Here is a 54158-nt window from a genome sequence, read left to right as displayed (position 1 = left end):
GTAAGCAGCTTAACTATGCCACCGCATGGGCGCAGGAGCGCCACCAGCGCGGCAAGAAGGCCACGCTGAGCGGTATCTTCACCCATACGCTGGGCGCGTTTCTGAAAACGCTCCTGCTGCGCGGTGGCGTACTGGACGGTAAACAGGGGTGGTTACTGGCGGTGGTGAATGCCCAGTATACTTTCAACAAATACACCGAGCTGTGGGCGCTCTGCCGCGGCTACTCAGAGAAAACGTGAGCCATGAGCACAAAAGCGATTTATCCGGGTACCTTCGATCCGATCACAAACGGTCATCTTGATATCATCACCCGTGCGGCGTGCATGTTCGACAAGGTGATCCTGGCGATTGCCGCCAGCCCCAGCAAAAAACCGATGTTCGATTTGCACGAGCGCGTACAGCTCGCCACCGATGCCATTTCGCACCTGCCGAACGTTGAGGTTGTCGGGTTTAGCGATCTGATGGCTAACTTCGCCCGCGCTCAGCAGGCAAACATTCTGATCCGCGGTTTACGCGCGGTGGCAGACTTCGAATATGAGATGCAGCTGGCGCACATGAACCGCCACCTGATGCCGGAGCTGGAGAGCGTATTCCTGATGCCCTCTAAAGAGTGGTCGTTTATCTCTTCCACGCTGGTAAAAGAGGTGGCGCGCCATCACGGGGACGTTACCCATTTCCTGCCGACTAACGTCCACCAGGCATTGATGGAAAAGCTAAAGTAGCGCTATTTCTGGCACTGCCGGCAGTAAAACGTCGCGCGCTGGGCGTGCTTCGTGGCAATAACTGGCGTGCCGCAGACTCTGCACGGTTCGCCTTTACGGCCGTACACCTGCAGCTCCTGGGCAAAATAGCCCGGCTTGCCGTCACTTTGCAGGAAGTCCTTCAGCGTTGTCCCGCCCTGCTCAATCGAGCGCAGCAGTACCGCTTTAATCACTCTGACCAGCAATTCGCACTCTTGCGCCGACAGCGAAGAGGCCAGCCGATCGGGATGGATCCCGGCCGCAAACAGCGATTCGCTGGCATAGATATTCCCCACGCCGACCACCAGCTTATTGTCCATCAGCCAGGGCTTAATCGGGCTCTTTTTCTTTGCGCACTTCGCTTTCAGGTATTCCGCGTTAAACGCGTCTGAGAGCGGCTCCGGGCCCAGATGCGCCAGTACGTTATGCCCTTCCAGCTCCTTCGTCCACAGCCACGCGCCAAAGCGCCGTGGGTCGGTGTAGCGGAGCACTTTGCCGTTGCTCATCACCAGATCGACGTGGTCGTGTTTTTCCGCAGGCAGTTCTTCGGTCAGAATGCGCAGGCTCCCGGACATTCCCAGATGGATAATAATCCAGCCGTCGGGCAGTTCCAGAAGCAGGTATTTAGCGCGGCGCTGCACGCTAAGGACGGGTTTATCGCTCAGGGCATGGATCTCATCGGACACCGGCCAGCGCAAACGCCCATTACGGACAACCGCGTGAAGAATAGTCGCACCGACCAGATGGGGCTCAATGCCGCGGCGGCTGGTCTCTACCTCAGGTAATTCAGGCATGGTTCCTCCGTTGAGATGCAGAATGCAAAAAACCCCGCAGTTGCGGGGTTTTTCTATACAAGGAGACTAAAATTATTTGATTTTAGCTTCTTTGTACAGTACGTGCTGGCGTACAACTGGATCGAATTTTTTCAGTTCCAGTTTTTCCGGCTTAGTACGTTTGTTCTTCGTGGTGGTGTAGAAGTGACCTGTACCAGCAGAAGAAACCAGCTTGATTTTCTCGCGAATACCTTTAGCCATGATTTATTTCCTCTTTAAGTACTTAGTACTTTTCGCCACGGGCACGCAGTTCAGACAGAACTGTATCGATGCCTTTCTTATCGATTACACGCATACCTTTAGCAGATACGCGCAGGGTGACAAAACGCTTCTCGCTCTCAACCCAGAAACGGTGAGAGTGCAGGTTCGGCAGGAAACGGCGTTTAGTCGCGTTCAGTGCGTGGGAACGGTTATTACCGGTCACCGGACGCTTGCCAGTAACTTGGCAGACTCGGGACATGTCTATTCTCCAAAAATCAAATTAGCTCGAGCTTCGTATGGGGTATCGGCGCCTCGTCAGGCTTTACAGCCCGGTCATCGCATAGTTCTAAGTGAACTCTCGATTGCCAGGCCCAAATGCCAAACCCGAGATTCTCAAAGGTGGCGTAGTATACGCTGACTCGGCGGTGTGCTCAAGTCCCGAACAGACAAAGATCCCGATGGATCGCGAGAAATAGCCTAAATCCAGCCATGTTCTGCAAAAGAAATGTACTCTCCGCGGCCAATTATCAAATGGTCCAGCACACGAATGTCCATGAATTGACAGCATTTGATAATGCGTTCGGTGATTTCTTTGTCAGCTCTGCTCGGTTCTGCACAGCCAGAGGGGTGATTATGCGCGAGGATCACGCCCGCTGCATTCACTTTTATCGCTTCCCGCACAATTTCACGTGGATGGACCTCGACGTGGCTTAACGTACCCGCAAAAAGGCAGCTGTGTTTCAGCACCCGGTTTCTGTTGTCGAGAAAGATCACCATGAAGATCTCACGCTCGGCATCGGTTAACTGGCTTTGCAGAAATTCGCGCGTCATCGCGGGCGTCAGGATCGGATCTTCCTCCTCCATGCGAACCCTGTAAAAACGGCGGGCCAGTTCAGCAATGCCTCTCAACTGGGCATATTTTGCTACGCCGATGCCCTCGACGTGCTTAAACTGCGCCAGTTCTGCGGTCAGCAACCCATGCAGTGAGCCGAAATGCGCTATCAGCTCTTTTGCCAGCGTAAACACCGTCTTCCCGGACGTTCCGGTACGTAAAAAGAGCGCCAGCAGCTCATCGTCTTTTAACAGGGTGACGCCATAGCGCAGCAGTTTTTCGCGCGGCAGCAGCTGCTCATCCTCTTCGTCCATGCTCTTTCTCCTTTTTTACCGCATGCTGCCACAGGCCAGTCAGCGGCTCGACGACCACGTTGCGTTCTTGCGTAGCGCCTCGCAAAGCGACCGAAGGACAAAATCACCTCGTTTTAGGGATTGTGATAAAATGCCCGCTCTCTGGTGAAACCCAACAGGAAAGAATCATGATGAGCCTGGCCGGTAAAAAAATCGTTCTTGGCGTGAGCGGCGGTATTGCTGCCTATAAAGCGCCGGAGCTGGTGCGTCGTCTGCGCGAGCGCGGGGCAGATGTGCGGGTCGCGATCACCGAAGGCGGTAAAGCCTTTATCACGCCCCTGAGCCTGCAGGCGGTTTCAGGGTACCCGGTATCTGACAGCCTGCTCGATCCGGCCGCCGAAGCCGCGATGGGCCATATTGAGCTTGGGAAATGGGCAGACCTGGTCATCCTTGCTCCCGCCACAGCGGATTTAATCGCCCGGGTGGCAGCCGGTATGGCAAACGACCTGGTCTCCACCATTTGTCTGGCCACGCCTGCGCCCGTTGCCGTCGTGCCTGCCATGAACCAGCAGATGTACCGCAACGCGGCCACCCAGCACAATCTGGAGACGCTGGCCTCACGCGGTCTGCTTATCTGGGGACCGGACAGCGGCAGCCAGGCCTGTGGCGACGTTGGCCCAGGGCGTATGCTTGACCCGCTGACTATCGTCGAGCTGGCCGCCGCCCATTTTTCGCCTGTCAACGATCTGCAACATCTCAACATCATGATTACCGCGGGCCCCACGCGCGAGCCGCTGGATCCGGTGCGCTATATCACCAACCACAGCTCCGGCAAGATGGGCTTTGCCATTGCCGCCGCAGCGGCAAAGCGCGGCGCAAACGTCACGCTGGTGAGCGGCCCGGTATCGCTGCCTACGCCCGCACGTGTAACGCGAATTGACGTCACCACCGCGCTTGAGATGGAAGCCGCAGTTCAGGCGCACGCGCAAAGCCAGCAAATATTTATCGGCTGTGCGGCCGTCGCAGACTATCGCGCCGAGACCATCGCCGAGGCTAAAATTAAAAAGCAAGGCGATGAATTAACACTAAAAATGGTGAAAAACCCGGACATTGTCGCCGGCGTCGCCGCACTAAAAAGCCATCGTCCTTACGTTGTTGGGTTTGCCGCAGAAACAAATAATGTGGAAGAATATGCCCGGCAAAAACGTACCCGCAAAAACCTCGATTTGATTTGCGCGAACGACGTATCGCTGGCCACGCAAGGATTTAACAGCGACAGCAACGCACTGCACCTTTTCTGGCAGGATGGAGATAAAGTCTTACCGCTTGAGCGCAAGGAACTCCTGGGCCAACAATTACTCGACGAGATCGTTACCCGTTATGATGAAAAAAATCGACGTTAAGATTCTGGACCCGCGTGTTGGCGAGCAATTCCCGCTGCCAACCTATGCCACCTCCGGCTCCGCCGGACTTGACCTGCGCGCCTGTCTCGATGACGCCGTAGAACTGGCGCCGGGTGTCACTACCCTGGTGCCGACTGGCCTGGCCATTCACATTGCTGACCCGTCTCTGGCGGCGGTGATCCTGCCGCGTTCTGGCCTGGGCCATAAGCATGGCGTTGTGCTGGGTAACCTGGTTGGCCTGATTGACTCTGACTACCAGGGTCAGCTGATGGTCTCCGTCTGGAACCGAGGTCAGGACAGCTTCACCATTGAGCCCGGCGAACGTATCGCGCAGATGGTCTTTGTACCGGTGGTACAGGCAGAATTTAACCTGGTGGCAGACTTTGACGCCACCGACCGTGGCGAAGGCGGCTTCGGCCATTCAGGGCGCAAATAACCGCCCGAGAGAGACGTATCCCACAGCGCCATAATGCAATAACAAACCGCAAACGTCAGTTTGCGGTCGCTGTGTGGATGCCAGCCTGGCAAGTGCTTATTTTCAGGGGTATTTTGTAACATGGCAGAAAAACAAACCGCGAAAAGGAATCGTCGCGAAGAAATACTTCAATCTCTGGCTCTGATGCTTGAATCCAGCGATGGCAGTCAACGCATCACCACCGCTAAACTGGCCGCCTCTGTTGGCGTGTCTGAGGCGGCGCTGTACCGTCATTTTCCGAGCAAGACCCGGATGTTCGACAGCCTGATCGAATTTATTGAAGATAGCCTGATCACGCGCATCAACCTGATTTTGAAAGACGAAAAAGACACCACCGCGCGTCTGCGTCTGATTGTGCTGTTAATCCTGGGCTTTGGTGAACGCAATCCGGGTTTAACCCGTATCCTGACCGGTCACGCGCTGATGTTCGAGCAGGACAGACTGCAGGGCCGCATTAACCAGCTTTTCGAACGTATTGAAGCCCAGCTGCGTCAGGTACTGCGCGAGAAGAAAATGCGTGAAGGCGAAGGATACAGCATTGATGAAACGCTGTTGGCGAGCCAGATACTGGCGTTTTGCGAAGGCATGCTCTCACGTTTTGTGCGCAGCGAATTTAAATACCGTCCAACGGACGATTTTGACGCCCGCTGGCCGTTAGTGGCTGCGCAGCTGCAGTAACAGCGTTGCCGGACGGCGGCTTCGCCTTATCCGGCCTACGAATTGGTAGGCCCGGTAAGCGTAGCGCCACCGGGCAATGCAATTAAACCCCGAACTCTTCCCGGTAGGCACGCACCGCGGCCAGATGGTCAGCCATCTCCGGCTTCTCTTCCAGATACGCAATCAGGTCTTTCAGGGTGATAATCGACGTCACTTTGCAGCTGTAATCGCGCTCCACTTCCTGAATGGCGGAAATCTCACCGCGACCGCGCTCCTGACGATCCAGAGAAATCAGCACGCCAGCCAGCGTCGCGCCGTTGGCCTGGATAATCTCCATTGATTCACGGATCGCCGTGCCCGCGGTGATCACATCGTCGACCAGCATGACGCGGCCCTGCAGCGGGCTGCCGACCAGATTCCCGCCCTCACCGTGGGTTTTGGCCTCTTTGCGGTTAAAGCAGTACGGCACGTCGCGGTCATGGTGTTCCGCCAGCGCAACCGCGGTGGTGGTCGCAATCGGAATGCCTTTGTAGGCCGGGCCAAACAGCAGGTCAAAATCAATCCCGGAATCCACCAGCGCTTCGGCATAGAAACGGCCTAACAGTGCCAGATCGCGCCCGGTATTAAACAGCCCGGCGTTGAAGAAATAGGGACTCTTACGCCCGGATTTCAGCGTAAACTCGCCAAACTTAAGTACCTGCTTGTTAAGCGCAAACTCAATAAACTGGCGCTGATACGATTTCATGGATTTGCTCCTTTGGTTTTTCTGTCTTACAGGCAAAAAAAAGGCGACTCATTGGTCGCCTTTAAAATCAATTTTCTAACGCCGCTTTCTGCGTCGTTACGATAGATTCGATTCCCCCTCGGGCCAGAGCCAGCAGGGCAAGAAGTTCCTCATGGGTGAACGGCTCGCCTTCTGCCGTGCCCTGCACTTCGATGATGCGACCATCTTCGGTCATCACCACGTTCATGTCCGTCTCGGCAGCGGAATCTTCAACGTATTCCAGATCGCAAAGCGCTTCACCGTTAACGATGCCCACGGAGACCGCCGCAACCATGCCTTTCATTGGGTTGGTTTTCAGCTTACCGGCCGCGACCAGTTTATTCAGGGCATCCGCCAGCGCCACGCATGCGCCGGTAATGGAGGCGGTACGCGTGCCGCCGTCTGCCTGAATCACGTCGCAGTCCAGCGTGATGGTAAATTCGCCGAGGATTTTCAGGTCAACGGCGGCGCGCAGCGCACGCGCGATCAGACGCTGAATTTCCATGGTACGACCGCCCTGCTTGCCTTTTGCCGCTTCGCGGGCATTACGGGTATGGGTCGCACGCGGCAGCATGCCGTACTCTGCGGTGATCCAGCCCTGGCCCTGACCTTTCAGAAAGCGCGGAACGCCTTCTTCGATGGACGCGGTGCACAGAACCTTCGTGTCACCAAACTCAACCAGCACGGAGCCTTCAGCGTGTTTTGTATAGTTACGGGTCAGGGTGACGGGACGCACCTGATTGGCGCTACGGCCTGATGGACGCATGATGGATTCTCCGGCTTGAAACGAATGTGGCTGCGCATTATACGGATAAAGGACGCTTATTCCTATCCTGAGAAGCCCCCGAAAGCTATAATCCCCCCATCTCTCCTTTAAAAACGGGAATGTCTATGATCCGCAGTATGACCGCCTACGCCCGGCGTGAAATCAAGGGTAGCTGGGGTAGCGCCACATGGGAAATGCGCTCGGTAAATCAGCGTTACCTGGAAACGTATTTCCGTATGCCGGAGCAGTTCCGCAGCCTTGAGCCTGTTGTACGCGAGCGTATCCGTAATCGTCTGACGCGCGGTAAAGTGGAATGTAACCTGCGTTTCGAGCCTGATGCCAGCGCGCAGGGCGAACTGATCCTCAACGAAAAACTGGCGAAACAGCTCGTCAATGCGGCGAACTGGGTCAAAATGCAGAGCGATGAAGGCGAAATCAACCCGGTTGATATTCTGCGCTGGCCTGGCGTTATGGCCGCCGGCGATCAGGATCTGGATGCCATTGCCGCCGAAATCCTTGCAGCCCTTGACGGTACCCTGGACGACTTTATCGTTGCTCGTGAAACCGAAGGCCAGGCACTGAAAGGGATGATTGAGCAGCGCCTTGAAGGCGTAAGCGCTGAAGTTGCCAAAGTACGCACCCATATGCCAGAAGTGCTGCAGTGGCAGCGCGAGCGCCTGGTCGCCAAACTGGAAGAAGCGGAAGTTCAGCTGGAAAACACCCGTCTGGAACAAGAGCTGGTGCTGATGGCGCAGCGCGTTGACGTCGCTGAAGAGCTGGACCGTCTGGAAGCGCACGTTAAAGAGACCTACAACATTCTGAAGAAGAAAGAAGCCGTGGGCCGCCGCCTCGACTTTATGATGCAGGAGTTCAACCGCGAGTCGAACACCCTGGCGTCTAAGTCGATCAATGCGGAAGTCACCAACTCAGCGATTGAGCTGAAAGTGCTGATTGAGCAGATGCGCGAGCAGATCCAGAATATCGAGTAACGTTTCACGCGTGACTTATCAGAATAAAAGACCATTGAAATGATGGTCTTTTTTTTGCGCTTCGTCAGCAACGCCCTGTTCTAAAAAATCCCCTTCTTGCGAATTTCCTTCATTTTCTCCGTTGGCGTATTAAGCGCGCTCACGTCCAGCGCTTCCGCCTGCCCTTTTTTAGTACTTTCGGGCTCGACGGCGCGGCCAGACGTGCGCAGCTGCTGCAGCAGCAGGTTTTGCTGTTCAAGCAGGACCTTAAGCTTCGCCACCTCGCTTTGCATCTCATTCAGCGCCTGGCGGGAGGCGTCGTCCGGCGTGGCCTGTCGCTGTAGCGCATCCGACATCAGCGCGCGCATCTGTCTTAACTGCTGCTTGCTAAAATCCCCGCCCGTCGCGGGCTGTTCTGGCACAGGCGGCGTTGACGGGGCCGTGGCTACCGGCAGCAGCCCGGCGCTCGCCAGCTCGCCGCACAGCTCATCAAGGGTCAACGCGTCGCGCCCCAGAGACTCGGCAATATGGCTGCACAGCGGCGGGCTCATCAGCTGGAGCTGTAATCCGGCAAGGTAAACGTTGCGATGGAAGCGACGCATTTCCATACTCACATCACCCGGATTGCTGCCCGCCTGGCTCAGCGCCTGATGCCACTTTTTAAGCTCCAGCATCGCGCGCAGATCCGCGCGCGTTTGCTCAGGCGACAAATGCAGCGATAAATCAACGCGGCGAATGCGCCTGTTACTCATCGTCACCCACCTCGGCCATGCGCGGCGCGGCTATCGTCTCCACCCCGGCATCGGCATGGTAGAGGCAAATTTCGCGGGACAGCGCGCTCTGCGGGTTATCAATCGCAATCACCCGGTCGCCAAGCGTGGCGTAGGCCTCGCGGACGGCGGATTCAACCAGGTGCGCACCGCCGCCTACCAGGTAGACGCGGTTGGGGTTCTTGGCGAACTTCTTCGCTTCGTAAGCCACCTGGTCGCCCAGCTCCTGAATCTTAATCTCCACCCGCTCGAGGATCTCTTCGATGCGCGATTCATCGTTAATGACGCTTTTGACAAAATCCCTGTCGTGGCGGCGTTTAATCAGCTCGTTCGCTACCAGATAGCTGGAGTCGCTGTCAGCGGCAGCCAGCAGCTTGCGGGTTGCATCCGTGACCATCGCGACGCCGATTTCGTTGTTACCGTAAATCGCGGAAACATCGTCAAATTCGCCGACAATCACCCCCATATCCAGCGTGGTCCCGCCGCAGTCGATGACCAGCGACCGGGTGAATTCGGTGACGCTGGAGTTCAGCAGATGGGAAAGCGCGGCAGGCAGGCTTTCCGGCATAACCTGCACATCCACAATGCGGAACAGCTCGCCCTTATTCAGGGTGATGTCGCGCATCAGGTTACGACGCTTGGCCTCGATGCGGCTTTCGTTGCGCTGGCAGTCGTCCGGGTTGTAGAACTGGGTGATCGGCAGCGTGACGATCACCTCTACGTCGCACGGCGCGATGCCGGTCAGCAGCAGGGCGTGGTGAACGGCCAGCAGGTTGAGATCGTCATACTGATAGTCAATGTGGGTCGTGGATAGCGCCTTATCGGACGTCGCATCATAGGTATATTTGGTCGTGCCGATGGTGTAGTTGTATACCGACTGCCCGCGCAGCAGCGCCGCGCTTTTCCAGTCTTTGCGGAAGGAGTTCGGCGATACCACCGTCTTCAGCGTGCCGTTCTCAATCCAGCTAATTTTTACGTTAGTTGAGCCATCATCAATGGCGAATTTCATTCGGGTTACGGTCATGATTTTTTCAGTCCAAAAGGGGGTTAACGGGCGTTACGCGGGCCTAAAGCACGCGCCGGGCACCCAGATAATGTGATTGCCAGAAATTGTCAGAAAGTTGGCTGATACGGATCGTCAGTCCGGTTCTCGGTGCCTCAATAAAGCGTCCATCGCCGAGATAAACGCCCACGTGGTCCGCGCCAGGGCGCTGGTTGATATTGAAAAAGACCAGATCGCCCCGCCGCAGTTTTTCCTGGTGAACGGGCTTCAGGGTGTTGTCCTGAAACATTCCGTTGGCCGTGCGCGGCAGCTTGCGGTCCAGCACATCATTAAAGGCGTAGAACACCAGCCCGCTACAGTCGAAGCCATCGCTGGGGCTGTTTCCTCCCCACAGATAGGGCTTGCCGAGCTGGCTCTCCAGGCGATGGATCACGGTTCGGAGCTTGCTGACGGACTTTTGTGTACGGCGCGTCGCGATAGCGGCGTCATCCTGCACGTCGCGCCACAATGCTTCAGAGCGGCCCAGGCTACCGGGCATCCAGCGGGCATGCATCGCCAGCCTTTCCCGGTTTCTGGCACGTTCGGCCAGCCGTAGCGCCATTTCCTGGCGCTTCTGCTCCGGCGCGGGTGGCGCCGCGGCCACACGCTTTTTCGCCTTCGCCAGCAGACGCTGGCGGTTCTGTTCGCGCTTTTTCGCATCGCTGACGGTTTTAGCCTCCGGTGTTTTTACCGGTACTGGCGCTGCGCTGGCGTAGCCTGTCGTTACCGTCAGCATCAGGAAGAGGAAAAAAAAGCGTACCTGCCGGGTGACAGTCCGGACAGGTACAAAGGTGATGATGAGGAACAGGTTCACAGCGCGACGGTCGAATTAAGGGTTTTGAGCGAGTTTATCGGTCAGCGGCTTAATCACCTTCTCACCGTGCTGGCCAAAAAACTGATACAGCGAATCGCTGGCCGAGTGCGTCAGCACCATGATTTCAATCCGGCGGTTGGCCGAACTGAGCGGGTTCTCCGGGTCAAGCAGCATCTGATCGGCCATACCGCTAACCTGCAGAACTTTGTTGGGATCCAGGCCGCTGCGGGTCAGCACCGAACGCGCCTGCATTGCGCGCTCGCCGGAGAGGTTCCAGTTGTTGTAAAGCTCCTGATCGCGAAAGCGGGTGGCATCGGTATGGCCCGTGATGATGATTTTGTTATTGATTTTGTTCAGCTCGGGGGCAAACTCGGTGAGCAGGCGCTTGAAGAACGGCGTCAGGATCGCGCTGCTGCGCTGGAACATCTCCCGTTTCCGATCGTCGGTGATCAGAATACGCAGCCCCTGCGGCACGATTTCCATCTTCAGGTTGGCCTGCGCGTCGTAGGCTGACGTGATCTTCATGATGATGCGCGCCAGGTCTTCAATCTCGTTTTGAGAACGCGCGCTGACCTCTTCCAGGCTCTCCGTCTTTTTATTCTGACCAGCAAGCGCGGCCTCTTTCTTCGCCTGCTCTTTAAGGTGCTCTTTTTTCCTGGCGTGACGCGTATCAAGCAGCGCGAGCTGGCCGCCGTTCCCCTCTTTGTGGGTAACAGGCGTCATCGAATTGCCTTCAAAAATAGACTCGCCGTTCAGCAGCGAGACAATCTCTTTACGTTCCTCTTCCGTTACCGCGCCCATAATCCACAGCACCATAAACAGCGCCATCATCGCCAGCGTAAAATCGGCGAAGGCGACTTTCCACGCGCCGCCATGAAAGGTGTCATGGCTTTTGCGCGAGGAGCGTTTGATGATAGTGGTATGTTCTTTGTTGCGGCTGCGCATCAGGCTTCACCCGTCATCTGTTCCACCCAGCCGTCCAGCGTCGCGAAGGTTGGTTTGGAATCCATCGGCAGCATTTTGCGACCCGCATCCACCGCCAGCAGCGTCGGCTTACCGGCCACGTGGTTAACCAGCACCGTACGCACGCACTCCAGAACGGCCAGCTGTTTTTTGGTGCGCTGTTCCATGGCGTTCGCCACCGGATCCATTAAGCAGTAGCAGAAGAAGACCCCGAGGAAGGTACCCACCAGCGCGGCGGCCACTTTCACCCCAATCACCGCAATGGAACCGTCGATAGACTGCATGGTGATGATGATCCCAAGCACCGCGGCGCAGATCCCGAAGCCCGGCATCGCCTCCGCCGTACGCTGCAGGGAGCGGGACGGTTGCAGCAGGTTTTCCTCCATCGCCACCAGCTCCTGCTCGAGGATCCCTTCCAGCTCGTGCTCGTTAATCTTGCCCATCGCCATCAGGCGGAAGTTATCGGAGATAAAGGTCACCAGCGCCTTATCGTGCAGCATCAGCGGATACCGCTGGAACAGCGGGCTGTTTTCCGGCGACTCGATGTGCTCGTCCAGCACCTTCAGGCCGCCGTCCTGCACCAGCTCCAGCAGTTCATAGAGCAGCATCAGAAGCTGGCGCTGGTACTCACTGGTGTATTCGTTTTTGCGCATGATGCCGCGAAACTGGCGGTACATTTCCGCCAGAACGGCGCGAGGGTTAGCCAGCACCATGGCGCCGAAGCCGGCGCCGAGGATGATGATAATTTCACCGGGCTGCCAGAATGAGGCGAGATGGCCGCCGGACATGAGAAAGCCGCCAACCACGCAGCCCATGATGATTACGATACCGAAGAATTTCTGCATACACCTTTCACTTCTGGAAAAAAGACTGAATTTTTTGAGCGATTTTTTTATTGAGCTGACACACCCTGGCTTCCGTTAAATCAAGTACCAGAGCGATCTCTTTCAGGCTCATCTCATGCTGGTAATAGAGCGTCACGATCAGTTGCTCACGCTCGTCCAGCGAGGCCAGCGCGCTGCGCAGCGTCCGGCTGGTGACGACTTCGTCTTCCAGCTGTCGGCTATTCAGCGCCCCGGTGTGGGCGTCATTGCCCAGTAGTTCATCCAGGCTCTCTATCGTTTTGGCGCAGTCCAGCAATAAATATTCCTGATACTCCTCCGCCGAGATGGACAGATGGCGGTTAAGATCCTCAAACGTGGGCGTCCGCCCGAGCTGGCGCGCCATGTCGCGGATACTGTCGTTCAGCTTGTGGGTCTTTTGCCGCAAGCGGCGAGGGCGCCAGTCCAGCAGACGCAGTTCATCCAGCACCGCCCCGCGGATACGCTGCACGGCGTAGGCGGCAAACTGCGCGTCCGGGTGCCCATAGCGGCGCAAAGAGGTCAGTAGCCCCATCAAGGCGATCTGCTCCATATCTTCGCGATCGATCACGCTGCTGGTCTGATAGGCGAGCTGCTTCACCACCTTGTTCACCAGCGGCAAATAGGCGCTGACGTAGCGCGCTTCATCTGAGGCCGTCAGGGTGTCACTCGCAATAAAATCCATCATGTCCATTACGGCTTAACCGTCACTGGAAGACCATTTTGCTGATGATGACGTCGTTAAAAGGGACGTCCATCTTCAGGCTCTTGAACCGCTCGCGGTAGGCGGCCTGCAGCTTATCGTGCAGCTGGTTCACGCTCATGGCGCGCACTTCGTCATAGTCGAGATCGGAGAGCAGGCTAACCGTTGCGCCACGCACCGCCGGGATCATATCCTTCGCTTTCGCTGCCTCTTCCGGGCCATTGGTCGCCAGGTTCAGCTCCAGCAGCAGGTAGCGCTCCGTCTCCCCGTTTCCCTTCAGGGTAATCACGACGTTTTTAATCTCTACAAACTCCACGGTTCCCTTGCCAGAGCTGCTGAATATCCCGGATAAGAAACTGCTGCCCGTCGCTTCATCCATGCGCAGCAAATGAGTACCCACTACCGTCATCCCCGCCGCCAGCATGGCGGTGAAGAGGGCGATAACGAGGCCGAAAGAGAGTGTTTTTACATTCATATCGTTTTGTTTAAACCGTTAGTAGTACCGAGTCATCGCGTCGGAGGTCCGGCGAATCCGCTGTATTGGCCGCGATTTCCGCTCCCGCCAGGATGGCGTTGTGCTGCCCGGTGAATGATTGTCCTCGGCCCTGCTGCTGCCCCCCGGACTGGGATGACACCTGCACGTTAACCTGGACAAAATTCTGCTCCGTCAGGCTCTGACGAAGGTCGTTGCTCGTCTGCTGCAGGGCGCGATACACCTCGGCATGGCTGGCGTTGATCTGCACCTGCACGCGCCCGTTATCGACCTGCATAGAAATATCGATTTTCCCCATATCCGGCGGGTCAAGGCGGATAGTGGCATGCTGGATTTGCTGCTTCACCTGCACCTGCAAACGTTCGCCCAGCGCGCGCTGCAGCTGTTCTCCCCAGCGCCCGGGCTCGGGATCCATTTTCAATGTTGTGGTCGGTACCGGCGACGGTGCGGATGCCTGAGCGGCGGCAATGTCGCTTCCCGGCTGCGGGGTAATGAGGGTCGTCTGGGCTACCGGTGCCATCGCCGCCATCAGCGTCGGGGCGACGGACTGCACGGCAGGCAGCGGGCTCGCCGCGGGGTCGACAGGGCTCACCGGCGTTGCCTGATGTGATGGTGAAAGCGAGGGAGAAATGCCTATCGGCAGCACCTGCGCCGCCAGCTGCGGCTGCAGGTTTTGCATCACGGCGTCAGCGGCGGGCTGCGCCTTCGCAAGGTAGCCGGAAGAAGGCTGCACCGGCATCTGGCTGGTCATCAGCAGCGCTTCAAGCAACTGCTGCGGGGCATCGGCTTTCAGCAGGGAATCGCCCGGCGCCGGCGCGTCGGCGGTCTCATCGTCATCATCGTCGCTGCGTTGTGGAAGCGGCACCGCACTCACGGTGGTGTCGCGCGTCGTTTTGGTCTGCCCGACCATGAGAGAATTAATCACGTTCAGCAGCGCGTCGTTAAACGCCGCCGGCGTCTGCGCGGAGGTCTCCACCGCTTTCGGGCCGGCAATCGGTTCTGCCTGCATGGGCAGGCCGGAACCGTTGACCATTCCCTGCGCCAGGTTGAGGATATCCATCAGCGCGCGCCTCCATCGTTAGAAAACAGAGCGTAGGCCGCCGCCCCTTCACGATTGCGCATCGCGAGGTTAAGTTTGGCCTCAACCTTATCGCTCTCGCCCTGGCAATACTCGCGCGCCTGCCGGTGAACCTTTTTCAGCTCGTCCAGCGCCTGACGCTCGTCTGCTGTCAGCGTTTTTCCCCGGATCGCGGTCAGCAGCTCGGCGATTTTGGCATCCACGTTCATCACGGCGGACCAGTTGTGATCTTCCGTCGCCTGGCGTAACCCGCGCGTTAAGACCTGAATGACGTGTTGCATGCTCATGCCGTCTGGCCCATTCGCTGCCAGCCGTCCTGGATATTGCCGAGGATCACTTCCACCTCGTCAATAATCTCGACCGAGAGCTTATGGCTGGCGTCATACAGGCGATAAACGCAGTAGTCGTACAGGTTCGCCAGGCTCAGCGCCAGCTCGCCGCCCTTTTCAAAATCCAGCGAGCTGGTCAGCGCATTGAGAATGTCGATGCACTTGTTGATGCTCTGCGCCTTGCGCTCGTAGCGACGGGCAACAATATGGCTTTTGGCCCGGACCAGCTCATCCATCAGGCCGTTAAACAGCATCAGCACCAGCTGGTGCGGATTCGCCGCCGAGGCCTGAATGGCCAGATCGGATTGTTGATACAGGCCGTAGCCTTCCTGATCATTTCCGTACATTGAACGTCGGTTCCCTTAGAATTAAACAAACATGCTCATGGTGTTGTTCATCTGCGTCATGATCTTCTGCAGCTGCGTAAACTGCTTGAGATAGCGGTTGTAGGAGGATTCATAACGCGTATTCATTTTTTCGGTTTTGTTATCGATTTCCGTCTTCTGGCGGTCCAGGGTGTCCTGACGACTTTTCAGCAGGCCGCTGCTGGTGCTGAGGTATTTATCCAACGACTTGTCCATCGCCTTAATCAGGCCGTCGTTGCCGTTAAAGAACTGCGCAACTGTCTGCGGGTCATTTTTGAGCTGCTTTTCCAGCACGTCAGAATCGAGGGTGAGCTTGCCGTCTTTATCCGCGGCAATGCCGAACTTACTCATGTTCTGGTCGCCAAACGTGCCGCGCAGGAGATTACCCAGGCTGCTGCTAAGCGAGGACATGCTGGCATCGCCCGCGAAAGCGCCTCGCGTATCCGCGCTGGTACCGCTTTTCGTCATGTCCGTGAGGGTGTCGCGCAGGGCGTTGTAGGCGTCGAGAAACGCCTGGATCTGATTCTTTGTTTCGGTGGTATCGGTATCGATAGAGATCACTAGCGGCTTATTCGCCTCCGTGGTGCCGGTCAGCTTAATGGAGACGCCGTCAACCAGATCGTCCAGCGTATTGGAGCTGCTGGAATATTGTGTCGGCGAATCCCCCAGCGTAAACAGCGCATCTTTCCCGTTTGTGATCGTCTGGGGGCTATCGAAAATGTTCTGCCCGGCCGTCATCCCGCTGGTGTCCAGCTGGATATCGTACTTCGCGCCGCTCTGGTCGCTGCTTAGCATCAGCGAAACGTTGCCGTCGATGCGCATCAGCGAGGCAGTGACGCCATTCTGCGCGCTGGTCGCCGTGGTAGAGGAATTATCCGACGCACTCGGGAAGTCGGTTTTATTAATCGCATCGGCAAAATCAGCGAGGCTGTTCAGGCCGTCCATATCAACCTCAATGCTTTCACCGTTGAGGTTGATCTTCAGCGTACCGCTCGCGTTTTTGATGGCGTCATCGTCCAGCCCTGCGAAGCTTTTTTGCTGGGCGGTCGCCAGCTGTGTCACGTTCAGGCTGTAGGTCCCTTTACGCGCGCTGGCGCTGGCGCTGATCGTCGCAATGCCTTCCTGGTTCATGGTGGCGATATTTTTCAGGACGCTGGCGCTGCTGGAGTTCAGGGCGGTAATCGAGCTACGGAAGGTTGTCAGGGCCGTACGCAGTGACGCGAGCGCTTTCGTCTGCGCGTCATAGGTCGTTTTCTGCGTTTTGATTGCGTTTTGCAGTGCAAGGATATCGTAGCCTGCTAATGTTGTAGCCATCTGAGAGGGATCGAAATCAGACATAGTCGGTTCTCCTGACACGCAAGTTATGAACGGTATGCATTAGACATAGCAACTATCGTGCCAATTTTTAAATTGTTTACTTTCAATGAATTAGATATGAGAAGGAATGTATGCTTCCGCTTTTTCCGTCACAGGGAAAGGAAGGAGCAGATACAAAAACACCGCCATGCAGCGGTGTTTTTTTCATCTTTAATCCGGGATGGATTAGCCCAGCAGGTTCATAACCATGCCGGACATGCTGTTGGACTGCTTCAGCATGGACATACCGGTTTGTGCCAGCATCTGGTTACGGGTCATGCTTGACGCTTCGGTGGCGTAGTCCGCATCCTGGATGTTGCTCAGCGCCAGATCGGTGTTGTCTTTCATGTTCGCCAGGTTCGCCGCGGTGTGGCTCAGGCGGTTAATGCTTGCACCCATTTTGGAACGTACTGAACCCACGTCATCCAGAGAACCTTCCAGCGCGGTCATCAACGCTTTTGCATCGCTGGCGGAAGTCAGGTTCAGCTTGCCGCCGCTACCGGTAGCCAGCGCCTGAATTTTGCTGAACTGGCCGCTGGCGTTAGTCAGCGCGCCTGTGCCGCCGCTCAGCTCTTTAGACAGGTCAACCTTCATGGTTTCATCAGTAGAAGAACCGATCTGGAAGTTCAGCGCTTTCGCGAATTTGCCGGAGGCGCCGAACAGTTTGTCACCCGCGTAAGAGGTGTTGTTCATGATGTTGCCCAGCTCAGAGTTCAGGTCGTTCAGCTCGGAGTTGATGGCATCGCGGTCTTTCTGGGTGTTGGTGTCGTTCGCTGCCTGCGTGGCGAGGTCTTTCATGCGGTACATGATGTTGCTCACTTCATCGAACGCGCCTTCAGAGGTTTGCAGCAGGGCGGTCGCATCAGAGATGTTACGTTTTGCCACGTTCATGCCGTTGCTCTGGCCCTGCAGGCGGGTTGCGATCTGCAGACCTGCCGCATCGTCAGCAGCAGAGTTAATGCGTTTACCGGTACCCAGACGTTCCATTGCGGTGGACAGCATGTTGTTGGATTTGTTCATCGCATTGATGGATGACATGGAGGAAGCGCTGGTGAAGATAGAGAATGACATAATGATTCCTTTTTTTGTCCTGGTGATTCAGATGTTGTACTGAGTAAAGACGACACGGCACTCCCGAAGATTAAATCGAAAATATCTGAGCGTTCATTATTTGAACAAAAAGGAATTTATCAGCTTGATTTAAAAGCGTTTAAAATTCTTATGTCGTGATTTAACTACCGACACAGGCCATTTCATATTTTATTAATAATACTTAATATAAAAAGTACCGTTCTCATTTAACTTATGCGAGACGATAAAATATAAAACCATTAAAATAGCGACCAAAAAACAAATAAATTAAACGCAGTTTATTATTTTTTTAAGCCCCATACTGAAACCATGATCGTTATCAAACAGATCACGCCATCAACACAACATATTCACTTTATGATCATCGAAATAACATAAGTTTTATTTAATTATTATTATTAACGTTCAGGCAATAGCGTTCATTTACTCCCTCTCATATTGTTAAAAATGGTGTTGCGCATCACATTTTTATCGCGTAAAAAGAGGGCAGGAAAAGATTATTCCTTCCCTTAGGGGCGTAAAGCAGGTGAAACCCTTTCCAGTGCCGCATAAAATTGAACGACAACGGAAAACCTCAGCGCCCACGAATACTCTCCCGCAGGCAGGCGGCATTCATTAAGAATTCTAAATGGAGTTAACAACTCAATCGGATAATCTCTGATACCTTCAGGTGCCCAACAGATTATCGCCATGCTGCTGAGGTGGAAGAATCCATACTATATAAATGAATAAACGTTATTGCTCCGTAAACAACTGGCTGGTTGACGTCACCTCAGGATCGATTCTCCATTTAACCACCGGGGAACGAAAGCGCCTGGGGGAATATCAGCTCAAGCTGCTGGATATTTTGGTTCAGGAACCCGGTAAAATATTTACCCGCGAAGAGTTAACCACTCTGGTCTGGGAACGCCGGGTCATCGGCAATAATAGTTTGCCAAATGCCATTCACGCATTGCGTACCGCATTAGAAGATGATGGTAAAAACCAGCGCATCATCAAAACGATCCCGCGCAAAGGCTATCTGATCGAAGCCGAGTATTGCTGCTTTGTCGAAAAAGACGATGCCACCGTTAAGGAAGACGAGACGGAGGCTGAAACAGCACCTGCCGAAGCGCCGCTCAATGCTGCCTCTCTGGTTGAACCGGAGCAGCCTGACGCAGGCGAGGAACCCGCGCCTGCGGTTAGCGCCGAGCCGGTGGCGGTGGCGGCACCTGAAAAACGCCGTCACAGCATTTTCAGCTTTCTGCTGGTGATGTTCGTCACCGCCATCGTTACGGCTGGGGCCTGCTGGCATCTGCTTGGCGGATACAGCGAGCACCTGGTTTCCCGGGAGATCCAGGCCGGCGTTTACAGCAACATTCATATTTATGCCGTCGAGACGGCAGGCGATCCGCCCTATATTTCCGTGAATCTGTACGGCAAGTTAAAGGATTCGCTGTATGCCATCAACCAGCAGATCCAGATGCAGTCCGCCACGATGCAGATCTTCTTTCATAGCACCAATGCGACGCTGAACTACAGCTTCACGCTGGCCAATAAATGCGACAGCAAGCAGCTGGCGATGGCCATTTATCACTGGCGTACCGATACGGTGCAGCTGAATAACCTGATCCTGCGAGAAACCCGAAGGAAGCTTCATGAACTGGCTACATGCAAAACGCCGTAATCAGGCGATCGCCATCGCCGTTCTGGCGGCACTCGTCGCTCTGGCATTTAACTATTTCACCACGACGTCGACGCTGCAGTACGGCAACGTGAAGGATGACTTCCAGATGGGGTTCTACGATCTGATGTCGCAGCAAAAAGAGATCTACGACGTGAGCCTGAAAACCACGCGCGGCGTGCTGATGACGAACATCACCAGCCCGGATGATAACCGCTTTGTGCTCAAGGGGAAGTTTACGCCGACGCAGAAAAAAAACGGCCGGATCTACTTTACCCTCACCCCTATTTATTACAGCACCGAGCAGAAAGGGCTGATGATAGACGGCCTTGTGGACCAGCTGATGTACTCCAACTACTGGATGGAGCCCATCTCTTTTAATCAACAGTCGCTGGTTGTCGGGCAAAACGGCGCGATTTTCCTCTACCCGGTCACCCGGTAAACCGGGCTTTTGGGCGCGTTATCCCAGCAGGTTTTTCACCGTCGCCAGCCGCACGTTGGCCTGAGCCCCCAGCGCCTGTGACATCTTGCTAAAACTGCTGGCGCTGCCGGCCAGCCCCGCCCCCAGGTTACGCGAGGCTTCCAGCGCCTGCCGGGAACTGAATACCGTCGCCATATCGTTGATGCGGGCACTGACGCGATCCTGCTGCTGGCGCAATTTTCCGCGCTGGCCGGTGATGTGGTTAAGGGTCTCCTGCAGCTTTATTTGCCCCTCTCGCTCCCGGCGCGTGGACAGCGTCATCACCTCGTCGCTGCTGGCGTTTTCCGCCTGAGGCGCCAGCACGGTAAAGGCGTCCGCCGGGTAGAGATTGCCTTCACCGCGTACGGTAAAGTGTTGCTTCACCCGCTCCCACTGGCTTTCATCAACGCTGAAAAGCAGCTGGCCGCTGCCCGTCTGGCTGGCATGGATCCCTAAGCGCCCCAGCCCGACGTTCAGCTTTATTAACGTCTGTCGCGGCGTCGCCTCTTCCGGCAGCGCGACGGCTGCCATTTCCCTCGGACCGCCTCCCAGGGAGAAAATCAGCGTTTCCCCGCCTGACGCATACAGGAGCTTCTCGCTGCCCGGCAGGGTGAAATTAACCGTGTTCTTCTGCTCCAGCGACACGTTAAGGTGGCGATCCACCGTGCCGCCGGAAAGCTGCGTACGGCGCGAAAGGTGTTTTTGCAGCGCCGCTGTCTGCGCGCCGGCATCCCCGCTGCGTCCGGACGCGTGGCGCAGCTGAAGCAGCTGCGTTTCCGTTTTTGCCAGATAGCTATCGGCCTGCTGAACAGCGGTAAGCTGCTGATTCAGCTGCACGTTATAGCGCATCGGACGGCGCGACAGCAGCGCGGACTCGGGGAACGAATGACGGGTTAACCCGGCGTCGGGCGCATTGACCCGCCCGACGGTCTGCGGAGCATCAATACTCCCGCGCCCGGTGGTGCCCGGAGTGGTCGCAATCGATGAGGATGTTTTTAAACCGACTTGCATATCATTTTACAACATACTGAAAAGATTGAGATTGCTGACCATGCTGTAGGCCTTATATGAGATCTGAATCGAGGTGTTATACAGCTGTAGTTTCGTGTATGACTCCGCCACAGGAGCCTCATTAAGGTCAGTCTCTAGCTGGCCGTTAGACAGGCTGACGTCGGTATGGGCATCGTTAATCAGCGTCAGGCGGTTCTGACGGCCCCCGAGATCGGTAAACAGCGCGCCCAGGCTATCGCTGGTCGACTGGGTCATGTCGATCATCGCGGATAAATCGTCCTTGTAATCTGCATAGCTGGCGTTTGGATCCTGCATCTTTTCGCTCAACGCTTTGAGCTTGTTCAGCATATCCAGATCGTTACCCGCGCTGGAAAAGGCGTGCGAAATATTGGTGTTTTCGGTAATGCTCACGCCGTTGGCCACCGTAGTTTCACGGGTCTTCTCATTGCCGCCAAACACATACTGGCCGTTGTCGTCCAGCGTCACGGTTTTGCTGTCGGTCATGGTCCCGGAGAACAGGTAGCTGCCGTTCTCGTTTTTACTGTTCATCGTCGCCACCAGCGAGTCCAGCATGGAGCCCAGCTCCGCGCCGTAGCCCGCCAGATCTTTCTGGCTCAGGGAACTGTTGTTCGCCAGCTTCAGCTTGTCGCTGACGGACAGCACCTGGTTGCTGAGGGCGGTAATATGGGATTCCTGCACCGACAGCGCACCGCTCAGGCGGGTGATATTGCTCTGGTACTGCTTAATGGCCGACTGCTCGCGGTTAAGCTGCACCAGGCGGCTGGCGGTTACCGGGTCGTCAGACGGCACGTTAACGCGCTTTTGCGTCGACAGCTGTTCCATCAGCTTACCCATCTGGGTGCTATTAATACCCATCTGCGACGCCATGGCGTTATAGAGATAAAGGCTGCTTACTCGCATATATCAGATTCCGTGGTTGCGCTTAAAACATGCTTAACAGATCGCTAAACACCTGGTTGCCGGTGGAAATCACCTTCATGCTCGCCTGATACGCCTGCATGTAGGTCGACAGGTTCATCGCCTCCTGATCCTGATTCACGCCACTTATGTTATCGCGCTGCGTTTGTGCATCATCCCTTACCGCGACGGCCGCCTCCATCTCCGTTTTGCTCTGTTTGCTGGCAATACCGATGGTCGAGATAATGGCCGCAGCCCCTTCGTTCAGGCTCATATTGCCCAGGCCCGGGATATCGGTTTTCTGATTTTTCAGTTCAAGCAGGGCGTTGAGGTTGTCGCCATTGCCCGGCTCTTTCGGATCGCCTGAGAGCGCCAGCTCGTCGGGAGACAAATCGTTTACCTGAAGGATGCCCGCCGGGTTGGTCGCATCGAAGGTGAACAGCGGTTTCCCCTGCTGGCCATTGAGATCGTATCCCTGCGCCAGCTGGTTGTTGAAAAGATCCGCCACCGCCTGCGCCATACCCTGTACGGCGTCACTCATCTGCCCCAGCGTACCGGTTTCATAGTCGTAGAGCGCACCCAGCTGACCGCCAGTTGACGGGTTCAGGGAAAACTCGCTGGTCGAAAATTTCAGCGTCAGCGTGGTATTGCCGTTGCTGTCCTTACCGGTGCTCAGCGTGCCCGCCGTCTTACCGCTCACCAGCGGCTGACCGTTACTTAACGAGACGGTATAGCCGCTGCTGTCGTCAGTCACTTTGATGTCCGCCATCGAGCTCAGCGTCTTCACCAGCTCGTCACGCTGATCGCGCAGTACGCTGCTGTTACCGCCCGTGGAATCCAGCGCAACAATCTTCTTGTTGTACTCGGCAATGTTGCTACTCAGAGTGTTGATCTGATCAACCATCGCCCCGCGCTGCGTGTTGATGGACTCTTTCTGGCTGGAGATAAAATTGTTCATGCTGTTGAAGCGGGTTGACAGCGTCTTCGCCTGGTTCAACAGCTGCTGGCGCAGCGCCGGAGATTCTGGCTCCTGCGTCAGGGCGCTTAGTGCACTCACAAAATCGTCAAGACCATTGCCGAGGCTCGTCGAGTCGGTACCGATCACCTTCTCCAGAGAACTGATGTACTCATTACCCATGCTGAAGTAGCTGGCTTTGGTGTTGGTCTGCCAGACCTGATTCACCAGGTACTGGCTGGAGATACGGCGGATGCTGTTCACCTGTACGCCGTTGCCCGGCGAGAGCCCGGCTTCGCCCATCGGGCCGATGGCGCTCTGAACAATTCCCTGACGGGTATAGCCCGGCGTCAGCAAATTATTCGTATTCATCGACGTGACGAGCATCCCCATGTTAGCCGCCTGCAGTCCGCTGTAGGCGATATCAAACATACTCATGGCTTACTCCTGTCCTTCGTTTCTGCGGAACGACACCGTATGACGTTCCTGCGATTGTCCATGTAAAGCGGCCGCTTTCACCTCATTCTTAAGCGGGGCCTTCGCCTGCGGAGAAAGCTGGTTAACGATCATCTGCGCAATGCCGGTGCTGCGCTGGGACGCCAGTTCAGAGGCCATTTTGTCATCATAGAAATCACGCATCATGCGCTGCTGCTTGCTGTTGAACGGGTTGTCTTCCCCCAGCACGTCGGAGGCTTTACGCATCTGCGACAGCATGGCGCGCAGCATCAGCGCCTCGAACTGCTCGGCGGCCTGCTCGAGGGTTTGCGGCTTCGCCTGCCCGGTGATATCACCCGGCAGAATGGCGGTTTGTCGGTTGATCGCATTCAGCATTACATCACCACCAGCTCAGCATCCAGGGCGCCCGCCTCGTGCAGCGCCTGCAGAATCGCCATCGTGTCATCCGGGGCGGCGCCCAGGCTGTTAAGGGTATTCACGATGCTGCGCAGGCTGGTGCCGGCGGAGATCGTGACCATCTGTCCACGACCGCGATTGACGCTAACGTCGCTCTGCGGCGTGACCACCGTCTGCCCCTGGCCAAACGCGTTTGGCTGGCTGACGTTAGCGGATTCACGAATAGTCACCGTCAGGTTGCCGTGTGATACCGCCGCCGCGCGGACGATCACGCCATCGCCGATCACCACCGTACCGGTACGGGCGTTAAACACCACCCGCGGCGGCTGTTTCCCAGCGTTAATCTGCACATCTTCCAGCGATGACATAAACGCCACCCGCTCGCCTGCGCCCATCGGCGCGCGCACGGAAACGTTGGTGGCGCTCTGGGCGGTTGCGGTTCCCGCGCCAAACGCGTTGTTCAGCGCCACCGCCACGGCGTTGGCGGTTTTAAAGCTCGGCCGCTTGAGGTTCAGCATGACCATCGGCTCCTGCTGAAAATCGCTCGGAATTTCACGTTCCACCGAGCCACCGTTCGGCACGAGACCCACCGTCGGCGTGTTGATGGTGACGCTGGAGCCGCTATTGCCCTGTGCCTTCACGCCGCCAACCACCACGTTGCCCTGCGCCAGGGCGTAAACTTCGCCGTCGGCGCCCCGCAGCTGGGTCATTAGCAGCGTCCCGCCGCGCAGGCTTTTGGCATCGCCGATGGACGAGACGGTAACGTCAATACTTTGCCCGAGCGAGTAGCCCGGCGGCAGCGTCGCGCTAATGGCAACGGCCGCCACGTTCTTCACCTTCGGGTCAATTTTGGTCGGCAGCTGGACGCCAAACTGGCGCAGCATATTGGTGACCGACTGGCTGGTGAACTTCACCTGGTTTTTATCCCCGGTGCCGTCCAGCCCCACCACCAGGCTGTAGCCGATCAGCTGGTTACCACGTACGCCCTGAATGTCCACCACGTCGCGCAGCGGCTGCGCGGCGACACCGATGCTGTACAGGCTCAGGAGCAATAAAATTCGTTTAAACACGCGCAACTCCGTCAGATAGGGAACAGGGGATGGTTAAAGAAGCGCACCAGCCAGCCGGCCGCATTCGCATCGCTGAGGGCGCCGCGCCCGGCGTAGGAGATACGCGCGTTGGCGATACGCTGTGATGAGACGGAGTTATCGCGCTCAATATCGTCGGCCCGCACCAGCCCGGTTACCCGCATATACTCGTCGCCCTGGTTGAGGGTGAGCCATTTTTCACCGCGAATGGCCAGCACGCCGTTAGGCAATACTTTGTACACCGCCACCGTGATCGCCCCGCGCAGGCTGTTTTGCTGCTGCGACGTAGCGTTGCCGTTGAAGTTGCGGCTGCCGTCAACCGACCCTGACAGCTTATCGACCGAGTGGCCAAAGGCCTCCGGGATGCCGAGAGACACGTCGTTCTTCTTGCCGAAGTTGGTGCGCGCCTGCTTGCTCGCCTGGGTGGATTCGTCCAGCTTAACGGTCAGGATGTCGCCAACGCGATAGGCGCGGCGGTCCTGAATAAGCGACCAGTTATAGCCGCTGTTATAGACGCCACCGCCGCGGACGTGCGTCTCCGGCATGGCGAAATCTTCCGGCGGCGCGTACGCCGCATCGTCTTTGTGCACCAGCAGTGCCGGGCTTTCGCAGCCCGACAGCACCAGCGCCAGTAAACCGATCGCTACCTGCTTTTTCATCTCTTTCACTTTACGGCTCTGCCGTTACATCGACTGCGTAACAAACTTCAGCATGTCGTCTGCGGCAGAAACCATCTTGGCGTTCATTTCATAGGCGCGCTGGACGGTGATCATGTCGACCATCTCCTCAACGACCTGCACGTTAGAGCCTTCCAGCGATCCCTGCTCCAGCTGGCCAAAGGCCTCTTCACCGGGGACGCCTTCCACCGCCTGCCCGCTGGCGGCCGTTTCACGGTAGAGGTTGCCGCCCATGGCTTCGAGACCGGCCGGATTCACAAAATTCACCAGCGTCAACTGGCCCAGCTCAACCGGATCGGTTTCGCCTGCCACCGTGGCGGTAATAGTGCCGTCTTTGCCGATCTGGAGATCCTTCACGTTATCCGGCAGTTCGATTTGCGGGACCAGCGGCAGGCCCTGCGCGTTGGTCAGCACGCCGTCAGGCGATTTTTGCAGGTTACCGGCGCGGGTATAGGCGATATCGCCATTGGCCGTCTCCACCTGGAAAAAGCCCTGCCCGGTAATCGCCACGTCCAGGTTCTGCCCGGTGTTCTGGATGCTGCCGACGGTGAACTCTTTCTGGGTTCCCACGATCTTGACGCCGGTCCCGAACTGAATGCCGGTTGGGGAGGTATTGTTCTGATCAAGCTGGCCGCCCGGCGTGCGCTGATTCTGGTAAAACAGATCGGCGAACATGGCGCGATCGCGTTTAAAACCAGTGGTATTGACGTTCGCCAGGTTGTTGGAGATCGCGGTCATTTTGGCGTCCTGCGCCGCTAGCCCAGTTTTACTGATCCATAAAGCGGGATTCATCTGTATTCCTCAAAAGTGTTGTCAGGTGCCGCGAATCAGGCGGTTACCGGCGTTAGCGAGATCTTCCGCCGCTTTCATCATCTTGATCTGCGCTTCAAACTGACGGTTGAGCGCGATGCTGGAGACCATCTCGCTGATGGCCGACACGTTAGCGGATTCAAGATGCCCGGCGGCCACCGTTACCTCTTCATCGCGCGGGTTAAACGCCGCGTTGGTGACCAGAAAACCGGCCTCGTTTTTGCTGAGCTCGCTGGCCGGAATGTTCACCAGCTTCACGCGGTCAATATCCATCGGCGCGGCGATATCCCCATCCTCCGGCATGATGGTAATCACCCCGTCCTCAGCGATAGAGACGGAGGAGTAAGGCGGCAGCACGATCGGCCCGTTATCGCCTTCCAGCGGCAGACCGTTCACCGACAGCTCGCCGTCGGCGTTAATGTCAATTTGCCCGTTGCGGGTATAGACCTCGCGGGTGCCGCTGCGCAGCGCAATGAGGCCGTCACCCTTCACGGCAATATCCAGATCGCGGCCGGTTTCACGCATCGCTCCCGGCGTCATATCCACGCCGCCCTGCGTGGGCTGCACCAGATAACGCGAGGCATATCCCTCGCCGTTAATCTGCTGCGTGAGCGCGTTGTCGAGATCGCTGCGAAACCCCTGGGTGTTCACGTTCGCCAGGTTATTCGCGTGGATTTCCTGCTGGGTCAGGCTGCGCGACGCGCCGCTGACGGCGGTGAAAAGTAGACGATCCATCGATTACACCGCCTGGAAGAGCGAATTCATCATGTTGTCGTTGGTGCTGATCACCTTGGTATTCGCCTGGTAGTTACGCTGGGCCGTCATCAGCCCGACCAGTTCGGAGGTCAGATCCACGTTTGACGACTCCAGCGCCCCGGAAACGACAGAACCCAGCAGGCCGGTGCCCGGCGTGCCGGTCAGCGGCGCGCCGGAGCTGGCGGTTTGTGCCCAGGTGGTGCCGTCCTGCGCGGCTAGGCCGTTCGGGTTAGCGAAGTTCGCCAGCACCAGCTGCCCCTGCAGCAGGCGTTCGCCGTTGGAGAAGGTCGCATACACGCAGCCGTCCTGATCGATAGCCTGGCCGGTGCGCTCGCCGGAGGCATAACCGTCGCCTTTGTTTTTGCTGACGGAGAAGTCGGAACCGTACTGGCTGGTGCCGCTGTAGGTCATGTCGATAGTGATGGCGTTCGCGCCCGCAATATCTGCGGTCAGCCCTACCGCCCCGCTTGGGTCGGTCAGAACGCCCTGGCTGTTGAAGGTCAGCTTCTGCACCTGCTCCGCGCCGCCGCTGGTCACCGGCGCGTCGTCCATGTAGTAGTGAACTTCCCAGGCGTTTTCGCCCGTTTTGACGAAGTACTGATTCAGAGTGTGCTCGCGGCCCAGCGAGTCATAGACCTGAGTGGTGTAGGAGTTGTTGTAGGAGGTGTTGTCCTTCGGGTTGAACGGCGTGGTTTCCGGGATTTCCGCACGCGCGTCCATATTAGCCGTGAAATCAATACTCCCGGTGGCCTTCGCCGGAATAGAGCCGCTGCTGATGGTCAGGTTACCGATGGTACCCACCTGGAGCTTTCCGCTGGCATCCACGGGATAGCCCTGAAGATACATTCCGTTATTATTTACCAGGTGGCCGCTGCTGTCGGTCCCGAAGTAGCCCGCGCGGGTATAGGCGGTGGTGCCCGCGCTGTCGCGAACCATAAAGAAGCCATTGCCGTTGATCGCCAGATCCAGCGCGGTGCCGGTGGAAGTAATGCTTCCCCCTTTGGTAATGCTCTGGGTCACGGCGGAGACGCCAACCCCCAGCGGCTGGCTTTCGGCGTACAGCGCGGAGAATTCCGCACGACCCGACTTAAACCCCACGGTGCCGGAGTTCGCGATGTTGTTGGAGATGGCATTCAGCTGCTCGGTAATGGCATTCAGACCGGTAGTTGCAATACTAAAGCTCATAATCGTTCCTGTTTAATTAATATCCTGATTCACTTCAGGCTTTGTTCTTAGAGGCAGTGCCAAACTGGCTAATGTTGTTGTAGGCGACCTCGCCAAGACCGTCGATATTCAGCACGGTCGGGCTGCCGTCGAGCGGGATACGCACGTTGTTGACTACGCCGCCCATTTCGATCGGTACCTTCTCTTCACCGGTGTCGGTCACCACGCTCAGGGTGTATTTGCCTTCGCTCAGCCCCAGCTCTTCAGGATTGAAGGTGAAATCCACCTGGCCCGCTTCCTGCTTGCCCAGCTCGATTTTATGTTCAACGCCAGCGGCGTCTTTCACGACCACGGTGACCACGCCAGCGGCATGTTCCAGCGTCAGGCGCCCGTCCAGCGTGCTTTCACCATCGCTGTTCACCGAGTCGGTCTGCACCATGACGTGCTGCCCAACCAGATTGCCGGTGGTGAGGGTTTGCAGGTTGTCCATCAGCACGGAGTTGTTCGCCATCAGCTGCGACATCGTCTCCATTGACTGCACCTGGGTCAGTTGCGCCAGCTGGCTGACGTACTCGGTGCCGTCGGTGGGGTTGAGCGGGTCCTGATTCTGGATCTGCGCGACCAGCAGCTGCATAAACATGGTGTTCATGCCGGAGGCGGTGCTGTTGCTGGCAATGCCGTCCGTCGTGCTGCCGGAACGGCTGCTGGCGTACGCGCTGTCTACGTTCATGTCCATGCTTATGCTTCTCCAAGTCGCAGCAGGCTTTGCTGCATGCTTTTCACGCTGTTAAGAACATCGACGTTGGTTTCAAAACCGCGCGATGCCGACATCATGTCCGCCATCTCTTCCACCACGTTGACGTCCGGGTAGTAGACATAGCCGTCGGGGTTGGCCATCGGGTTGTGCGGTTCGTAACGCTGCACCGCATTACCGGTTTCCACGACATCCATTACCTGCACGCGGGCACCGGTTAACGCCTGGTGATTCATTAACTCGTCATTTTTATAAACCGCCGCAAACACCGGGCGACGCGCCTTATAGGTGCCGTCTTCGGTAGCAGAGGCGGTTTCTGCGTTGGCGAGATTACTGGCGATGGTGTTAAGACGAACGGTTTGCGCCGTCATCGCCGATCCCGATACGCGATAAATATCCGAAAAAGCCATATTCCGTGGTTACCTGCGTTGGATTACTTGCCGTCAATGGCCTTCTTGAGGCCAGTGAACTTCATGTTTAAAAAAGCCAGGCTCATCTGATAGTCCTGAGTGTTCTTCGCAAACTCGGCCTGCTCGACGTTCAGCGAAACGGTGTTGCCGTCCGACGCCGGTTGATAAGGCACCCGATACATCTCATGCGGGGTCGACTGAAAGGAAAAACTCGACCGTGAGCGTTGCATCTCGGAGGCAAAATCAATATCTTTAGCCTGGAAGTTGGGGGTATCAACGTTCGCCAGATTGGCTGAAAGCAACTCTGCTCGGGAAAGTCGAAGTGCTACAGCCTGTGGATGAACGCCCAATGCTTTGTCAAAAGTAATACTCACAATTCACACCCTCGTGATGCTAAAACCTGCATGCTCTGCGATTTAATAGCAATTTCCATGCCAAGGTTTTAATTACATGATTTATAATGATATTCCTCTTTTTTTTAGCCTCAGGGTGAAACGGTATTTCCGCTTCCTCGTGGCGCTTTCCCTGCTGTCGTTTTCTGGCCTTGCCGCAGCCGAGGGGGGTCAACCCGTCAGCGCACGCAAGCAGATATTTGCCACCGTCCAGCAGCACGCGACGGACATCATTCGCCAGGAAGCCAAACGCCGTCGGTGGCCTGACTACCAGGCGAAGATGAATCTGTTTATCCCTTCGGAAGCCACGCAGTACGCCGCATGCCCGGCAAAACTAGCCGTCTCTCTGCCTGCCGGCGACCGTCTTGACATCAACCGCCTGCGCTTTGACGTACGCTGTGAGGGCCCCGGCGGCTGGGATATTCCCGTTACCGTGAAGCCGGATATTTATCTGCCGGTGCTCGTGGCTAAAAGCCCGCTCGAACGCGGCCAGGTGGTCAACGCCGACAGCATCACGATCAAAAAGCTCAACGTCAGCAGCCTGCGCGGGGAGTATGTGACCGAGCCGAACGACATCATCGGCATGACCGCCAAACGCCGCATCCGTGACCGACAGCCGATTACGCTTTCACAGCTGGAATCACCGCTGCTGGTTGAACGCGGCCAGCGCGTGCTGATGATCGCCGCGCAAAACGGCGTGGAGGCCCGAACGATGGGTGAAGCCATGAAGAAGGGGCGCAAAGGCGAAATCATTAAGGTAAAAAATGAGGCTAGCGGACGCGTGGTGAGCGCCATTGTGTCGGACAGTGGCGTAGTGACGATGGTGTATGCCAGCGGCAGGTAAAAATCTTGCCGCCACGTTTAAGTTAACCGCCTGCCTGGCCGCTCTTTACAGACAACGGCACAGGAAGCAGGACTTCCGCAGGGCAAGGTTCATACACAACCTGACCCACACTATGAGCATGAGGGCGAAGCGATGAAAGTAGCAGCAACACAGTACAACCTGGCCACCGCGATCAATAACGCCAGCAGTGCAGAACAGACGCGCACCGTGGCGCAGGAAGGGTCCCGCGTGACGCGCAGCGCCGCTATCGATCCGGTACTGGGTGACGCACAAAAACAGCTAAACGCGCTGCCTGACGTGGACATGGCGCGTGTCGCCGAAATGAAAGACGCCATCAGCAGCGGCAAAATCAGCATCAATATTGATTCGCTGGCCGATGCAATGCAGAAGTATTTCCAGAGGTAATTATGACTTACGCCGCCCAGCGCGTTAAAACCCTGATTCAGGATATGGCTGAAGATCGTAAGCACTACCATGCCCTGACCGCCCTGCTTGAAACACAGCGCCGCCATATTGTCGCCCACGACGCTGCGGCGCTGGAAACGCTCAACGCGCAGGTGATGGCGCTGTACCAGCAGCTCTCAAAAAATAGCCGGCAGCGCCACACGCTGCTGAACGAACTGGGCATCAGCCCGAATGCCGAAGGCATGAAGCTGCTGATCGCCCGTCTGCCGGCCGCCCACCGGTCAACCGTGTCGGCCCTCTGGTATGGACTCCAGCAGCAGGCCACCGCCTGCCAGCGCGCCAACGACTACAACGGTGCGCTGATGAGTATGCAACAGGAGATCCTGGGGAATTTGCTGAACAGCAGCGCGCCGGAGAATTGGTTGTATCAGGATGTACTATCGCCGACCGCCCCCGCTAAATAACATGATAAAAATGCCTATTATTAGCAAAGATATTTGCATTGGTTTCTTCATGGAAACGTCGTTTCACTTTGAAGTTTACCGTAATATTATTGCCGCATTGCTGAAGCAAAACATCCGCTGTGAACTTGTCATTAATGACGTAATCGAGCCGGAATTTGTTAGCGAAATGCTGACATCGCTGGAGAAGATAAAGATTGCCGGACTCGACTGTACTCTATTGTCGGCAGCCTTAAATCACTCAAAAACCTACAGCTGTATGGTCACTCCCTACTATCTGCAATATCTGGAGGGTATCGCGAATGTTCATGTACGAACGCTGTATGGGTTAGCGAAAAACCAGTGGAACCATGCACCCTGGAATGAAAAATACAGTGCTATATTATGTTATAGCCACTATACAAAAAAATCACTGTCGCTGGACGATAAAACGTATATTGTTGGTAATCCGAGGTTTGATGACTGGCACAATAATAATTACGCCAACACGTTACCGGAAAATATCAGCATTCAGCCTGAGAAGAAGACTATTCTCTATGCACCGACTTACGGTGAGCTAAGCTCAATTATCCCCTGGGCCGAAAAGCTAAGCCGGTTAAGCCATGAATATAATATAATTACAAAATTACATCATGGTACGTTGTGTAAAAAATCTGAAGCAATCGCCCTTAAAACCGTCAGACGACACATCAAGAACATTGTCACCGACAACAATGTGACCTTTTCCCTGCTCGAAAAAGCCGATTACGTTATCACCGATAATAGCGGTTTTATCTTTGATGCTATCAATGCTGATAAAAAGATAATTCTGCTGGACTGGCCAGGCATGGAGACGCTGCTCGCGGAGGGAAAATCATTCAGCTCCGTTGATAGCCCCGAACAGCAGGTACGAGCGTTTATGCCCGTCGCTCGCGATATGGTCGATCTTCGTCGCTACCTTGCCGATGACTACCCCTGGCAGGAGCACGCCGGCCAACTTCAGCATATTAAAACAGAGTACTGTGACGCCTTTAATGACGGGATGGCGGGTCAGAGAGCCGCGCAGGTGATTATCGATTCGATATATAGCTAGCGCGGTACGCCCCCTTTTATTACAAGCCGACGTCGAGCCAATATTGATCGATGTCGGTTACCTTCAACAGGCGGCTCTGGTGTCCTGGATGATTTCAATGACCGACGTTGTCGACACGGAAGGCGTTCGTGCCAGATACACAACCTTAACGATGTCGGAAAGATAATCAAATCTCCCCTCCCAGTCGTCGCCCATGACCAGCACGCCGGCAGAATGTTCCTTAATATATTCAGCCTTTAGCTCCAGTGACTCCTCCAGGAAAACATCGTCAACATATCTGATGCCCTGAATAATAGATAACCTGTCACCTTCACTATAAATTGGAAAGCGGCCTTTCTTTTTAACATTTAACGCATCTGAAGAAACGCCAACGATCAGACGATCGCCCAGCGCCTTTGCTCGCCTGAGAATATTCAGATGGCCAACGTGAAAAACGTCAAAAGTGCCAAACGTGATTATATTTTTCATCCATCATATTCCTCAACGCTATAATAAGAGTTATTTGCCATGACTGAATCCACCTCACTGTTAAGAAGATTAATTAGGCCAGAACACGCGTCTGCATTATCTCCCGGAAACAGTAAATCCGCCATTTTCTTTCTCAGAGCCTGTTTATCATCACGATACAGTGCGTTATTGAGAACGTCTTCTACGTTTTCATCCGTAAACAACCAGGCGAAATCAACTTCAGGAATCAGCGTAAAATCAGGCTCAAACGAGCGATGCGTCTGACCGTTAAAGTCTAAGCGCATCACCGGTTTTCCTGTCAGAAGAAAGTCAAACATGATTGATGAATAATCTGTAACAAGCACATCGAAGTGACGCATCACCGGGTAAAGATCGAGACCTGGATTAATGTAGAAGCAGTTCTGACTAAGCGCCTTACATTCCTGATCGTTTATATAGAGCGGATGGCTCTTAATAAAAAGCGATGCATTATTTACCTTACAGGCTTTTGCTAATTGCGTGATGAATGCCATGCTATTGGTGATCAGGGTGTTCTCACTACGCTGCCATGTGGGTGCGAAAAACACTTTCTTACGCTGCGGATTCAATAATTCGCTAAGAATACTGCCCGGAATATCAGCGCCTATATACTCATTTTCCGTTGCAGGACGAACCAATACCTCATTACGTGGATACCCCGCTCGAATGATTCGCTTACAGCCAAAGGCGCGGCGGAAAAAAGCGTCCAGGTGCGGGGATGTGCTCACGACACAATCGGCGCGGGTTGCAAAATCCAGGGGCCTTCTGAAATCATAGTCACCGACGTCCAGATGCTGCACTAATTCTAAAAGAAGGTGTTTGACCGATACGCCGTGCCATAGCTGAATTTGTCTGGCCCCCTGAAGGCAGGAAAATAGCTCTTCGCTGCCATTCAGGCTTTGCGAAGGGTTAACCGAAAACACGGCAACCGCGGCAGAGAGGAATAACCGAATCGTTTCCGATAGCGTATCCTGCGAAATCAACTGGCAAGGCAACCCTTTTTTCTGCAGCTCTGCAATTAATGTTTCCTGACAGCTACACCATATACAACGAAAGTTTCCCTTCTGTTCCAGAGCCTTTAAATAAAGATATTTAGTATTATCACTAAACTCTTCACGCCCAAAAAAAAGCACTATTCTTTCTTTAGGCACTTTTTCCGAGAGTCGATGTAAGCGAGAAGGCAATTCCATATTCATTTATTCAGGCTCTGCAAAATTATTCATTTTTTCGGATTACGTTATGGAAGTTCGTTACGATTTACGCCGCCAGCGCAGTGAGGTTACAACAGCGACAGCCCGCACAGCAGGCTGTAATCCGCCGTATTATCTTCGTCGGCAACAAAAGGATTCTCCTGCTGCCAGCCGCGAAGCGCGCTAATCAGCAGCGCCACGTCGTCCTGGGTTAACGCGCCCTGCTCGCTGCGCATGGCGCACAGCATTTTGATGTGGAAGAACTGCCGCGCCAGCCCCAGCAGCGCTTCGCCGCAGTTGGCGCAGTTCACGCCAGGGAAAACATCGTTATACAACGTATAAATCAACATATTGCGCAGGATATAGGGATGCTCATGCAACAGCGCGATACTCGCCCACTCGGCTTCCAGCGTCTGCAGACGCTCCGCGAGGCGCGCAGGCTGCATGATCGACAGCTCGCTCAGCTTGAGCGCCATCCCCATCTTCTCCACCATTGGCAGGTTCAGGTTGAGGCGCATCGTGCCCATCGCATTGAGCGCAGCCGTTCGGTTCACGGCAATCGGCGGCAGCATCGCAAACTGCTGCGTTAATACGCCCTGTTCCGCAAGCGTAGCCAGCTGCTCTCCCATGCTCACCAGCTGCGCCGGGTCACTGTCGCCGTTATCCAGATACTGCTGGGCTTTACTGAGCAGCACGCCAATGCCGTACAGGCTCGCTTCCAGCGTCAGCGCCGGGTGTATGGCGAGGTTAACGCACTGCTGATTGAGCGCCGCGCTCCAGGGAGAGAGCATCTCTTCACTCTGCGATTCCCGCTGAGCGGTATGCAAAACAAACGCGTCCGGACTGAACAGCATCTCGCTGGCCGCCGTTGCACAGCCGATATCCAGACTCTCGCGCTGCTGGTTTTTCAGCTTCACGCTGATATGCGGCCAGCCCTCGCCGCCGCGCTGGCAGGCCGGACATTCGCATGCGGCTTCCCGCGCGTCAAAACGCGACACAAATTCAGGTAGGTAGTGTTCAATCAGTTCCATGTTCGTTCTCTTTTGGCAGTCGCGGGTTAACGGTGTTTACGGAAGAACCAGTGCGTGCAGTCGACAGGCTCGCCGCTTTTGGGATCGGGGTAATGCTGCAGGAAGGCAAAGCTCGGGCTGAAGCCCAGCCACAGCGCGTTTCTGCTCATTAGCGCAGCCCAGCAGCGGTCGAGGCTGACCTGCTGTTCCGTCGCCTGGCGATAGGCATCCAGCAGCGCATCGTAGTAGCCGGCATTTACCGCATAGGCGCACGCGCAGCCCGCATTAAAGATTCGTGCCACTCCCGGCAGTGACTGGGTTGGCGTGAAGTTTTCATAACGGCCGCCCAGGAGCAGCATCTGCCAGTCCACCTGGTCGAGTCCGTTGAGGAGTTTGTTGACGTTGTGGATCGCGTTCTCTTTTCTGACAAAGCGCAGCTCCACGTCCAGCAGCACGACGTTTTTCCAGCCCTGCTGCTTTGCATGGGAAATCACCTCGGAGTGGGTCGCCCGCTCGGCGGCTTCTGCCGTTTCTGCCCGGGCTTTTGCCACCGGCCAGAGCTGTCCCGCCTCTGCGCCCAGCGCCATCAGGGCTTCACGGCACGCCGGAAGCGGGTCTTCCTGCTGCGGGTCATACAGTACGGCGATTTTCTCAAACGCCGACCAGTTGACCCGGGTCGCGAGCGGCGCGGTGCTCAGGCGACGGTAATGGGCCAGCAGGTTGGGATCGCTGACAAAATCTTCCAGCGTCAGATCGACCGGCGTTGAGCTGTCCAGAATGAAATCTTTATCGTAGGTATTGCTGCTGTGCGAGATGCAGAGGATGGTTCGCTTCGGGTCAATCTGCTGCACCGGCGTCGTAAAGTTATTCAGGAAGCCCACCTCCTCCGCCTTCATCGCCTCATCGTCATAACGATGGTTTTTCAGCAGGTTACGGTGATAGCCAAAGGTGCCGTTGAGCGCGTGACGGGCCCCGAAGGGATGGGTCAGGTAGATTTTATCCAGATGGCTGTACCAGATATAAATCTGGTCGCTGCCGGAAAACAGCGCGCGGTGGGTCTGCATCTGCGCCACCTGATGCGAAATCTTATCCGGCGCGTAATAGTCATCGTCATCGAAGCAGATAATGTACTCACCCGTCGCCAGCGCGTTGAGCCGGTTACGCTTATTGCCCAGCGTCAGCCGCTCCGGGCTGTGGATATACCGCACGTTCGGCTGCGACGGGTCGCTCATCATCTCAATGAGATCGGCATTGCTGGTGGGCGAGTCGTCGAGAATAATCAGCTCACGCCTGTCCGCCGGGTAGTCCTGGTACTGCCAGATATAGAGCAGATAGGGCAAAAACTCGCGGCGGTTGTAGGTCGGACAGATGACGCTGACAAACGGCGTCGGCAGCGGCTGCGTACGCTTCTGGCGTTCCAGCAGGGCGTTCATCAGGGAGGATGTAGTGTTTTTATGTGTGGTCGTCATAGCGTTTATCGTTGGCGAGCGGCGGCCTGCCGTTGGCGAAGCCAGCACTGAACAGAAACAGAATCGGTCATTTTTTGTTCTCGACTGGCTATCTCCATCCGTCGGTCGCTGCGTTTAGCATCCAGCACGATCGCCAGGCTTTTTTCCCGCTTTGCTTCGGCCAGCAGGTTACCCTGGATCTTTTCCGCTTCGAGTGAGGCCAGCGCCTGCTCTTGCTTCTGCCAGTCGATAACCCGCTGAATATTTTGCTTATATTTTGACTGGTTGATCATCATCGCGGCGCTGTTCGCGCTCTGCATCATCGTGTCCGATGCCAGCGTGGTCAGCGCATCAATGTTCTTCTCAAAGCGCTGGCAGAGCTGCTTTTGCGAGGCCAGCTTCAGCGTAAGATCGTCCACGGCGCGGGTGCGCATTTGCTGCAGCTGTTCCAGGGTAGAAATGAGTTTGCTCATGGTCGTTATCCTGCCTGCGCCAGCGCGCGTAAGTCAGTTACGGTGGCCTCAATCAGCGCCGCGTCGTGCACTTCCTGCTGTAAGAAGTGCATGATGGCTGGCGAAAGGCGTACGGCTTTATCCGCCAGCGGATCGGCGCCGGCCACATAGCCACCCAGCGGTATCAGGGGCTTAATATTCTGGTATTCGGCGTACAGCTGTTTCAGGGTGCGCGCGGCCAGCTGATGCTCGCGCGTCGTCACCTGGCTCATGCAGCGGCTGATAGACTGGCCGATGTCGATGGCAGGATAGTGACCGGCCTCCGCCAGGTGGCGCGACAGCACGATGTGGCCGTCGAGCACCGCACGCGCGCAGTCGACGATGGGATCCTGCTGATCGTCACCCTCTGCCAGCACGGTATAAATCGCCGTCATCGAACCGTTACTCCCGCTGTTACCGGCACTCTCCACCAGGCGGGGGATCATGCTGAACGCAGAAGGTGGATAACCTTTGGTCGCGGGCGGTTCCCCCAGCGAAAGGGCAATCTCGCGCTGGGCCATGGCGTAGCGGGTCAGGGAGTCCACCAGCAGCAAAACGTCTTTGCCCTTGTCGCGGTAATAGCTGGCGATGGTGTGGCACAGCTCGGTGGCCTTGATGCGCATCAGGGGTGATTCATCCGCCGGTGCGGCGACAATCACCGATTTCGCCAGGCCCTCGGCCTGCAGCGAATTCTCAATAAACTCTTTAACTTCGCGCCCGCGCTCGCCAATCAGCCCCACGACCACCACCTCGGCCTGGGTGTAGCGGGTAATCATCCCCAGCAGCACGCTTTTACCCACGCCGCTGCCCGCCATCAGCCCCACGCGCTGGCCTTTACCGACGGTCAGCAGGCCGTTAATCGCCCGCACGCCCACGTCCAGCGGCGTCTCCACTGGCTGTCGACGCAGCGGGTGGATCTGCGGCAGCTGCTGCGGCAGCAGCGTGTCGCCGGCCAGTTTGCCCTTATCGTCCAGCGGTTCACCGAGGCCGTTAACGACGCGCCCAAGCCACTGGTCGCCAATCATCACGCCCTCGCTTTTACCGGCGGGAAAAACGCGCGCCCCGGCAATCAGCCCGGACGGCTGTTTAAACGGCATCAGGTAGGTGACCTCACGGTCAAACCCCACCACCTGCGCGTCCATCATCTCTTGATCGATGCTTTCGACGTGGCACAGCTGGCCGATCGCCAGCCGACAGCCCACGCACTCCAGCAGAATGCCGTTCACCCGCACCAGACGCCCGGCGACGCGCGCCAGGTCAATCTCTTCGATGGAGCGTAACGCCTGTTCGAAATCAAGGCTGCTCATGGGTCGCGTCCGGCAGCAGGTTGTCCTTCAGCACCGCCACGCACTGGTCGAACCGGTGCTGACAACCCACATCGATTTCGGTGGTATCGGTGATCACGCGGCATTCCCCCGGCTCCAGCGCCGGATCGGCGCTCAGCCCCCACTCCCGGGCTTTTTCCGGCTCCGCTTCGCTGATGCGGCGGAACTCTTCGCTGTTCAGCACCACGCGGATCTGCTCCGGCGGCTGCGGCAGGCTGGTCAGCGCCTCGTCCACCAGCGCGAGCAGCTGGGTCGGTTGCAGCGCCAGCTCGCAGCGGATCACCTGGCGGGTCACTTTCTCCACCAGCTGCATTAACTCTTCACGGCGACGCTGTTCATAGCTCTCGAGGAAACGCTGAACGTCGGCGGTCATACGTTCAAACGGCGCGGCGGCCTCCAGAAACTGCTGGCGAGCCTGCTGTTTGCCTTCCGCCAGCCCTCTACGCATCCCCTCGTCAAAGCCGAGTCGTGCCCCTTCCTGGTAGCCTTCCTGCTTGCCCTCTTCCATTCCCTGCGCAAAGCCGCGGTTCATACCGTCGCGGAAGCCTTCTTCCATCTGCCGCTGATGCTCACCCGGGTCCTGCATAACCGCTGCATCGCCCTCGGCCGACGCCTGCGATGCCGCCCAGCGTTTGCGTAACGGCGGGAATTTATGCAGACGCGGCTTAACCACCGCCTGGCGTCGGGAGGTCAGCGCCTCCAGCGCGGGGCTCCTTTTCTTGAACATGGTTATTCCACCGTCTGTTCTGCGAAGAGCTGCACCTGGATCTCCCCCTCTTCCACCAGCTGGCGCAGGGTCTGCATAATCTCTTTTCGCACCTGCTCAATACGGCTGACCGGCACAGGCCCCATGCGGCTGGTGGTGCTTTGCAGCAAGGTCACCTGGCGCTTCGGCATCACGTTGAAAATGGCCTGACGCAGCACCGGCTCGGTCCCCTTCAGCGCCACGGCCCACTCTTCGATCGGCACTTCGTCCATCAGGCGCTGCAGCGTTGCTGGCGTCTGGCGGCTGAGAATAAAGAATTCGTACATTTCGTCCTGCAGATCGTCGACAACGCTTTCATCGCGCTCGCGCAGCTGCTCCAGCAGCTGCTGCTGATTGGAGGGAATACGGTTGACGATATTGGCCGCGTGCTTGATGCCCGCCACCTTTGAGCCATGCTCAGAGAGCACCGCGATGCCGCGGTCGATCAGGCGATCCAGCTCGTCGATCACGTCGCGGTTCACGTCGTCCAGGCGGGCGACGCGGTAGATAATTTCATCCTGGCGCTCGCGCGGCAGCACGCTCAGCACGCTGGCGGCAATGTCCGGCGGCAGGAAGGCCAGAAAAACCGCCTGCAGCTGCAGGTGCTCTTGCTCAATCAGCGCGGCCAGCTGGGGAATATCGACCCACTGCAGGCGCGCCATGCGGTAGCGGATCTCATCGCCATAAATACCGTTTATCACGCTGCGGGCAATTTCACCGCCCAGCGCTTTTTCCAGAATGCTGCGCAGGTAGGAGCGCGACGCGCCGTTGATGCCGCTCTGCTCGCTGTAGTCGGAAAAGAAGTTGTTCATCGCCTGGCGCGCGTGGCTGACCTTCACGTCGTGCAGGCGCGCCATGGTTTCGCTAAGCAGCACCACCTCTTCGCGGGTGAGTTTCTGCATCACCTGCGCAGCCGCTTCTTCGCCCACGCTCATCAGCAAGATCGCCGCCTGCTCCAGGCGGCTACGCCCTTTGGCGTTACTGGTCCGGTTTGCTATTGCTTCGGTCATTGCTGTTAATCCATTGTTTCAGAACTTCTGCTACCCGCTCCGTTTCGCTCTGGGCCAGAACCTGGAGATACTCGACTTTGGTTTCCAGGCCAGAGCTTTGCGGCGGCAGCAAATCGTCATTATTGTTGAAGCCCGCTTTCGACAGCGTGGAAAGCCCGTTTTCAGCCACATACGCCTCGTCCGTCAGCAGCGCCGCGTCGTCCTGTGCGACGTCTTTCACGACGCGCTCGCGGCGCCCCATACGCTGAGCCAGCGGGCGGACGCCGAAGAACAGCGTCAGCAGAAGCAGCAGGCCAATACCGCCGTTCTGCCCCCAGTACTGCATATCCGGATCCCTCCACCATTTTTCGGCCAGCGGGCCGTCGCTCTGAGGCGCGCTAAAGGCCAGCACGTCCAGCGTTAACGCATCACCGCGCTGTTTATCGATCCCGGCGGCGCTTTCCACCAGGCGGGTAATAGAGGTCAACTGTTCGGGGGTGATTTTTGCCAGCGCGGGGGCGGTCTGATTAAGCGCCACGGCCACGCTCAGCTTCTCCAGCTTATAACCGGGATAGCGGATATGACGGATATCGCGGTCGAACGCATACTTGCGCTGCTCCTGGCTGCGGTTGCTCAGGGAGCGAGGATCGCCGGTGGTCGTGCTGGTGTTAGCCGCGGCGGCAGGCGCTGCCTGGCCGGTGGCCTGAGCTGCGGCCGCCTGCGGGTTCTGATTCACCGGGCGGTTGCTTAACGAGCCGGGAATACCAAACGCCATTTCGTTGGTGCTGTTTTCCTGGCTTATCTGCTCGTCGCTCACGCGCGGGTCTTTGCCCAGCCGCTCCTGCGTCTCCTCCACGCGGCTTAAGTCCACGGTCGGCGCAACGCTGATGCGGAAGTTCCCCTCGCCCACCAGGGAGGTCAGCAGCGTGGTGATGTTCTTGCGGGTATCTTCGCGAATGCGCTGCACGACGTCGTTGCCGGCGCGCGACCCCGTGAGTTTTCCATCCGGGCCTTCAATACCGTCTGAAAGCAGGTTGCCCGCCTGATCGACCACGCGAACGCTGCCGGGGGCCATGCCCGGCACCGAACCGGAAACCAGCTGCACGATAGAGGCCACCTGCTGGTCATCCAGCCGTTTGCCGTAGCGCAACTGCACGATCACCGACGCGCTGCTGCTCGGTTTGTTGGTCAGGACGAACGAGCTGGACTCGCTCAGGCCAAGATGCACGCGGGCGTGCTCCACGGGATCCAGCGCCATGATGCTTTTCGCCAGCTCGCCTTCCAGGCTGCGCTTGTAGCGCACGTTCTGGATGAACTGGCTGCTGCCGAGCATCTCTTCTTTATCCATCAGCTCGTAGCCGTCCGGCGTCGCGGCGCTGATGCCTTTTGCCGCCAGCGCCATGCGTGCCTGCGGTAGTTTGCTTTCGCTGACCAGAATCTGGCCGTTATCGGGGTTAACGCGGTAGGCAATATTTTCCGCGCCCAGTACCTCCACCACCTGTGAAACCGGGATCTGTTCCTGGGTGCCGTAAAGGGCAACGTAACCCTGATTGTGGTTCCACAGCGAGGCGACGATCCCGAGCGCCAGCGCCGCGCCGCCGGCAATCGCCAGCAGTTTGCGGTTGTTGACGCCAGAGGGCAGAGAGAGCGCGGGGAGACGAGCTTTGATTTTGTTTAACACGGTACAAACCTTACAGCGAAATATTCATCACTTCGTCCAGCGCGCTATTGAGCTTATTGCGCACCTGCATCATGGCCGAAAAGGCCACGCTGGCTTTCTGGCTCTCAATCATGGCACCGGCTAAATCGTCGCTTTGTCCCATATCGATCGCGGTTTGCTTTGCGCTGGCGCTGTGCTGCAACGCATCGACGTTGTCGATAGCGCTGTTCAGCACGCGCGAGAAAGAGACCGGATCCGTACGGGTAAACGCGTCATTCGCTGGCGCTATCGTCGGGGAGAGGTTTACCGCACCGGCAGACGCCAGCGAGGCCGTGCGCTGCATACGTTCCAGCAGCGCCTGTTGCGCGGTGTTAATACCTGCGGCAGCTATTTTGTCCATGATTTGTTCCTTCTTGCCTCAGGAATAACATTCAATATCAATGCCTTCGTCGCGCATCGACGCAAGGCGATAGCGCAGCGCGCGAGGGGTAATGCCCAGGAACGCCGCCGTTTTCGATTTGTTGCCTTTATGGCGTTTTAACAGGTCGATGATGTACTGGTACTCCGCCATGCGGCCATGCAGCTTGACGTCGCGAATGGCCGAGCTGCTGTCCTGCTCCCGGTAGGCGGGCATCATGCCGACTGCCGGGTTTTCCGGCAGCGGTACGCGCGCTACCAGGCCAAGATCGGCGGCTTTGATTTCGTCACCGTTGCCGAGGATCATGCCCCGCTGAATTACGTTCTCCAGCTCACGCACGTTGCCCGGCCAGTCATAGCTCAGCAGCGCGTTACGGGCGTCGTCGCTCAGACGCACGTCGCCTTTGTGAAAGGCGCGGTATTTCGCAATAAATTGCTGAACCAGCGGCAAAATATCCTGCTTGCGCTCGCGCAGCGGCGTGATATGAATAGGCACCACGGAAATACGGTAAAACAGATCCTGGCGAAAACGCCCTTCCGCAATTTCCTGCTGCAGATCTTTATTCGTCGAGGCAATCAGACGAATATCGAGCGGAATACGCTTGTGGCTTCCCAGTCGTTCGACTTCCTGCTCCTGCAAGACGCGTAATAATTTTGCCTGCAGTGACAGCGGCATATCGCCAATTTCATCCAGTAGTAACGTTCCGCCGTTGGCCTGCTCAAATTTTCCGGCCACGCTGGCGACCGCACCGGTAAATGCCCCTTTTTCGTAGCCAAATAAAATGGCTTCCAGCATGCTTTCCGGGATCGCCGCACAATTAACGCCAACATACGGCGCACCGCGGGTGCAGGCATGTTCATGAATATATTTAGCAATACACTCTTTTCCTGTTCCCGTCTCGCCGGTGACCAATACTGATACATTATATTTAGCAACGCGGCGGGCTAATGACATCACACCCACGCTGGCAGGGGAGGCGGCAATAAAGCCCTCTCCATTACGGTCTTCACGTTCAATGATAATGCTCATGCTGGAGTACCATTAAAAGAACTAAAAAAGAATAACTCGCTACATCTTTATTAACACCCACGACCGTTTATCCATTGTCTGCTGGATAATGGAAAACGTTTAAATAATGTTAATAAAGATTAAAACCTAATTTATTATCACGAGGAAAGGATTCTTCCTGGAAAATATGTTGCCTAGTATACGTATCGTCTAAGAATTGTCTTATCTTTAATGCATATTAAAACATCAATTCTTATAATTCAGTCAGTTATCGTAGTTATTAATCAGATTTTTGCCGGAGAAATAATCGATTAATAACCGTCAGCGTCTTGCATTAAAAAGAAGAGAAAGGTCTAATCCTCAGCCTGAATAAAAAGGCATTTGGCTTTCGACAGGCAACGATCCTTCGATGCCAGTGATAAGCGTCACAACGTTTTCAAAACTCAAATGCGTGCAGAAAAATTTTCGTGATGAGTCGCAACGGTCGTCATCCTCGCGTTATTGTCACACCAGGAATTGTTATTAAAGCGGAATAATCATGTACCCTGCTTCAGAACGAATCAGAATCCACCAGCAGAATAACCTTCCTGAACTGGTAAAACTTGATGTCAGTAAACTCGGTCGCCCATGGCATAAGCTACCTAAATTAATGAATGATAGCTTTGATATCCTGGATGCACGCCTGAGCATTTACTTTCTGAAAAAATTACGGGTCAACGCCGCGTTAGAATCCATGACGTTTGTCATTGATAAGCATTATAAGAATGCGCAAATATTCTCTACGCCTTACGGGAATATTGGTTTTGTTATTGACCGTATTTTATTACTCAACGTCCTACATGATTATTATGGGCTGAGTAAAGACACCAACCATATAGCGCCTGATGAATCTTTACCGGTAACCAAAACGGAAGAGCGCCTTAAAAGCAAGCTGGGGCAAGAACTCACGTCGCTGATTATTTGCAAAGAAACGTTTGGCGAGGAGCTGGATATCAGGGTTGATTATTCCTCGGTCATTAATCAGTGGGTCTGGGGCATCACCTTTACCCTGGCCGGGTATAGCCACGGCAGTTTCACCGTGCTGCTCGACAATCATCATGTCGACCAGATGCTGGCGACGCTGCGCGCGCCGGACGGCAGCGCTCGGGCCGTTGAGCAGAGCATGAGCTTAAGCCCGGCGCAGATTGAACGCCTGTTCGACAGCCTGCCGCTGAAGCTGACCGGCCGCCTCGCCAGCCTTAACCTGACCGTTGCCCAGATTGCCGACATCAAACCCGGGGACATCATTCCCATCGCGTTAAATGAACCGGTACCGGTGTTTATCGGTAAAGAACAGATTTTTGAAGCCGCAATCGCCGAAGATCGCAGCAAGCTTTTCTTATGCGATATCCACGACAAGACAACCGAGAAGTAATATGAGTGATTTGCAACATGAGCTGAGCCAGTCTCTGGATCTGGACGACCTGAACCTGAGCGATATGCCGCAGGAAGAGACCGTTGAAGGCAATATCCGCCTCGATATGCAGCCTGAAATTCGTCATGCGCCGCAAACCGACGAACGCCGCATGGCGCTGTTCAGCCGTATTCCGGTGACGCTGACCCTGGAAGTGTCCTCCGTGGATATCTCGCTGGCCGAGCTGATGTCGGTAAACAGCGATTCCGTGATTGAGCTGGACAAAATGGCCGGCGAGCCGCTGGATATCAAAGTGAACGGCATTCCCTTCGGCAAAGCGGAAGTGGTCGTCCTGAACGACAAATACGGCCTGCGCATTATCGAGTTCAACGCAAAAGAACTGGGCGAGCTCACCCGATGAACCGCACGTTTTACCGCAGCGGCTGCTCGCTGCTGCTTTTGGCCAGCCTGCTGTTTGCCCCGTCGGTACTGGCGGCGAACGGTGACATTACGCTGTTCAGCACCACGGCGAACGGCGCCGGGCAGGATTACAACGTCAAAATTGAAATCCTGATCCTGATGACCCTGCTCGGCCTGCTGCCGATCATGGTGCTGATGATGACCTGTTTCACCCGCTTTATCATCGTACTGGCGATCCTGCGCCAGGCGCTGGGCCTGCAGCAGAGTCCACCCAACAAAATCCTTACCGGCATTGCGCTGGCGCTAACGCTGCTGGTGATGCGTCCGGTATGGACAACGATTTATGCCGACGCCGTCGAGCCGTTCCAGAGTGACCAGATCACCCTGAAACAGGCGCTGGTCAACGCCGAAGCGCCGCTGAAAAAGTACATGCTGGCGCAAACCAACACTAAAGCGTTGGCGCAGGTCATGACCATCGCCGGGGTGGAAGGCGATGCCCGCGAGCAGGATCTGACCATCGTCACCCCGGCCTATCTGCTGAGCGAGCTAAAAACAGCCTTCCAGATTGGCTTTATGATCTACATCCCCTTCCTGGTGATCGACCTGATTGTCGCCAGTATTCTGATGGCAATGGGGATGATGATGCTGTCGCCACTCATCGTCTCGCTGCCGTTTAAACTGATGCTGTTCGTGCTGTGCGACGGCTGGACGCTGATCGTTGGTACGCTCACCTCCAGCGTGCAGGGATTGTAGCGATGATGAACATGGACACGGCGGGCGACATCATGGCCTCCGGTATTCATCTGGTGCTGGTGATCTCCGCCGTGGCGATTATCCCCAGCCTTATCGTCGGCCTGTGCGTCAGTATTTTCCAGGCCACCACGCAGATTAACGAACAGACGCTGAGCTTCCTGCCGCGCCTGGTCGTGACGCTGGGCGTACTGATATTCGCCGGAAAATGGATGCTGACGCAGTTGGTGGATTTCACCGTCCAGATTTTTCATCAGGCGGCGGCACTGGTGGGCTAAGGCGTCATGGGAATCGATATTCAGGCGCTGTGGACGCCGGTCATGGCACTGGTGCTGCCCTTCTTCCGCATCCTCGCCTTTTTACAGTTTGCGCCGGTGCTCGATAACCGCGTCTTTTCCCGGCGCATCAAAATCGGCACCGCGCTGGCGCTGGCCATCATCATTACGCCGATGCTGCCGCATAACGTGGTACTTAACGAACTGATTTCCCTGCGCAGTATTTTGCTGATTGGTGAACAGCTGCTGTGGGGGTTTATCTTCGCCACCGCGCTGCAGCTGGTGTTCGTCGCGCTGCAAACGGCCGGGCATATTCTGTCGATGAACATGGGGCTCGGGATGGCGATGATGAACGACCCGGTCAACGGCAGCTCCACTACGGTTATCTCTCAGATTATCTATATCTTCTGCGGCCTGCTGTTTTTCATTATGGACGGGCATTTGCTGCTGGTGACCATTCTGTTCAAGGGTTTCAGCTACTGGCCCATCGGGCAGGCCATTAACCAGCCGTCGCTCATGCTGGTCGTTCAGGGTCTGGGCTGGATTATGGCCTCCGCAACGCTGATTGCGCTGCCGACCACATTCGTGATGCTGATCGTTCAGGGCGGCTTCGGCCTGCTTAACCGGGTCTCCCCGACGCTGAATCTGTTCTCGCTCGGGTTCCCTATCAGCATGCTGTTTGGGCTGCTGTGTATTTCAATGCTGGTGACCAACATTCCGGATCACTACCTCAATCTGACCAATGAAATCCTGGCGAAACTTGACGCCATAAGGGTGCAGTGATGGCCTCCAGCGGCGATAAAAGCGAAAAACCCACCCCCGGGAAGCTGCGCAAAGCGCGGGAAAAGGGGGATATCCCACGTTCAAAAGATCTGACCATGGCCGTCGGGCTGGTGGCGTCCTTTTTCACTCTGGCGACGTTTTTGCCCTATTACCGGCAGCTGATCGGCGAGTCGTTCGCCGCCGCCGGCACGATGGCGCAGGACCTTGATAACCCCACCATTCTGAACCAGTTCCTGATGCTCAACCTGAGCGTGCTGCTGCGCTTTATCGCTACGTTAACCCCGATTCCCCTGGCCTGCATCATGGCCAGCCTGGTGCCGGGCGGCTGGATATTTACCCCGACGAAGCTCAAGCCGGACTTTAAAAAGCTCAGCCCGATAAGCGGCATCAAACGCGTTTTTTCCGCCAGCCATTACACGGAAGTCGGCAAAATGCTGCTCAAATGCGCGACCATCCTCGCCGTGCTTTACACGATGGTACATAGCCAGATGGGCGATCTTCTGCACCTGCAGCGGCTCTACCTGAACCAGGCGATTACGCACGGTTTTTCTATTTTCCATCACGTTGTCAGCTACTTCGTCGCCGTTATCGTTATTTTCGCCCTGCTTGACGTGCCGCTGAGCAAGTTTATGTTCACCAAAAAGATGCGCATGACCAAGCAGGAGGTGAAAGAAGAGTACAAAAACAACGACGGTAATCCGCAGATTAAAGGGCGCATTCGCCAGCTACAGCGCCAGATGGCGATGGGGCAGATCTCGCGAACCGTACCCACCGCCGACGTCATCATCACTAACCCAACCCACTACGCGGTGGCGCTGAAGTACGACCCGCAGAAGGCGGAAGCACCGTATATCGTTGCGAAAGGCATAGACGACGTGGCGCTGTGGATCCGTGAAGTGGGCGCCAGCCACAGCATCGAAGTGGTGGAATTCCCGCCGCTGGCGCGCGCGGTGTACTACACCACCCGCGTTAATCAACAAATTCCGGCGCAGCTGTTTCGCGCCATCGCTCACGTGCTGACCTACGTCATGCAGCTCAAATCCTGGCGCGAAGGTCGCGTTGAGCAAAAACCCCGCCTGAACAGGCACATTGATATTCCTCAAGAGGTATTAAAAGCCAATGGCGAACAGTAAGTTGCACAACGTGCTGGGCGTGCTCCGCAAGGGGCAAGTTGCGGTACCTGTCCTGCTTCTCTGCGTGCTGGCGATGGTTATCCTACCGCTGTCGCCGCTGATGCTGGACATCCTGTTTACATTCAATATCGTGTTGGCGGTCATCGTGCTGCTGGTGGCGGTAAACATGCAGCGTCCGCTGGATTTTGCCGTTTTCCCGACCCTGCTGCTGATCACCACGCTGATGCGCCTGACGCTGAACGTGGCCTCGACGCGCGTCGTGTTGCTGAACGGTCATCTGGGTGAGGGGGCAGCCGGTAAGGTCATTGAAGCCTTCGGCCAGGTGGTGATCGGCGGCGACTTCGTCGTCGGCTTCGTGGTGTTTATCATCCTGATGATCATTAACTTTGTGGTGGTCACCAAAGGGGCGGAACGTATTTCAGAAGTCTCCGCGCGCTTTACGCTGGACGCGCTGCCGGGCAAGCAGATGGCGATCGACGCCGATATGAATGCGGGGCTCATCAATCAGCAACAGGCGCGCGCGCGTCGTCAGGAAGTAGCGAAGGAAGCAGACTTCTACGGCGCGATGGACGGTGCCTCAAAGTTTGTGCGCGGCGACGCCATCGCCGGCATCATGGTGCTGATCATCAACGTGATTGGCGGTATCTGTATCGGCATCTTTAAATACGATCTGGATGCCAGCCACGCGTTTCGCCAGTACGTATTGCTGACGATTGGTGACGGCCTGGTCGCCCAGATCCCGTCGCTGCTGCTGGCCACCGCCGCCGCCATCATCGTTACCCGCGTCAGTGAAGGTAACGACATCAGCGACGAAATTAAAAGCCAGCTGCTGTCCAAACCGAGGGTGCTGTACACTGCCGCATTCGTGATGTTTATCCTCGCGATCGTGCCGGGTATGCCGCACATTGCCTTCCTGAGCTTTACCGCTCTGCTGCTGTTTGCCGCCTGGCGACAAAGCAAGGCGGTGCAGCCTGCGCCGCAAGAGACGGACATGGAGGCCATCAACGACGCGCTGGCACCTGACGCCAACCCGCCGATTACCTGGGACAGCATTCCGCTGGTAGAGCCGATAGGCCTGAACCTGGGCTATAAGCTGGTCTCCATGGTTGATGAATCACGGGGCAGCCCGCTGTCGCTGCGCGTGCGCGGGGTGCGCCAGGTAATCTCTGAGCTATGCGGCGTGCTATTGCCTGAAATTCGCATTCGCGAGAACTTCCGCCTCAAGCCCGCGCAGTACGCCATTCATATCAACGGCATCCGCACGGCGCTGGGGGACGTTAACGCCGACAAGCTGATGGCAATCCCCGGCACCGAGCTGTACGGTGAAATCGACGGGGTGCTGGACACCGACCCCGCCTACGGGATGGCGATCGTATGGATTGACCCGGAGCAGAAAGCGAAGGCGCTGAACCTTGGCTATCAGGTGGTGGATTGCGCCAGCGTGGTGGCGACCCATATTAATAAAGTCGCCCGCGAACATCTGCCGGAGCTGTTTAACTACGACGACATTACCCATCTTCATGCCCGCCTGGCACAGCAGGCACCGAAGCTGGCAGAAGATTTAAGCGCCGCGCTCAACTACAGCCAGCTGCTGCGGGTTTACCGTCAGCTGCTGCTGGAGCAGGTGTCGCTCAAGGATATCGTCACCATCGCGTCAACGCTGCTTGAAAGTTCGGCGGTGACAAAAGATCCGATACTGCTCACCTCAGATGTGCGCTACGCGCTGCGTCGCGCTATCGTCCACAGCATCAACGGCGATCGTCCGCAGCTGGCGGCCTACACCATCGATAGCCAGCTGGAAAATATGCTGCTGAACGCGCTCAACCAGGCGCAGCAGGCAGGAAAAGTGGCGCTGGACAGCTTCCCGGTTGACCCGAATATCCTGACCCAGCTGCAAAATACGATGCCGATGATTTATGAGCAGATGAAAGCGAAAGGCTTGCCGCCGCTGCTGCTGGTCACGCCGCAGCTGCGGCCGGTCATCTCGCGCTACGGAAGGCTGTTCGCCAGCGGACTACACGTGCTTTCCTACAATGAAGTGCCGGATGATGCCGATCTTAACGTGGTGGGCACGCTCGCCTGATTTATTGAGACAGGTAGCGCAATTTCCATTCCGCCAGGGTACGCGGCATTTTAGCCGTATCGTTACCCTGGGTACTGAAGTAGGAAAACGCCAGCTTGCCCTTATCGTCAGGCTCAATCCGTGCCGCCCAAATGTCGTTAGCGGTGTACATAATAATCGCCGTACGCGTATTGGCGGCGCCGCGAACCCACATTGATACGACCGTTGCGCCGATGTTATCAATATCGTCCTGATAGATATAAATATTGGCGGTATCTACAAACTTTTGGTATTCGTCACCCACCAGCGCGCGAAAGCGTTCGTCTACCTTCGCATCCCGGAAGATCTCCAGCGACTGCAGGGTCGCTTTTGGCCGCGGATCCTGGTCAGACTTCACATAGCGGCCATCAATAAACGCGCCGCTGGGCATTAACAGACGGCAACCCCAGTCCGCATTGCTGTATGCCTGGATGGCGCCGCTTATCCGCGGAATAAACAGCACCTTACAATGCTTGCTGTCGACCATATTATCGATCAGCACCATACCGTTTAATTTTCGGGCCTCTGCGGTGAATTCATCTTTATTCAATCCCGCCCAGATACGAATATCAGCAATGATTGACCAGTCCGCACTGTGGCTGAACTGGATCACACCGCCGCTGACGTTGGCGGCACTGGTATTCCACCAGCGCCCCTCCCAGGAGAAGTCAGACGGCACGTCAGCAATCCTGCTGATGCCGGTGTAGTAAGCGCGCTCAATACAGTCGTCCGAGGCACACTCACTGAGCGATTTCTCCCATGCCTCAAACTCCTGATGCACCTGCCCGGCATCACGATAAACCAGCATCGCCCGGTAGACGTTCGTCATGGTGTCATCCAGCCAGTGCAGATTGGCATTATTACAAATTGTATTCTGCAGCGGCGTTGCGGCGCGCTGGCAATTGACGGCAAAAACGCTGGTGCTGGTTAATGCCGCTGTAATAATAAATAACTTAATCAGACACTTAATCATGTAGGATGTTTTTTAATCAAAAAGGGCGCATATTTTGTCTAAAAGGCATTTTCATTGCAATAAAAGGTTATAAATAATTCACATGGTTAATTATTAAAGAATCGTTTTTATTGTAGCCAGCTCTTATTAATTGTTTATTTATTAAATTTATTATCGAGTATATTGTTATAAAAAAATCTTTCGCGCATAAAAGATTACTTTTTATAATCCATCACTGCACCGAAAACGTCGTCAACGCACCTTAAAAGAAAGGCAATTTATTTTAGCAAACAACGAATTATCACACATGGCGCTCAGATAAATTCATTAACTAAATTTATCCAAAATGGCTCGCCTTAGAAAATTTCAATCGTGATCTTGCGCACAAATCGCTAACCTCCTCGCGTTCACACCGGAGGGTATATGCTGCTTCACATTCTTTATCTTATTGGTATCACCGCAGAAGCCATGACCGGCGCACTGGCCGCCGGGCGTCGCCGGATGGACACCTTTGGCGTGATCATTATTGCCACAGCAACCGCGCTGGGCGGCGGTTCCGTGCGCGATATCCTACTGGGCCATTACCCACTCGGCTGGGTTAAACACCCTGAGTATGTGATTATCGTGGCGACGGCTGCCGTATTAACCACCATTGTGGCACCCGTTATGCCCCACCTGCGCCGCCTGTTCCTGGTGCTTGATGCGCTGGGGCTGATCGTCTTTTCGATAATCGGCGCGCAAATCGCGCTCGATATGGGTGAAGGGCCGGTCATCGCCACCATTGCTGCCGTGGTCACGGGGGTGTTCGGTGGTGTGCTGCGGGATATGTTCTGCAAACGCATTCCCCTGGTCTTCCAGAAAGAGCTGTATGCGGGTATCTCTTTTGCTGCAGCGGTGCTCTATATTGCCCTGCAGCATTACGTTTCTAACCAGGATGTGGTGGTCATCTCCACGCTGCTGTTTGGCTTTACTGCCCGCATGCTTGCGCTGCGTCTGAAGCTCGGGCTTCCCGTTTTTCATTACAAACACAGCGCACACTGATTTCAGAACCCGTTGATGTGCTGCTGAGCAAGCCACCTGACCAGCACATCAATTTCTGGCGCGTGTATCCAGTTAACAATTTGCCTGGCCTTCTCTTCTCCCGTTCCCGGCAAGGTCTGCCAGTCCTTTGCGTTACGCCCGCTCATCTCCTGCCACGATATGTCTCCCAACGCCCTCAGTGAAGCCTGCGTCAGCGGAACGCCGAGTGCCATGAGCCAGCGGATAAATGGCTGCTCGCGCACCAGATTAAATCGATGCCAGAGCGCCAGCCCGCGTGCTGAAGAAAACCCCGGTGTAGCCTGCAGTTGAGACTGGGTTAATAACAGCCATGAGAAGAGATGTTCAAAACGATGCGCCTGCCAGAGGGTTCGCCATCCTGACTCGCCTAATCCTTCAATATTGAATACCTGCTTTGAGCTGAGCCACGTCAGCCTGGCAAAGAACTGCTCCATGCACTCCGGCGAAGCATAAAAACAGCTAAGAGCGTGATAACGCGAGGCCGGAGGCTCGGGTTTTTGCCTGTCCATCCCCCGCCAGACCACCCTATCAAACCGGGGAATACCCTGCCCGGCCAGGCTGACCTGTATCTGATCGCCCGGGGCAATATCCAGCCTCTGCCAGCGCCCCACCGAGCCCAGACTCACCCGCTGCACCTGTTTATCATCCAGCTGCATAGGCTCCAGTGCCGCAACAACGGAAATTTTGCCCGTTCGACCCACGGTAAAATGAATATCGCTGACCTCAGCGACCCGTGCTGCAGGGGGATATTTCCACGCGACGACCCAGTTGCCTTCTCCGGGCAACCAATTTTCACCCGAAGGGGCGTCTGCTGACCGGACCACAATGCCATCCGTGGCAAAGGGTAATACGGTGTTTTGCCATGCCGAACGCTGTTTTTCGACGGCATCAACGGTTTCAACCGGCAGGGTATAGCGTGCCGTCAGAGAGAATCCGGCCCTGGAAAGCTCAGATAACCGGTTCTGCATTCCTTTCGGCCCGTCCGGCCAGGCCCAGATAAATATCCCTGTCTGGCTCAGAAGCGTGTTGTCCTTTTGTCGCATCATCGCACCCGCTACTTTTGCGCGCGCATTCATGCCACCCATCTGCCGCTGAATGTGGTTGTCACGCAACCAAAAAAGCTCCCCCTGCAGGACGCTGTTTGCCAGCAAGCCGGACACCTCTTGGGGCACTGAAGGAATTAAACGCGCTTGCGCAGTCCAGTCCTCGCCTTTTAGCCCATTTCCACGGCTAATGGCCTGAGTTAGCTTTCCGTCGCGATACACCAAAGTTACCGCTACGCCGTCGACTTTAGGCTGCATCCAGAGATTGTTCCGGCCGCGCATCCACTGGGCAAGTGCTTCTTTGCTGGCAGCTTTATGAACTCCCGTATGGGCGACAGGGTGTTTTACGTTGCCCGTCAGCGCAGGAAGGGTGTCCTCAGGAAGATCGGTACCAAAGCAGTGCTGCCACTGCGTTAGCCGCCCGTTAAGCTGGTCATAAACCTCGTCATTGACCTCGCTCACGCCCTGCTTCCAGTAAGCCTCATCCCAGCGTTTGATTTGCGCGCTTAACGACGCGATTTCTTTCTCTGCTTTGGCCTGCGACCACACCGGACACACTGCCGCGCCATAGCCACACCACAACAGCATTAACCCGCTAATCCATCGCCACATCGCTACCCCTCCTTTGTGTTGCAGGAGATATACCGCGATGTCTAAAACAACGCTAACGACAACGTTTCACCGTGCGAGGTGCTATCCGGTATTTCTTTTTGTTGCTGTAAACCACAGATAAAACCTGAAAACGGTACGCAAAATTCAATAATCCAGGGGAAAAAGTGTGACAAAGGCTACGTCACACGGCGGTGACGTGTATAATAAGCCCGTATGTAGGACTTCTTCGCTAACACATACAAAAGACTCTCATGGCTCAAGGCACGCTTTATATTGTTTCTGCCCCTAGTGGCGCGGGTAAATCCAGCCTTATTCAGGCACTGTTAAAAACCCAACCGTTGTACGACACACAGGTTTCTGTTTCTCACACCACGCGAGC

Annotated in this window: 64 protein-coding genes (2 of these 64 cut by a window edge); 21 read left to right on the top strand and 43 right to left on the bottom strand. The window is 56.1% G+C overall.

The features are described from left to right. Together ACWHWP_RS00855 and coaD are read left to right on the top strand one after the other, a co-directional pair. On the top strand, positions 1 to 239 hold the 3' portion of the coding sequence (locus ACWHWP_RS00855; RefSeq protein ID WP_059310372.1) for a glycosyltransferase family 2 protein. 532 nt of this gene lie to the left of the window's left edge; only the last 239 of its 771 coding nucleotides appear in the window; its start codon lies beyond the left edge, outside the window; its stop codon occupies positions 237 to 239. Between the two features lie 3 nt (positions 240 to 242). Beyond that, a complete protein-coding gene (gene coaD / locus ACWHWP_RS00850) occupies positions 243 to 722 on the top strand; it encodes a pantetheine-phosphate adenylyltransferase (protein WP_447854908.1) in 480 nt (159 codons plus the stop codon). Between the two features lie 2 nt (positions 723 to 724). Here coaD and mutM read toward each other — a convergent pair whose 3' ends face one another. The 4 genes from mutM to radC form a co-directional block, all read right to left on the bottom strand. Next, entirely contained in the window at positions 725 to 1534 is an 810-nt protein-coding gene (mutM, locus tag ACWHWP_RS00845; RefSeq protein WP_023309890.1) for a bifunctional DNA-formamidopyrimidine glycosylase/DNA-(apurinic or apyrimidinic site) lyase, read from the bottom strand. A 72-nt stretch (positions 1535 to 1606) separates the two neighbouring features. Beyond that, positions 1607 to 1774, bottom strand: a complete 168-nt coding sequence (gene rpmG, locus ACWHWP_RS00840; protein ID WP_003024094.1) for a 50S ribosomal protein L33 — start codon at positions 1772 to 1774, stop codon at positions 1607 to 1609. 22 nt (positions 1775 to 1796) lie between these two features. Further along, positions 1797 to 2033 (bottom strand): 50S ribosomal protein L28, encoded by a 237-nt coding sequence (rpmB, locus tag ACWHWP_RS00835; RefSeq protein WP_002436699.1) that lies wholly within the window; start codon positions 2031 to 2033, stop codon positions 1797 to 1799. Between the two features lie 218 nt (positions 2034 to 2251). Then, positions 2252 to 2920: a RadC family protein gene (gene radC / locus ACWHWP_RS00830; RefSeq protein WP_059310370.1), complete on the bottom strand. Its 669-nt coding sequence runs from the start codon at positions 2918 to 2920 to the stop codon at positions 2252 to 2254. Between the two features lie 170 nt (positions 2921 to 3090). Here radC and coaBC point away from each other — a divergent pair, with 170 nt between their 5' ends. From coaBC to slmA, 3 genes are all read left to right on the top strand, one after another. Then, positions 3091 to 4302 (top strand): bifunctional phosphopantothenoylcysteine decarboxylase/phosphopantothenate--cysteine ligase CoaBC, encoded by a 1212-nt coding sequence (gene coaBC, locus ACWHWP_RS00825; RefSeq protein WP_123138578.1) that lies wholly within the window; start codon positions 3091 to 3093, stop codon positions 4300 to 4302. Further along, the gene (dut, locus tag ACWHWP_RS00820) at positions 4280 to 4738 is read left to right on the top strand and encodes a dUTP diphosphatase (protein ID WP_047347561.1); all 459 of its coding nucleotides are present in this window, start codon (positions 4280 to 4282) and stop codon (positions 4736 to 4738) included. The genes coaBC and dut overlap by 23 nt, the downstream gene beginning before the upstream one ends. Positions 4739 to 4858: 120 nt before the next feature. Next, entirely contained in the window at positions 4859 to 5455 is a 597-nt protein-coding gene (slmA, locus tag ACWHWP_RS00815; RefSeq protein WP_008502690.1) for a nucleoid occlusion factor SlmA, read from the top strand. 82 nt (positions 5456 to 5537) lie between these two features. On the opposite strand, the gene pyrE is transcribed toward slmA, so the two are convergent. Further along, positions 5538 to 6179: an orotate phosphoribosyltransferase gene (pyrE, locus tag ACWHWP_RS00810; RefSeq protein ID WP_447854907.1), complete on the bottom strand. Its 642-nt coding sequence runs from the start codon at positions 6177 to 6179 to the stop codon at positions 5538 to 5540. A gap of 67 nt (positions 6180 to 6246) precedes the next feature. Next, entirely contained in the window at positions 6247 to 6963 is a 717-nt protein-coding gene (gene rph, locus ACWHWP_RS00805) for a ribonuclease PH (protein WP_059310368.1), read from the bottom strand. Between the two features lie 125 nt (positions 6964 to 7088). On the opposite strand from rph, the gene ACWHWP_RS00800 reads away from it, so the two are divergent. Further along, positions 7089 to 7952 (top strand): YicC/YloC family endoribonuclease, encoded by an 864-nt coding sequence (locus tag ACWHWP_RS00800; protein ID WP_447854906.1) that lies wholly within the window; start codon positions 7089 to 7091, stop codon positions 7950 to 7952. An 80-nt stretch (positions 7953 to 8032) separates the two neighbouring features. Here ACWHWP_RS00800 and ACWHWP_RS00795 read toward each other — a convergent pair whose 3' ends face one another. The 12 genes from ACWHWP_RS00795 to ACWHWP_RS00740 all read right to left on the bottom strand — a co-directional run bounded on the left by ACWHWP_RS00795 (position 8033) and on the right by ACWHWP_RS00740 (position 17775). After that, entirely contained in the window at positions 8033 to 8683 is a 651-nt protein-coding gene (locus ACWHWP_RS00795) for a hypothetical protein (protein ID WP_447854905.1), read from the bottom strand. Continuing rightward, complete coding sequence (parM, locus tag ACWHWP_RS00790; protein WP_072250564.1) at positions 8676 to 9710, bottom strand: plasmid segregation protein ParM domain-containing protein; 1035 nt, start codon at positions 9708 to 9710, stop codon at positions 8676 to 8678. The genes ACWHWP_RS00795 and parM overlap by 8 nt, the downstream gene beginning before the upstream one ends. Before the next feature lie 58 nt (positions 9711 to 9768). Continuing rightward, on the bottom strand, positions 9769 to 10557 hold the full coding sequence (locus ACWHWP_RS00785) for an NlpC/P60 family protein (RefSeq protein WP_447854904.1): 789 nt from the start codon (positions 10555 to 10557) through the stop codon (positions 9769 to 9771). A 15-nt stretch (positions 10558 to 10572) separates the two neighbouring features. After that, on the bottom strand, positions 10573 to 11502 hold the full coding sequence (gene lafU, locus ACWHWP_RS00780) for a putative lateral flagellar export/assembly protein LafU (protein ID WP_447854903.1): 930 nt from the start codon (positions 11500 to 11502) through the stop codon (positions 10573 to 10575). Then, on the bottom strand, positions 11502 to 12365 hold the full coding sequence (motA, locus tag ACWHWP_RS00775) for a flagellar motor stator protein MotA (protein ID WP_059310363.1): 864 nt from the start codon (positions 12363 to 12365) through the stop codon (positions 11502 to 11504). Before motA ends, lafU begins: the two co-directional genes overlap by 1 nt. Before the next feature lie 7 nt (positions 12366 to 12372). Continuing rightward, the gene (locus ACWHWP_RS00770; RefSeq protein ID WP_447854902.1) at positions 12373 to 13074 is read right to left on the bottom strand and encodes a FliA/WhiG family RNA polymerase sigma factor; all 702 of its coding nucleotides are present in this window, start codon (positions 13072 to 13074) and stop codon (positions 12373 to 12375) included. A gap of 13 nt (positions 13075 to 13087) precedes the next feature. Continuing rightward, positions 13088 to 13558 (bottom strand): flagellar basal body-associated FliL family protein, encoded by a 471-nt coding sequence (locus ACWHWP_RS00765; RefSeq protein ID WP_059310361.1) that lies wholly within the window; start codon positions 13556 to 13558, stop codon positions 13088 to 13090. Between the two features lie 10 nt (positions 13559 to 13568). After that, on the bottom strand, positions 13569 to 14636 hold the full coding sequence (locus ACWHWP_RS00760) for a flagellar hook-length control protein FliK (RefSeq protein ID WP_447854900.1): 1068 nt from the start codon (positions 14634 to 14636) through the stop codon (positions 13569 to 13571). Then, complete coding sequence (locus ACWHWP_RS00755) at positions 14636 to 14935, bottom strand: hypothetical protein (RefSeq protein WP_235836455.1); 300 nt, start codon at positions 14933 to 14935, stop codon at positions 14636 to 14638. The genes ACWHWP_RS00760 and ACWHWP_RS00755 overlap by 1 nt, the downstream gene beginning before the upstream one ends. Before the next feature lie 2 nt (positions 14936 to 14937). Next, complete coding sequence (gene fliS, locus ACWHWP_RS00750; protein WP_047347551.1) at positions 14938 to 15330, bottom strand: flagellar export chaperone FliS; 393 nt, start codon at positions 15328 to 15330, stop codon at positions 14938 to 14940. 21 nt (positions 15331 to 15351) lie between these two features. Next, entirely contained in the window at positions 15352 to 16686 is a 1335-nt protein-coding gene (gene fliD, locus ACWHWP_RS00745; protein ID WP_059310358.1) for a flagellar filament capping protein FliD, read from the bottom strand. Positions 16687 to 16890: 204 nt separating this feature from the next. Beyond that, positions 16891 to 17775 (bottom strand): flagellin N-terminal helical domain-containing protein, encoded by an 885-nt coding sequence (locus tag ACWHWP_RS00740; RefSeq protein ID WP_059310357.1) that lies wholly within the window; start codon positions 17773 to 17775, stop codon positions 16891 to 16893. 745 nt (positions 17776 to 18520) lie between these two features. Between ACWHWP_RS00740 and ACWHWP_RS00735 the strand changes: the two genes are divergently transcribed. Together ACWHWP_RS00735 and ACWHWP_RS00730 are read left to right on the top strand one after the other, a co-directional pair. After that, positions 18521 to 19462 carry a winged helix-turn-helix domain-containing protein gene (locus ACWHWP_RS00735; RefSeq protein WP_059310356.1) on the top strand — a complete coding sequence of 314 codons (942 nt, stop codon included), beginning with the start codon at positions 18521 to 18523 and terminating at the stop codon, positions 19460 to 19462. After that, a complete protein-coding gene (locus tag ACWHWP_RS00730) occupies positions 19434 to 19901 on the top strand; it encodes a hypothetical protein (protein WP_447854899.1) in 468 nt (155 codons plus the stop codon). Before ACWHWP_RS00735 ends, ACWHWP_RS00730 begins: the two co-directional genes overlap by 29 nt. 18 nt (positions 19902 to 19919) lie before the next feature. On the opposite strand, the gene ACWHWP_RS00725 is transcribed toward ACWHWP_RS00730, so the two are convergent. From ACWHWP_RS00725 to flgB, 12 genes are read right to left on the bottom strand one after another with little or no spacing between them, the layout of a single operon-like run. Then, positions 19920 to 20930: a hypothetical protein gene (locus tag ACWHWP_RS00725; protein ID WP_447854898.1), complete on the bottom strand. Its 1011-nt coding sequence runs from the start codon at positions 20928 to 20930 to the stop codon at positions 19920 to 19922. A 6-nt stretch (positions 20931 to 20936) separates the two neighbouring features. Then, positions 20937 to 21851: a flagellar hook-associated protein FlgL gene (gene flgL / locus ACWHWP_RS00720; protein WP_072250561.1), complete on the bottom strand. Its 915-nt coding sequence runs from the start codon at positions 21849 to 21851 to the stop codon at positions 20937 to 20939. A gap of 22 nt (positions 21852 to 21873) precedes the next feature. Further along, positions 21874 to 23241 (bottom strand): flagellar hook-associated protein FlgK, encoded by a 1368-nt coding sequence (flgK, locus tag ACWHWP_RS00715; protein ID WP_059310353.1) that lies wholly within the window; start codon positions 23239 to 23241, stop codon positions 21874 to 21876. Positions 23242 to 23244: 3 nt separating this feature from the next. After that, positions 23245 to 23634 carry a rod-binding protein gene (locus ACWHWP_RS00710; RefSeq protein ID WP_059310352.1) on the bottom strand — a complete coding sequence of 130 codons (390 nt, stop codon included), beginning with the start codon at positions 23632 to 23634 and terminating at the stop codon, positions 23245 to 23247. Then, positions 23634 to 24725: a flagellar basal body P-ring protein FlgI gene (locus ACWHWP_RS00705; RefSeq protein ID WP_063957930.1), complete on the bottom strand. Its 1092-nt coding sequence runs from the start codon at positions 24723 to 24725 to the stop codon at positions 23634 to 23636. Before ACWHWP_RS00705 ends, ACWHWP_RS00710 begins: the two co-directional genes overlap by 1 nt. Positions 24726 to 24736: 11 nt before the next feature. Continuing rightward, positions 24737 to 25402, bottom strand: a complete 666-nt coding sequence (gene flgH / locus ACWHWP_RS00700) for a flagellar basal body L-ring protein FlgH (protein ID WP_047348164.1) — start codon at positions 25400 to 25402, stop codon at positions 24737 to 24739. Positions 25403 to 25426: 24 nt separating this feature from the next. Next, on the bottom strand, positions 25427 to 26212 hold the full coding sequence (gene flgG, locus ACWHWP_RS00695) for a flagellar basal-body rod protein FlgG (protein WP_063430816.1): 786 nt from the start codon (positions 26210 to 26212) through the stop codon (positions 25427 to 25429). A gap of 21 nt (positions 26213 to 26233) precedes the next feature. Continuing rightward, the gene (locus tag ACWHWP_RS00690) at positions 26234 to 26965 is read right to left on the bottom strand and encodes a flagellar basal body rod protein FlgF (RefSeq protein WP_059310349.1); all 732 of its coding nucleotides are present in this window, start codon (positions 26963 to 26965) and stop codon (positions 26234 to 26236) included. 3 nt (positions 26966 to 26968) lie between these two features. Next, positions 26969 to 28171 carry a flagellar hook protein FlgE gene (gene flgE / locus ACWHWP_RS00685; RefSeq protein ID WP_059310348.1) on the bottom strand — a complete coding sequence of 401 codons (1203 nt, stop codon included), beginning with the start codon at positions 28169 to 28171 and terminating at the stop codon, positions 26969 to 26971. Positions 28172 to 28205: 34 nt separating this feature from the next. Then, positions 28206 to 28886, bottom strand: coding sequence for a flagellar hook assembly protein FlgD (flgD, locus tag ACWHWP_RS00680; protein WP_314747952.1), 681 nt, complete (start codon positions 28884 to 28886; stop codon positions 28206 to 28208). Positions 28887 to 28888: 2 nt separating this feature from the next. Then, the gene (gene flgC / locus ACWHWP_RS00675) at positions 28889 to 29314 is read right to left on the bottom strand and encodes a flagellar basal body rod protein FlgC (RefSeq protein WP_059310347.1); all 426 of its coding nucleotides are present in this window, start codon (positions 29312 to 29314) and stop codon (positions 28889 to 28891) included. Between the two features lie 23 nt (positions 29315 to 29337). After that, the gene (gene flgB, locus ACWHWP_RS00670; RefSeq protein ID WP_059310346.1) at positions 29338 to 29688 is read right to left on the bottom strand and encodes a flagellar basal body rod protein FlgB; all 351 of its coding nucleotides are present in this window, start codon (positions 29686 to 29688) and stop codon (positions 29338 to 29340) included. Between the two features lie 76 nt (positions 29689 to 29764). Here flgB and flgA point away from each other — a divergent pair, with 76 nt between their 5' ends. The 4 genes from flgA to ACWHWP_RS00650 all read left to right on the top strand — a co-directional run bounded on the left by flgA (position 29765) and on the right by ACWHWP_RS00650 (position 32488). After that, positions 29765 to 30550, top strand: a complete 786-nt coding sequence (flgA, locus tag ACWHWP_RS00665) for a flagellar basal body P-ring formation chaperone FlgA (protein WP_063430818.1) — start codon at positions 29765 to 29767, stop codon at positions 30548 to 30550. Positions 30551 to 30682: 132 nt separating this feature from the next. Continuing rightward, positions 30683 to 30955 carry a flagellar biosynthesis anti-sigma factor FlgM gene (gene flgM, locus ACWHWP_RS00660; RefSeq protein ID WP_047347537.1) on the top strand — a complete coding sequence of 91 codons (273 nt, stop codon included), beginning with the start codon at positions 30683 to 30685 and terminating at the stop codon, positions 30953 to 30955. A 2-nt stretch (positions 30956 to 30957) separates the two neighbouring features. After that, positions 30958 to 31419 carry a flagellar protein FlgN gene (locus ACWHWP_RS00655; protein ID WP_447854897.1) on the top strand — a complete coding sequence of 154 codons (462 nt, stop codon included), beginning with the start codon at positions 30958 to 30960 and terminating at the stop codon, positions 31417 to 31419. A 10-nt stretch (positions 31420 to 31429) separates the two neighbouring features. Then, the gene (locus ACWHWP_RS00650) at positions 31430 to 32488 is read left to right on the top strand and encodes a CDP-glycerol glycerophosphotransferase family protein (RefSeq protein ID WP_447854896.1); all 1059 of its coding nucleotides are present in this window, start codon (positions 31430 to 31432) and stop codon (positions 32486 to 32488) included. A 63-nt stretch (positions 32489 to 32551) separates the two neighbouring features. Here ACWHWP_RS00650 and ACWHWP_RS00645 read toward each other — a convergent pair whose 3' ends face one another. The 11 genes from ACWHWP_RS00645 to ACWHWP_RS00595 form a co-directional block, all read right to left on the bottom strand. Next, on the bottom strand, positions 32552 to 32956 hold the full coding sequence (locus ACWHWP_RS00645) for an adenylyltransferase/cytidyltransferase family protein (protein ID WP_059310342.1): 405 nt from the start codon (positions 32954 to 32956) through the stop codon (positions 32552 to 32554). Continuing rightward, positions 32953 to 34170 carry a CDP-glycerol glycerophosphotransferase family protein gene (locus ACWHWP_RS00640; protein WP_063957933.1) on the bottom strand — a complete coding sequence of 406 codons (1218 nt, stop codon included), beginning with the start codon at positions 34168 to 34170 and terminating at the stop codon, positions 32953 to 32955. Before ACWHWP_RS00640 ends, ACWHWP_RS00645 begins: the two co-directional genes overlap by 4 nt. 83 nt (positions 34171 to 34253) lie before the next feature. After that, positions 34254 to 35195: a hypothetical protein gene (locus tag ACWHWP_RS00635; RefSeq protein ID WP_063957934.1), complete on the bottom strand. Its 942-nt coding sequence runs from the start codon at positions 35193 to 35195 to the stop codon at positions 34254 to 34256. 26 nt (positions 35196 to 35221) lie between these two features. Then, positions 35222 to 36643: a glycosyltransferase family 2 protein gene (locus ACWHWP_RS00630; protein ID WP_447854895.1), complete on the bottom strand. Its 1422-nt coding sequence runs from the start codon at positions 36641 to 36643 to the stop codon at positions 35222 to 35224. 5 nt (positions 36644 to 36648) lie between these two features. Continuing rightward, positions 36649 to 37095 (bottom strand): flagellar export protein FliJ, encoded by a 447-nt coding sequence (gene fliJ / locus ACWHWP_RS00625; RefSeq protein ID WP_447854894.1) that lies wholly within the window; start codon positions 37093 to 37095, stop codon positions 36649 to 36651. Between the two features lie 5 nt (positions 37096 to 37100). Continuing rightward, positions 37101 to 38420, bottom strand: a complete 1320-nt coding sequence (gene fliI, locus ACWHWP_RS00620; RefSeq protein WP_063430828.1) for a flagellar protein export ATPase FliI — start codon at positions 38418 to 38420, stop codon at positions 37101 to 37103. Then, positions 38407 to 39165, bottom strand: a complete 759-nt coding sequence (gene fliH / locus ACWHWP_RS00615) for a flagellar assembly protein FliH (RefSeq protein WP_447854892.1) — start codon at positions 39163 to 39165, stop codon at positions 38407 to 38409. The genes fliI and fliH overlap by 14 nt, the downstream gene beginning before the upstream one ends. Before the next feature lie 2 nt (positions 39166 to 39167). Further along, positions 39168 to 40193: a flagellar motor switch protein FliG gene (locus ACWHWP_RS00610; protein ID WP_047347528.1), complete on the bottom strand. Its 1026-nt coding sequence runs from the start codon at positions 40191 to 40193 to the stop codon at positions 39168 to 39170. Beyond that, positions 40162 to 41853: a flagellar basal-body MS-ring/collar protein FliF gene (gene fliF, locus ACWHWP_RS00605; RefSeq protein WP_447854891.1), complete on the bottom strand. Its 1692-nt coding sequence runs from the start codon at positions 41851 to 41853 to the stop codon at positions 40162 to 40164. The genes ACWHWP_RS00610 and fliF overlap by 32 nt, the downstream gene beginning before the upstream one ends. A 10-nt stretch (positions 41854 to 41863) precedes the next feature. Continuing rightward, a complete protein-coding gene (fliE, locus tag ACWHWP_RS00600; RefSeq protein WP_429055386.1) occupies positions 41864 to 42232 on the bottom strand; it encodes a flagellar hook-basal body complex protein FliE in 369 nt (122 codons plus the stop codon). An 18-nt stretch (positions 42233 to 42250) separates the two neighbouring features. Beyond that, positions 42251 to 43279 carry a sigma-54 interaction domain-containing protein gene (locus ACWHWP_RS00595; protein WP_063957937.1) on the bottom strand — a complete coding sequence of 343 codons (1029 nt, stop codon included), beginning with the start codon at positions 43277 to 43279 and terminating at the stop codon, positions 42251 to 42253. A gap of 628 nt (positions 43280 to 43907) precedes the next feature. Here ACWHWP_RS00595 and ACWHWP_RS00590 point away from each other — a divergent pair. From ACWHWP_RS00590 to ACWHWP_RS00560, 7 genes are read left to right on the top strand one after another with little or no spacing between them, the layout of a single operon-like run. Further along, complete coding sequence (locus tag ACWHWP_RS00590) at positions 43908 to 44672, top strand: FliM/FliN family flagellar motor switch protein (protein WP_235836456.1); 765 nt, start codon at positions 43908 to 43910, stop codon at positions 44670 to 44672. A 1-nt stretch (position 44673) separates the two neighbouring features. Then, the gene (fliN, locus tag ACWHWP_RS00585; RefSeq protein WP_047347523.1) at positions 44674 to 45072 is read left to right on the top strand and encodes a flagellar motor switch protein FliN; all 399 of its coding nucleotides are present in this window, start codon (positions 44674 to 44676) and stop codon (positions 45070 to 45072) included. After that, complete coding sequence (fliP, locus tag ACWHWP_RS00580; RefSeq protein ID WP_447854890.1) at positions 45069 to 45824, top strand: flagellar type III secretion system pore protein FliP; 756 nt, start codon at positions 45069 to 45071, stop codon at positions 45822 to 45824. Before fliN ends, fliP begins: the two co-directional genes overlap by 4 nt. Positions 45825 to 45826: 2 nt before the next feature. Then, positions 45827 to 46099 carry a flagellar biosynthesis protein FliQ gene (fliQ, locus tag ACWHWP_RS00575; RefSeq protein ID WP_047347521.1) on the top strand — a complete coding sequence of 91 codons (273 nt, stop codon included), beginning with the start codon at positions 45827 to 45829 and terminating at the stop codon, positions 46097 to 46099. A gap of 6 nt (positions 46100 to 46105) precedes the next feature. Next, positions 46106 to 46879, top strand: coding sequence for a flagellar biosynthetic protein FliR (gene fliR, locus ACWHWP_RS00570; protein WP_063957939.1), 774 nt, complete (start codon positions 46106 to 46108; stop codon positions 46877 to 46879). After that, the gene (gene flhB / locus ACWHWP_RS00565) at positions 46876 to 48012 is read left to right on the top strand and encodes a flagellar biosynthesis protein FlhB (RefSeq protein WP_447854889.1); all 1137 of its coding nucleotides are present in this window, start codon (positions 46876 to 46878) and stop codon (positions 48010 to 48012) included. Before fliR ends, flhB begins: the two co-directional genes overlap by 4 nt. Further along, positions 47999 to 50095: a flagellar biosynthesis protein FlhA gene (locus tag ACWHWP_RS00560; RefSeq protein WP_059310329.1), complete on the top strand. Its 2097-nt coding sequence runs from the start codon at positions 47999 to 48001 to the stop codon at positions 50093 to 50095. Before flhB ends, ACWHWP_RS00560 begins: the two co-directional genes overlap by 14 nt. Before the next feature lies 1 nt (position 50096). On the opposite strand, the gene ACWHWP_RS00555 is transcribed toward ACWHWP_RS00560, so the two are convergent. Further along, positions 50097 to 50942, bottom strand: coding sequence for a hypothetical protein (locus tag ACWHWP_RS00555; protein ID WP_429055378.1), 846 nt, complete (start codon positions 50940 to 50942; stop codon positions 50097 to 50099). Positions 50943 to 51488: 546 nt separating this feature from the next. On the opposite strand from ACWHWP_RS00555, the gene ACWHWP_RS00550 reads away from it, so the two are divergent. After that, entirely contained in the window at positions 51489 to 52106 is a 618-nt protein-coding gene (locus ACWHWP_RS00550; protein WP_047347516.1) for a trimeric intracellular cation channel family protein, read from the top strand. Positions 52107 to 52108: 2 nt separating this feature from the next. Here the strand turns inward: ACWHWP_RS00550 and ligB are convergent, their stop codons facing one another. Beyond that, positions 52109 to 53779 (bottom strand): NAD-dependent DNA ligase LigB, encoded by a 1671-nt coding sequence (ligB, locus tag ACWHWP_RS00545; RefSeq protein ID WP_447854888.1) that lies wholly within the window; start codon positions 53777 to 53779, stop codon positions 52109 to 52111. Positions 53780 to 54030: 251 nt separating this feature from the next. Here ligB and gmk point away from each other — a divergent pair, with 251 nt between their 5' ends. Next, a protein-coding gene (gene gmk / locus ACWHWP_RS00540) for a guanylate kinase (protein ID WP_010426438.1) crosses the window boundary here: on the top strand, positions 54031 to 54158 show its start. The gene runs 496 nt beyond the window's last position; the window shows 128 of its 624 coding nt (coding positions 1-128); its start codon is at positions 54031 to 54033; the stop codon falls past the right edge of the window.

The sequence above is a fragment of the Enterobacter sp. WI-ESBL-E8 genome (assembly GCF_053364895.1).
Note: the sequence above shows the minus strand (reverse complement) of the source record. Positions and strands in the feature narration are given on the sequence as shown.

Excerpts from the sequence above, each read along its gene's own strand:
- coaD (WP_447854908.1), top strand. The coding sequence starts at position 243 with ATGAGCACAAAAGCGATTTATCCGGGTACCTTCGATCCGATCACAAAC.
- mutM (WP_023309890.1), bottom strand. The coding sequence starts at position 1,534 with ATGCCTGAATTACCTGAGGTAGAGACCAGCCGCCGCGGCATTGAGCCC.
- rpmG (WP_003024094.1), bottom strand. The coding sequence starts at position 1,774 with ATGGCTAAAGGTATTCGCGAGAAAATCAAGCTGGTTTCTTCTGCTGGT.
- rpmB (WP_002436699.1), bottom strand. The coding sequence starts at position 2,033 with ATGTCCCGAGTCTGCCAAGTTACTGGCAAGCGTCCGGTGACCGGTAAT.
- radC (WP_059310370.1), bottom strand. The coding sequence starts at position 2,920 with ATGGACGAAGAGGATGAGCAGCTGCTGCCGCGCGAAAAACTGCTGCGC.
- coaBC (WP_123138578.1), top strand. The coding sequence starts at position 3,091 with ATGAGCCTGGCCGGTAAAAAAATCGTTCTTGGCGTGAGCGGCGGTATT.
- dut (WP_047347561.1), top strand. The coding sequence starts at position 4,280 with ATGATGAAAAAAATCGACGTTAAGATTCTGGACCCGCGTGTTGGCGAG.
- slmA (WP_008502690.1), top strand. The coding sequence starts at position 4,859 with ATGGCAGAAAAACAAACCGCGAAAAGGAATCGTCGCGAAGAAATACTT.
- pyrE (WP_447854907.1), bottom strand. The coding sequence starts at position 6,179 with ATGAAATCGTATCAGCGCCAGTTTATTGAGTTTGCGCTTAACAAGCAG.
- rph (WP_059310368.1), bottom strand. The coding sequence starts at position 6,963 with ATGCGTCCATCAGGCCGTAGCGCCAATCAGGTGCGTCCCGTCACCCTG.
- ACWHWP_RS00800 (WP_447854906.1), top strand. The coding sequence starts at position 7,089 with ATGATCCGCAGTATGACCGCCTACGCCCGGCGTGAAATCAAGGGTAGC.
- ACWHWP_RS00795 (WP_447854905.1), bottom strand. The coding sequence starts at position 8,683 with ATGAGTAACAGGCGCATTCGCCGCGTTGATTTATCGCTGCATTTGTCG.
- parM (WP_072250564.1), bottom strand. The coding sequence starts at position 9,710 with ATGAAATTCGCCATTGATGATGGCTCAACTAACGTAAAAATTAGCTGG.
- lafU (WP_447854903.1), bottom strand. The coding sequence starts at position 11,502 with ATGCGCAGCCGCAACAAAGAACATACCACTATCATCAAACGCTCCTCG.
- motA (WP_059310363.1), bottom strand. The coding sequence starts at position 12,365 with ATGCAGAAATTCTTCGGTATCGTAATCATCATGGGCTGCGTGGTTGGC.
- ACWHWP_RS00770 (WP_447854902.1), bottom strand. The coding sequence starts at position 13,074 with ATGGACATGATGGATTTTATTGCGAGTGACACCCTGACGGCCTCAGAT.
- ACWHWP_RS00765 (WP_059310361.1), bottom strand. The coding sequence starts at position 13,558 with ATGAATGTAAAAACACTCTCTTTCGGCCTCGTTATCGCCCTCTTCACC.
- ACWHWP_RS00760 (WP_447854900.1), bottom strand. The coding sequence starts at position 14,636 with ATGGATATCCTCAACCTGGCGCAGGGAATGGTCAACGGTTCCGGCCTG.
- ACWHWP_RS00755 (WP_235836455.1), bottom strand. The coding sequence starts at position 14,935 with ATGCAACACGTCATTCAGGTCTTAACGCGCGGGTTACGCCAGGCGACG.
- fliS (WP_047347551.1), bottom strand. The coding sequence starts at position 15,330 with ATGTACGGAAATGATCAGGAAGGCTACGGCCTGTATCAACAATCCGAT.
- fliD (WP_059310358.1), bottom strand. The coding sequence starts at position 16,686 with ATGTCTGATTTCGATCCCTCTCAGATGGCTACAACATTAGCAGGCTAC.
- ACWHWP_RS00740 (WP_059310357.1), bottom strand. The coding sequence starts at position 17,775 with ATGTCATTCTCTATCTTCACCAGCGCTTCCTCCATGTCATCCATCAAT.
- ACWHWP_RS00735 (WP_059310356.1), top strand. The coding sequence starts at position 18,521 with ATGAATAAACGTTATTGCTCCGTAAACAACTGGCTGGTTGACGTCACC.
- ACWHWP_RS00730 (WP_447854899.1), top strand. The coding sequence starts at position 19,434 with ATGAACTGGCTACATGCAAAACGCCGTAATCAGGCGATCGCCATCGCC.
- ACWHWP_RS00725 (WP_447854898.1), bottom strand. The coding sequence starts at position 20,930 with ATGCAAGTCGGTTTAAAAACATCCTCATCGATTGCGACCACTCCGGGC.
- flgL (WP_072250561.1), bottom strand. The coding sequence starts at position 21,851 with ATGCGAGTAAGCAGCCTTTATCTCTATAACGCCATGGCGTCGCAGATG.
- flgK (WP_059310353.1), bottom strand. The coding sequence starts at position 23,241 with ATGAGTATGTTTGATATCGCCTACAGCGGACTGCAGGCGGCTAACATG.
- ACWHWP_RS00710 (WP_059310352.1), bottom strand. The coding sequence starts at position 23,634 with ATGCTGAATGCGATCAACCGACAAACCGCCATTCTGCCGGGTGATATC.
- flgH (WP_047348164.1), bottom strand. The coding sequence starts at position 25,402 with ATGAAAAAGCAGGTAGCGATCGGTTTACTGGCGCTGGTGCTGTCGGGC.
- flgG (WP_063430816.1), bottom strand. The coding sequence starts at position 26,212 with ATGAATCCCGCTTTATGGATCAGTAAAACTGGGCTAGCGGCGCAGGAC.
- ACWHWP_RS00690 (WP_059310349.1), bottom strand. The coding sequence starts at position 26,965 with ATGGATCGTCTACTTTTCACCGCCGTCAGCGGCGCGTCGCGCAGCCTG.
- flgE (WP_059310348.1), bottom strand. The coding sequence starts at position 28,171 with ATGAGCTTTAGTATTGCAACTACCGGTCTGAATGCCATTACCGAGCAG.
- flgD (WP_314747952.1), bottom strand. The coding sequence starts at position 28,886 with ATGGACATGAACGTAGACAGCGCGTACGCCAGCAGCCGTTCCGGCAGC.
- flgC (WP_059310347.1), bottom strand. The coding sequence starts at position 29,314 with ATGGCTTTTTCGGATATTTATCGCGTATCGGGATCGGCGATGACGGCG.
- flgA (WP_063430818.1), top strand. The coding sequence starts at position 29,765 with ATGATTTATAATGATATTCCTCTTTTTTTTAGCCTCAGGGTGAAACGG.
- flgM (WP_047347537.1), top strand. The coding sequence starts at position 30,683 with ATGAAAGTAGCAGCAACACAGTACAACCTGGCCACCGCGATCAATAAC.
- ACWHWP_RS00655 (WP_447854897.1), top strand. The coding sequence starts at position 30,958 with ATGACTTACGCCGCCCAGCGCGTTAAAACCCTGATTCAGGATATGGCT.
- ACWHWP_RS00650 (WP_447854896.1), top strand. The coding sequence starts at position 31,430 with ATGCCTATTATTAGCAAAGATATTTGCATTGGTTTCTTCATGGAAACG.
- ACWHWP_RS00645 (WP_059310342.1), bottom strand. The coding sequence starts at position 32,956 with ATGAAAAATATAATCACGTTTGGCACTTTTGACGTTTTTCACGTTGGC.
- ACWHWP_RS00640 (WP_063957933.1), bottom strand. The coding sequence starts at position 34,170 with ATGAATATGGAATTGCCTTCTCGCTTACATCGACTCTCGGAAAAAGTG.
- ACWHWP_RS00635 (WP_063957934.1), bottom strand. The coding sequence starts at position 35,195 with ATGGAACTGATTGAACACTACCTACCTGAATTTGTGTCGCGTTTTGAC.
- ACWHWP_RS00630 (WP_447854895.1), bottom strand. The coding sequence starts at position 36,643 with ATGACGACCACACATAAAAACACTACATCCTCCCTGATGAACGCCCTG.
- fliJ (WP_447854894.1), bottom strand. The coding sequence starts at position 37,095 with ATGAGCAAACTCATTTCTACCCTGGAACAGCTGCAGCAAATGCGCACC.
- fliI (WP_063430828.1), bottom strand. The coding sequence starts at position 38,420 with ATGAGCAGCCTTGATTTCGAACAGGCGTTACGCTCCATCGAAGAGATT.
- fliH (WP_447854892.1), bottom strand. The coding sequence starts at position 39,165 with ATGTTCAAGAAAAGGAGCCCCGCGCTGGAGGCGCTGACCTCCCGACGC.
- ACWHWP_RS00610 (WP_047347528.1), bottom strand. The coding sequence starts at position 40,193 with ATGACCGAAGCAATAGCAAACCGGACCAGTAACGCCAAAGGGCGTAGC.
- fliE (WP_429055386.1), bottom strand. The coding sequence starts at position 42,232 with ATGGACAAAATAGCTGCCGCAGGTATTAACACCGCGCAACAGGCGCTG.
- ACWHWP_RS00595 (WP_063957937.1), bottom strand. The coding sequence starts at position 43,279 with ATGAGCATTATCATTGAACGTGAAGACCGTAATGGAGAGGGCTTTATT.
- ACWHWP_RS00590 (WP_235836456.1), top strand. The coding sequence starts at position 43,908 with ATGAATGATAGCTTTGATATCCTGGATGCACGCCTGAGCATTTACTTT.
- fliN (WP_047347523.1), top strand. The coding sequence starts at position 44,674 with ATGAGTGATTTGCAACATGAGCTGAGCCAGTCTCTGGATCTGGACGAC.
- fliP (WP_447854890.1), top strand. The coding sequence starts at position 45,069 with ATGAACCGCACGTTTTACCGCAGCGGCTGCTCGCTGCTGCTTTTGGCC.
- fliQ (WP_047347521.1), top strand. The coding sequence starts at position 45,827 with ATGATGAACATGGACACGGCGGGCGACATCATGGCCTCCGGTATTCAT.
- fliR (WP_063957939.1), top strand. The coding sequence starts at position 46,106 with ATGGGAATCGATATTCAGGCGCTGTGGACGCCGGTCATGGCACTGGTG.
- ACWHWP_RS00560 (WP_059310329.1), top strand. The coding sequence starts at position 47,999 with ATGGCGAACAGTAAGTTGCACAACGTGCTGGGCGTGCTCCGCAAGGGG.
- ACWHWP_RS00555 (WP_429055378.1), bottom strand. The coding sequence starts at position 50,942 with ATGACGAACGTCTACCGGGCGATGCTGGTTTATCGTGATGCCGGGCAG.
- ACWHWP_RS00550 (WP_047347516.1), top strand. The coding sequence starts at position 51,489 with ATGCTGCTTCACATTCTTTATCTTATTGGTATCACCGCAGAAGCCATG.
- ligB (WP_447854888.1), bottom strand. The coding sequence starts at position 53,779 with ATGTGGCGATGGATTAGCGGGTTAATGCTGTTGTGGTGTGGCTATGGC.